This window comes from Labilibacter marinus (genome assembly GCF_001659685.2).
In the GTDB taxonomy this organism is placed as follows: Bacteria; Bacteroidota; Bacteroidia; order Bacteroidales; family Marinilabiliaceae; genus Saccharicrinis; species Saccharicrinis marinus.
In genome coordinates, this window is sequence record NZ_LXYE02000012.1 from 1 (window position 1) to 57,671 (window position 57,671).

Below are 57,671 nucleotides of genomic sequence, written 5' to 3' on the forward strand. Positions count from 1 at the left end.
TAGAGTCTGAATCTATACCATCTACATCAAATGATTCGTATATACTTGAATCAGAGACTCTTCTTATTCTAATGACGCCAGAAGCAAACTGGATATTTTGATCAAATAAAAGAACTAGTTGTTGGTTTATTAATACTCCTGCGATATTTCGATCAGGACTGTAATCGCTAATAGTTGGAGCTTGTCCCCAAACTGTAAGTCCAACAATTAAAAAAATAGATAATGAAATTAACTTCTTCATTTGACTAATATTTTGTTACCACAATTCCCCGAGTGGTATGATTAATTTATTAAAAATAGATTTCTTTTTTTAAGAAAAGTTGTTGTGAGATATAGCTTTAAAAATACGTTTTATTTTCAATATAAGATTCAAAATGTTTGTAAATGAATCAAATGCTTAGATAAAACCTAGCTATTTTATTGATAGCTTGGCTAAATAGTCGTAATGAGGGCCATCTGCCACCTTTTCAAATTTAAAACCGTTTCTATCGGCATGGTGTTTTAGTAGCTCATCGTCGATAAATAACCATTTAAATGATTTCCCTTTGATATCTTTATAGTTCATGCGATAAGTAATTTCGCCATAATAATCATCATTTAAGTTGATTAATATACTACCGTCGTCATCCTCAAATAAATATCTGATGTCTGAGCTGTCTACTAGTAAGCATCCATCAGGGTTAAGTAGTGATTTTACTTTCGCAAAGAATTTCTTTAAATTCCCTGTTTCTTGTGCAATGCCAATACCATTCATCAGCATAAGTATGGTATCGTATTTATTATCCTCGGGTAAATTATAGAAATCGTCTTCAATAATATTTTTAACACCCCTTTGACGCATTACCGAACAGGCTGAGTTGCTTATTTCGTTGGCATATACTGTTTTATTGCTTTGTTGTAGGCATAAAGCATGACTTCCTGCTCCTGCTCCTACATCAAGGATGTTTCCCTTACTCAGCGTTAGGGCTTTCTTTTCGAGTTCTGGCATTTCATTAAACGACCTAAAAAGGTATTCAACAGGTAGAACATCATCTTCAACAATGTTTGATTGAACAATGATTTCTGCAGATTTATTGCCGTCCATATAATCTCGGCAAGCCGCTCCTAATGCGTCAGTTTCTAAATTCAATGTGATTAGTTTAATGATAATTGGCGAGCAAAAATACTAAATTCAATTTGTTATTACGTTGTTATGTAATATTTTGTACATTTGTAATTCAAAATTCGCTAATTGGGAAATAGACTTAATTTTTTAAAAGCAGTTTTTGCGAATCTGCTTTTATTTTTTCTACGCTTTGGATACATCTATTTACTTTGCTCCTTTACAAAGTTTTACCACTCTTCCATACTATCTAGCTTATCATAAATTTATTGGTGGGATTGATAAATATTTTACCCCATTTTACCGTGTTGAAAAAAATGGTTGTTTTGAAATTGAAGACCAACTATTTTATCGCTTGGATATTCCAATTGTACCACAAGTGCTTACTAACGAAGGTGAGGAGTTAGTAGATTTTGCCAAGCTGATATATGAAAGAGGTTTTGATGAAATTAATTTAAACCTTGGCTGTCCGTTTCCGATGGTAGTTAATAGGCAGTTAGGTTCGGGGCTGTTGCCTTATCCCGAAAGGATACGAAGGATGTTGTCTATTTATTTTGAAGCAGGTTTGCCACTAAAATTATCAGTAAAGCTGCGTCTTGGATTATTGGAGAGAAGCGAGTTTATAGCTGTGCTTGAAGTGTTAAAAGAATTTCCGTTAGAGGAAGTGATTATGCATTCGCGTTTAGGTAAGCAAAAATATAAAGGAACGCCAGATTGGGATGCTTTTGAAGAAATAAATAAAGACTATTCGTTGGTTGGAAATGGAGATATAACTTCTTTTGCTGTATTGGATGATTTAAAACTTCGTTTTCCGGAAGTGAGTGCCTGGATGATTGGGCGGGGACTTTTAATAAATCCGTGTATGTTAATACCAGAGTTAGATTGGAAAGATACCATACAAAAGCTTCATGAAGAATTTTTAACTCAGCTGCAGGAGTTTGGTTTTAGTGATCATCAAATTCTTAATCAACTAAAATGTTTTTGGGAGTACCCATCGCAGTTTTTAGATGGAGGACAGCGTATTTATCGTAAAATGAGAAGAGTAGGGGATTATCAAAAATACCTAGATTTTAAAAGTAACTTGTTAAGGTTAGAAACTATTGGCTAAGGGTGAATCCTTCGTTAATGTAATTATCCATGCTCATACAAACATCTGTTGCTAGTTGAATTCCACAATCAGCCAATTGATTCCACTGATTTTCGTTTAAACCAGCTAGACTTTGTTTGTTTAAACATAGCTTAAGTAAACCATGAATAATTCCCGCGTTAAAGTTATCGCCAGCACCTATTGTACTTATGGTTTTGATGGTTGGAACGGAATAATGATTAGCGAAATTATTGGAATGGATATAAACTCCTTTAGCATTAGCTGAGTAGATTAAATTAGTGCAATAAGGATTAACCTTAGCATAGCTATCTTCACTATTGCTGGTGTTGAAAATATTACAGAGATCTTCGTTGCTGGCTCTTACTATGTCGGCCAACTCCATATTTTCTTTTATAAATTCTAAGGTTTCGGAAGGATTATTCTTATTGGCTTTTCTAATGTTTGGGTCGTAAATGATAGTGCAACCGCATTTTTTAGCGTGCTCAGCAATTTTAACTACTTGCCTACGAATTACAGGTGATACAGCGTAAGAAGAACCAAAAAGAAAAATGTCACCTTCTTCAAATTCTGGTAAAGGAAGTGTTAATCTCTCTTCGGGATAGTTTTTATAAAAATCGTACTCGGCGTCGTTTTGGGCATTTAAAAAAGCCATGGCCAAAGCACTCTGACCATGGTTATATCTTTGTAAGTAAGAACTGTTAATGTTATTTTGGTTCAGGAAATCAACTATAATATCGCCAACTTTATCATGGCCTAGTTCACTGATAAAACAGCACTGGTGACCCAATCGAGCTAAGGAAACCATGGCATTTAAAACCGAACCTCCTGCTTTTGCAGATACTGGTTGCCCGTTCTTAAAAATGATATCAAAAACGGTCTCCCCTAAACCAAAAACTCTTCTCATCTCTATTTTACAAGTTTAGAAATAGCTTTAAAAGTATCGCTACCTGCAAAACGACAAAGTTCGAATAGAATAGATTCGTAGCTTGTAACAATAATGCCTTCTTGTAATAAACGATTGATAGCTATTCTTTTGTTTTCAGGGTTTCTTGAGCCCACACAATCTTCAATAACAATAGGTCGGTAACCTTCAGTTTTTAAATCGATAGCAGTTTGCATTAAGCAGATGTGCGCTTCAATACCAAATAAGATGGCCGTTTTATAACCTTCTTCTTCAAACTTGTGCATAAAAGGCTCATCATCGCAGCAGCTAAAAGCAGTTTTTTCAAAAGCAGGACAATCCGCTACTTTTTCGGCTACTCCTGGAATGGTTTCTCCCAGACCTTTTTTGTACTGCTCGGTAACCAACATAGGTACACCAAGAGCTTTTAGTCCTTCCACTAAAATCTCAATGTTCTTTTTTAGTTGCTCGTGTTCGTGAATGTGTGGGAATAATCTTTCTTGAATATCTACCACAAGTCCTACTGTGTTGTCTTTAAGGATTCGCATTGTATATTTGTCTATGGTTATTTTATTCTATGTTAATTACCTCGGTTGCATCATATCTCGAGGTTAATCTTATATCGTATTTATCGGATAAATGTTTAAAAGCATTCATCGCAATGTCGCCTCGGTTATTATCTTCCGAAATATGTGACAAAAATATCATTTTTAAATTCTCGGAGGCATGATTTTCTATGACTTCTACTGCTTGTTTGTTCGATAAATGACCATATTCTCCAGAAACTCTTCGTTTTAAGTAATCAGGATATCTACCCGCAGCAAGTAAATCATCATCATAATTCGATTCTAAAAATAGATAATCACATTGGTTAATTTCATTATTCACTCTTTCGCAGGTTTCGCCAATATCCGTAAAAACACCAATATTATAATTGCCTGCTTCCACCCTAAAACTGCATGGCTCTTCAGCATCATGTTTCTTTAAAAACGAATGCACCGTAATTGAGCCCACAGTAATCTTTTGTCCAGGTTCAAAGGTGTTTACATACGTAGGTTGCATGGTGTAATGACCACGTCTTAAAGTCTTTTCAGAAAGAAAAAAAGGAATATTCAGCTTTTGACTGAGTATTTTGGCTCCCTGATAATGGTCACGATGCTCGTGTGTAATAAAACCAGCCTTTAGTTTTAGAGGGTCTAAACCTCTGGCTTTCATTCTTTCAATAATCTTGCGTCTGCTTATTCCCGCATCAATAATAATAGCTTCTTCCTCGTTGCCAATGTAGTAGCAGTTTCCGTTACTCCCCGAAGCTAACGCACATATTTGAATCATAAAAATTAAATATAGTAGGTATTAATATTTGTAGCCTTGCTGTGTGTGGTTAAAAGCTCAACTGTTTCGTTGAGTGCATTTTCTAATTCACTATCTCCATCAAAGCTCATTAATATATATAGTATATCTGTTGTTTTTTCGGTAATCATAGTTCTTGTAGAGTCACTGGTAGGTGTTCCAAAAGCACCATTCTCATCCCTGAATACTGGCAGTACTTCTATGTTTACGGCTCCTCTGCCAATGCCTTCGTACGGTTCGTCCGTTTTACCTATGCCAAGGCAAATATCTCCATCAATCAAATGTGCATCATACCCACAAATTGATAAGCCTGTTTTTATAGATATATAATTCAGTACATCTACCGCATTTGATATTTGGTATAAACCTTTGCCATTTGCAATTCTTCGCATCAGCGATTCTGCTGCAGGACGATACCTATTGGGGTCTTTACCTAAGGCTCTGTAGGCATCTTTAGTTGCTTTTACTGTGCTAGTTTGTCTAATTGTTTCTGGAGTTAATGCTACTTGAATTTGTTCAAGCTGTTTATTCATCCATTGGTTTAGTTCATCAGAGCTTGGTTCAATGCTTACCGATGCTTCAATACATCCTAATTTAATCTGGGGTAATACCTTTTTAATTTCAGATGCGATAGAAATTGTTGCCATATAATGGATTTTTACAGATTCGAAAGGCAAAGGTAAATATTTATCGTTCGCCTTAAAATAAGTAAAGCAGTAATGATGTGTATTATTCTTGTTTTAGTGTTTTTTTAGTTTCTTTTGTTGAAACTAATATTCGAAACTTTTTGCCCGAGTTTAGAAATTAAACAATGCTATATTTTTATTGATATGAGTAATACTGTTATTCCGAAAGATTTAAAGTGTGTGATTTTTGATATGGATGGAGTTTTATACGATTCCATGAAAAACCATGAAGCAACTTGGGTAGGATGTTTTAAGGCGGAGGGAATTGATTTTCCAGCTTACGATGCTTATATGTACGAGGGAAGGCCAGGACATGAAACCATTGGTTGTGTTTTTAAAGAGCACCTAAATAGAGAAGCCACGCAAGAAGATAAGGAGCGTGTGTATAACGAAAAAGTACGATTAATGGGAATGGCTTCTGAGGCTGAAATGATGCCTATGATGAAGGAGCTGATTGATTTATTTAAGCAACAAGGAAAAGAGGTTTGGGTAGTGACAGGTTCGAAACAACCCACACTTTTAGACCGCCTGAATGGTGACTTTGGTATTGACTTAAATCAAATTATTAGTGCCAAAGATGTGGTTAAAGGAAAGCCAGATCCAGAGCCTTACCTAAAAGCTGTGGCAGGTTGTGGTTTTGATGCTAAACAATGTTTGGTAGTTGAAAATGCTCCTTTGGGAGTGCGTTCTGCAAAAGCAGCAGGAATAACTACGATTGCCGTAAATACAGGTATTCTGGAAGATGAGATATTGGCAAAAGAAGGGGCGGATATTGTATTGCCAGATACAAAAAGTTTGTATCCTTATGTAGAGGGTTATTTTAGAAGCTAGTAGGAAATATTTAAAATATTGAAGGATGCCTCCAACCGAGTCATCCTTTTTTATGAATAGATGGTAGCCACAAGATTGCGATGACCACCAAAATTACGAAACTCACAAAAGTAAATGCCTTGCCAGGTTCCTAGGTTTAGCTCACCATTGGTAATTGGAATACTTAACGAACAGCCAATAAGACTCGATTTTACGTGAGAAGGCATATCATCACTTCCTTCTAAAGTGTGGGTATATTCAGGAAGATTCTCAGGGACTGCATTATTCATGATGGTTTCAAAATCGACACGTACCGACGGATCCGCATTTTCATTAATGGTTAAACCAGCCGAAGTATGCTGCAAAAACAAGTTGAGTAAACCTGTTTCGGGCAAGTTAAGATTAGATTCAATAAAGCTGGTTATTAAATGAAAACCTCTGCGGAATTCAGGTAAGCGTAATAGTTTTTGTTGCACCATGAATTTTGTTTTATGCAGCTAAAAGTAACAATTATTGCAAGATGTTAAAATTCTTCATGGCAAATTCCATGGCATAATCTTCAATTTCGTTGCACACCTCTCTGTACGACAACAATCTCTCTTTATCTGTTCCTTCCGCTAAACCAGGGTTTTTAAAAGGATGACAAATAACTTTTTGAGGTTCGTGACTTAAAATAATTTCCTCCGGCGAAGAACTATCAGCAATAATTACAAATTCAAAAATATCATGGGTAAATTCTGTGATGCTTTTCGACTTGCTTTTATTAATATCAATCACCGATTCAATCATAGCTTTTTGTGCCAACATTTGTATCGGTTCTATGTGAGTTCCTGCACTTACTACTTCTGCTTTTCCTTTTAGGTAGTAACTTAACCAGCCTTCAAGCATTTGCGAGCGGGCCGAATTCTTTGCGGTGAAGACTAATATTTTTTTCATATCGAGCTAATATTTAAATGTAACCTAGGTTTTTAATTGAATGTAAAATTAAAGTTAGGCATTTACAACGCATTCAACCAATTCTCCTGCAAAGAATTTTTTAATATTATCACTCACTTGCATACTCATTTCTTCTCGAGTTTCCATTGTAGCAGTTCCTACATGAGGTGTGGCTACCACATTATCTAAGGCTAATAGAGCTTCTGGTATATGCGGTTCGTTTTCGTAAACATCTAGTCCAGCCCCAGCAATTTTACTTGCTTTAAGTGCGCTAATTAAGTCGTTTTCGTTAATTACATTCCCCCTTGCGGTGTTTATAATAAAAGCGCTAGATTTCATTAATTCCAATTCATCATGACTGATCAAGTGTTTGGTTTCTGCAGTTAAAGGCGTATTTAAGGACACTACGTCAGCAGTTTTAAGTAAATCCTTAAAAGGAATTTTGCTTGCTTGGTATTGTGTTTCAATTTCCGATGACAGAGGTCTGCGATTGTGATATATTATTTTCATGTTAAAGGCTAGGGCGCGTCGAGCCAAGGCTTGGCCAATGGCACCCATGCCAATAATGCCAAGTGTTTTACCGGTGAGCGTAGTACTTAGGTTCTTCATTACACCTACACTTACTCCTTCGGCTGTTCTTAATTTATTATTTAACGAACCTATTTTTCGAGCTGCAGCAATCATCAGGCCCATGGCTAATTCGGCAGTAGGTTCGGTAACAGGGTTTGGCGTGTTGGTAACCACAATTCCTTTTTCTGAGGCGTAGTTAATATCCACATTATCGTAACCCACCCCAAAGTTGGCAATAATTTTAAGTTGAGGAGCGCGGTCTATAACTTCCTTACTTAAGGCGTGACCAAAAACAGATACAATAGCATCGGTATTACCAATGTGTTCGTTAATTTCTTCTTCACTTATTTTATCACCTTTCGGAAAAATAACCTCATAATCACCTCCAAGTTCATCAAAGCCAGTGCTTGGGATTTTATATGTTACCAGAATTTTCTTCATAACTAAATGTGTAATAAAAAAGTAAATCTATCGTTTTTATAATGATTTAGAAAGGATAATTGTATCAGTTGCTTACTTTTGTCCTAGAACTATTATATTTAAATCTAGCTGGTAACAATTCTAATATATGCTTAAAAAGATTCTTCTTTTATTCTTCTGTGTAAGCTGTGTATTTATGCTTAAGGCGCAAAATGCAGTTGAAATTAATGGTGTGGTGAAATCAGCTAAAGGCGAATTGCTGGAGCTGGTTAATGTTTCGATAAAAGGAAATCCTGGTGGAGCCATCTCTAACGATAAAGGGGAGTTCACCTTACAAGTAAAAGCAAAGTTTCCAGTTGTTTTAGTGTTTAGTAGAATAGGTTTTCAGGTTCATGAACTTGTATTGGATAAAAAAACGGCTCAATCGAACTTGTCCATCTCTCTATCAGGGAAAACAGAATCGATAGAAACGGTAGATGTAAAAGCCAATAGAGAAGGAGATCAAAATTTTACTGCCATTGATTCAAAGTTATCTTCTGGTTTGCCCGATGCTACAGGCGGTAGTATTGAAGCGCTAGTGAAAACACAAATGGGTGTTACTTCAAATAATGAGTTGAGTTCGCAATATAGAGTACGAGGTGGAAATTTTGATGAAAACTTGGTTTATGTCAATGATATTGAGGTGTACCGTCCTTTTTTAATTAGGTCGGGTCAGCAAGAAGGTTTGAGTTTTGTAAACCCTGAATTGGTTTCAGATATTCAGTTTTCAGCAGGTGGATTTGATGCTAGGTATGGCGATAAAATGTCATCGGTACTGGATATTAAATATAAGCGGCCAACTTCGTTTGCAGGAAGTGCTTCTGTTAGTTTGCTAGGAGCCAATGCGCATGTAGAAGGAGCCAGTAAGGATAGCAAGTTTACACATATTACTGGAGTGCGTTATAAAACCAATAAATATTTATTGAGCTCAACGGATGTTACAGGCGATTATAATCCCACCTTTTTTGACGTTCAAACCTACATGACTTATCGACTGAATGATAAATGGCGTTTAGGTTTTTTAGGAAATATATCGCAGAATAAATACAATTTTAAACCTGTTGATAGACAAACTTCTTTTGGAACGATTAACGAAGCTAAAAAATTAAGTATTTATTTCGAGGGAGAGGAAGAGGATAGATTTTTAACGGGTTTTGCTGCAGGTTCGATTGATTATTCGCCCAATAGCAACAATACTTATAAGATGATCGTTTCGGGGTATCGCACCTCGGAGGATGAAAGTTTTGATATAATTGGACAATACAGGATTCATGGTCTTGAGGATGAAGATTATGTTCCAGGAGAAGACAAAATTGCAACTGGAATTGGAATAGGTACTTATCACGAACATGCTCGAAATTATTTGTTTGGAGCAATTACTAATGTGGCCTTTAGAGGAGCTCATAGAGTCAATGATAATCATATTGAGTGGTCGGTAAAATATCAACACGAACGTTTTTCGGATATCATTAACGAATGGGAGATGCGAGATTCGGCAGATTATAGTATTCCGATTAACCCAGAAAAATTGGATTTAGTATATGCTTATAATGCCGAAAATGATATCTCATCCAATAGGTTTACCGCTTTTGTACAAGATAATAAACGTTTTGCAATAGGTGATGCGAATTTAGATGTTGCAGTAGGTATTAGAGCCAATTATTGGGATTTTAATAATGAGCTATTGATAAGTCCAAGAGTGAGCTTTTTGTTGCGTCCTGAATGGGAGCGTGATTTTCGTTTTAAACTAGCCACCGGTATTTATTATCAGTCTCCTTTTTATAAGGAATACCGCACACCTGAAGGAGAAATTAATTACGATATTAAAGCGCAAAAATCGATACATTTTGTAACTGGATTCGACTATTATTTTAAGCTGAACGAACGTTCATTTAAATATGCCACCGAGCTGTATTATAAAAAGATGACTAACCTGATTCCTTATCATATAGATAATGTGAGAATAAGATATTCGGCAGAGAATAATGCCAAAGGCTATGCGGCTGGTATAGATATGAAAATAAATGGCGAGTTTGTTAAGGGCGTGGAGTCTTGGGCAAGTCTTTCACTGATGCAAACGGAAGAAGATATAGCTGATGATTCGTATGTTAATGGAGATGGAGAAACCATTTATCCAGGATATATTCCACGACCGTCCGACCAACGCTTAAACTTCAGTATAATGTTGCAGGATTATTTTAGAAATAACCCATCATTTAAAGTAAACCTTAACTTTTTATACGGAACGGGTTTGCCTTTCGGACCTCCGCGTTCACCACGTTATATGGCTATTAATCGCATGCCAGCTTATCGTAGGGTAGATATTGGTTTTTCCAAAGAAATAACGGGTTCGCAGTTACATCCAACCCGCGAAATAGGGGTGTTTAAAAATCTTTGGATCGGTCTTGAGGTATTTAACTTATTTAATATCAATAATACTATTTCCTACTTTTGGGTAACCGATGTGAATAATCGCCAATATGCCGTGCCTAATTATTTAACTTCTCGCAGGCTTAATTTAAAGATTGTAACCAGATTCTAATTACTGAGCTGTTCATTGAAAAGCTATTTGCTTAGCTTTTGGGAGATCCTCCCGTACAAGAAGTTAATCCTCCTTTAAAAATATTGATCCTCCAGGTTAATTCATACGTCCTCCCAAGGAGGACGAGGTGTTGAAGTAGGAGGACGAGGCGATCTTTGACAGGACGCATATGGTATAGTGGAGGACGAGTAAAAATATGCGGAGCGATGCATTATAATGTAAAAGGGGTAATTCTAAAATAGAAATCAACTAAGCTGATATTTCTCATCAACTCGAATGTGGTATTCTTTATACCTTTAGCGTTCGCGAAACAATAATAAAAACGATATAGTAATGAGTAATATTCAGATGACCCAACAGGAATATATTGATAGAGAAGACCAATTTGGAGCGCATAATTATCATCCGCTACCAGTGGTTTTAGATAAAGGAGAAGGCATTTTTGTATGGGATACCGATGGTAAAAAGTATTACGATTTTCTTTCGGCATATTCGGCAGTAAATCAAGGTCACTGTCATCCTAAAATTATTAAAGCACTTACCGATCAAGCTTCGAAGCTAACTTTAACCTCGCGTGCTTTTTATAGCAGCGTATTGGGTGAGTTTGAAGAATATATAACCAAATACTTTGGATACGATAAGGTATTGCCTATGAACACAGGTGCTGAGGCTGATGAAACAGCTATTAAACTATGTAGGAAATGGGGATATACGAAAAAAGGTATTGCAGAGAATGAAGCTAAAATTATAGTCTGTGATGGAAACTTTCATGGCCGTACTATAACTATTATATCCATGTCAACCGATCCAGATTCATACAAAGGATTTGGGCCATATACACCGGGTTTCGAAGTAGTTCCATATAATGATATTGCAGCTTTGGAGCAAGCATTATCAGATCCAACAGTAGCAGGATTTTTAGTAGAGCCTATCCAAGGAGAAGCAGGTGTTTATGTGCCTGAAGATGGTTATTTGAAAAAAGCTTACGATTTATGTAAGGCCAATAATGTATTATTTATTGCCGATGAGGTGCAAACAGGAATTGCACGTACAGGTAAAATGTTAGCTTGCGATTACGAAGACGTTCGTCCTGATGTATTGATTTTAGGAAAAGCAGTTTCGGGAGGTGTATTTCCTGTGTCCGCTGTATTGGCTGATGATGATATCATGTTATGCATTAAGCCAGGTGAACATGGTTCAACTTATGGTGGAAATCCGCTAGGTTGTAAAGTGGCTATTGCTGCATTGCAGGTTATAAAAGATGAAAACTTAGAAGAGAATTCAACTCGTTTAGGAGAGATTTTTAGGACTGAGTTAAGTAGTATTGATTCAGAGATGATTGAGTTGGTGCGCGGAAAAGGTCTTTTAAATGCAGTTGTTATTAAACCTAAAAAGGGAAAAACAGCTTGGGATGTGTGTGTGGCTATGAAGGAGAATGGATTAATTGCCAAGCCAACCCATGGTAATATTATTCGTTTTGCTCCGCCATTGGTTATTACCGAAGAAGAACTAAGAGCAGCGTTACAAATTATAAAAGATACTTTTGCTCAGTTTGAGTAAAGAAGAAAGAGCCTTTTGATGGGTTAAAATATTAGATATGAAAAGCATTGTTCTACGTGAGCAATGCTTTTCATTTTTTAGGTTGTTTTACTAATGGCTATTGTCTATTGACCGATTGCGAGCTAACTATTGTTTTCAATAACTTGGTGCGTAATAATAATCTACCTATCTTTTGTTTGACTAAATAAATACTTCACATCATGGAAAAAAGCTTAGCGTTACTGCATCATAGATTAAAGAAAATAGACGAACGTAAATTTGATTTAAACAGCTGGAAGAAGGGTACTATAGCTGTGTTAGATTCTATACTTGGAGAAGGAAATCTGAAGCGTAAGCAGATTGAAGAAATAGAATTTGAAAATAATAGTTGGTCCTTACGAGATACTACAGGTGATGTAGAATCTATAAAAAAGGCCTGTGCTGATGTGCTCGAAACCATTATTCTGGAAATTGAGACCTTTGGTCTAGCAGAACCCATTGAGAAGCTTGATAAAAAAGAAAAGACTTCAAGTACCTCTAAACCCATAGAAAAAGCCATTCGTAAAGAGTTAAGTCAATCTCAGTTGGATGAGTTAATGACCTTGGTCAAACAAAAAGATGTTGACTTTAATGAAGTGGTAGATAAATTCAAACGTTTCGGTTACGAGGTAGCTCCACGAATATTAGCAAATATAATCCTAAATAAGGAAGTAAAGAAGAGTTTGGGGAAGTAGAGCATTTTTTACTCGTGGGGTATAAACTTCACTGCGGTAGATTTAAAACTTACCCATACATTTTTATTTAATTCCAGTTGAAGATGCTTAACCGATTCGTTAGTAACATGTGCAGTAATTTCAATGCCAATGTCAATAAGCAGTTCCATGCCGTGTATGTTAGGGAATATGTCGATGATTTTACCTTCGAAATTATTTAATGTGCTGGATGGGTTGTTTGCTGCTGAAACGATAACATCTTCACTTCTAAATAAAATGTATCCATCACTGTCTGCAGTTTCTTTGTAATGATGAACCTTTACTTTATCCTCAGCAATAGATAGATTCTCTGACAAACCTTTTGCGCTAAAAAAGTTTTTTATTCCGGTAAAATTGGCTAAAAATTTAGATTTGGGATTATTGAATACTTCTTTAGAAGTGCCCGTTTGAATGAGCTCTCCTTGATAAATAACAGCCACTCTTTCAGCTAAAGAAATAGCCTCTTCGTAATCGTGGGTAACATGAACAATGGTGATGCCCATGCGGTTAATCTTTCGCAATAAAAAGCGCAACTCACTTTTAAGTTGGGCATCCACTGAAGCAAGAGGCTCGTCCAATAACAAATACTTTGGTTCTAATACCAGTGTTCTGGCTAAAGCCAGTCTTTGTTTTTCTCCTCCAGAAAGGGTTGAAGGCATTCGATCCAATAAATGATCTATATTCATTAAAGCAGCAAAACGATGTACTATTTCTTTGGCTTTAGTTTTAGGTGTACCCATGTTTTTTAACGGATACATGATGTTTTTATAAACGGACATGTGCGGAAATACAGCGTGATCCTGAAAGACGATGCCTATATCTCTATGCTGTATTTTTTCGTGGGTAATATCCTGTTCCGAAAGAACAATTGAACCCGAGTCTGGCTTTAAGAGTCCTGCAATCATTTCAAGTAAAACAGATTTGCCAGCGCCAGAGATGCCTAGGATTACAAAGTACTCTTTTTCTTTCACGCTAATGTTAATGTTATTCAGCGAAAACTCACCTAGGTTTTTGCTAATATTCTTTAATTCAAGCATGGCGTTGTTGTTCTTTGTTTTTAACCAGCAACCTTAGAGTTACAAAAAATATCAAGCATATGGCTATAAATAATACAGCTGCAGGACGTGCATAGGCCAGTCCGTAACTGGTAAACCATTCGTAAACTAAAACGGGTGTAATCATAGGATGATATGCCACAATTACTACAGCGCCAAATTCACTCATTCCTCGGGCAAACATCATAATAAATCCTGATAGAATACTTCGTGATGCCAATGGTAATGATATGGTAAAAAAAGTTTTGGTTGGAGAGGCTTTCAAATTTAAAGCTACTTTTTCTAGGCGTACAGGTACTGCTTCAAATCCATCGCGAGCAGCATTAAATAAAAATGGAATGCTAACAAATGCCATGGCCAACGCAATACCAATGGGATGATCGATCAGGTTTAGTCCGACTGAATCTGCTGCTTTACCAATAACCGAGTCTCGTGAAATAAAACCCAATACAGCTATACCAGCGGCAGAATGCGGTATAACTATAGGTAGGTCGATAATACCAGAAATAATCTTTTTACCAGGAAACTCCTTTCGAGCCATTAAATAGGCCAGCGGGATAATTAGAAAGGCAAAAAATAAGGTACCACCAAATGAGGTAAGAATAGTTAGTTTTATACTATCAATCACTTCTTTGTTTTGTACCACCTCAAAGAAACTGCTGGGCGAAGTAGATAGTACCATTCCCGTAAGGGGTGCTACAATAAATAGTAATAATAGCCCTCCTAAAAATACAAATACCAGATATAGTGGCTGAAGTTTATTCATTTTTATGGGTAAACAATGTTGGATTGATTGTAAACATAACAAAAGCCCATTGATTAAGTTTGGTTTTGTCTCCTCCTTTTAATAATTCCATAGTATTGGAAGCAAGCATAATAGAATAGCCACCTTGAATACTCATATAATCATTAAATTTTTTCTTCACCGTAAGGTCTATTTCCTGTCCTAAGTATTTATCTACGGATTGAGTATTGTTATCTGGTAAATAACTTTGGTGTAAGAAGAACTGATGATAAGCTAGTTTTACTGATGTTTTATTTTTAAAACTGTAATCCAATTTAGTAAAAGGGTTAACTAATCCTACTTGTTTAGTTGTTGAAGGTGTGCTAAAATAATCAATACGTCCGTTAAATTTATGACGAGCTCCAAGTAAAATATCAAAGGCTTTGTTAGTCGTATTATCCGTGTCGGAATAATCATTACCACTAAAAGTTTCAAAGCCCAATTGAATACCTGCATTGGAGCTTATCTTATAGTTGACTTCACAATTTAAGTAAAATGCACTCACATCTTCTCCTGTATATAACTTACCCCCTTGGAAAAATCCTTGCGCTTTAAATTTAATATCTCCAATGGCCTGTTTGTATATTAAGCCCGAAGTATATCGATAATTTAAATGTTCAGGATTGTTGATTTCTTCACCTTCTATTTCTTTTACTTCTTCATGACCATCCACAAGAGTTAGAAAAGAAAGTTGAGCTTTGTTAAATTTTTTGCTCAACCAAAGTATATTCAAATTCTTATAATAAAACGAGGCTGTTAATCCATCATACATGTAATCGGTGCCTATGTTGTTTTCTTTGTTTTGATTCCAGGCAGAGAATATTTCTAAATTAAAATCATTTTTAAGATAACTCAACATGGCACCGTCATGAGCGGCTCCAACCTGGTTCCAATTTACTGCAGATAGTAATCTTCCGTTATCATATTGAAACGATTGTCTTCCAATTTTTAAACGTGTATATTCGCCTAGTTTTACAGATGCCCAAGCTTCGTGAATACCAGCAGTGGGAATGTCTTTTTTCCACATTTGATCGCCCCAAACGCGATAATCGTAAATGGTAAAGCGAGTCTGTACAAGTTCATTTTTAAAGTCCACTCTTAAGCGTGAGCGCTGACTGACAAATGCTGCTGGTTTATCACCTTCCTTTTTTAAGGTTTTATAGCCATCTCTAAACTCCATTCTAGGTCGAATAGTTGTACTAATTTTAAACTCAGATTGAGAGCGTGCATTTGTTGGAACTAATAGTATGCTTAATAGGAATAATATAGTTTGTATTGCTGTTTTCATTCTTAATAATAGTATAGCTGTTCTAGACCTAAAGTTATCTTCGGGTTAAAAACTCTATTGATTACGATACCTTTTAAAGAGTAGGTTTTAAAAGGTATTCTTAATGTATGATGATATTATAAACGTAGGTGCCAGATTATTTTTATTTGCTTAATGCAAATTCTTTAAGATTTTCTGGTATTGCATCGAATGATTCAGTTGGTGAAGGAACTACATCGGGTTGTCCGTTCTTTTTCATGATAGCCAAACCTTTTTCCTCTTTTAATAAGAAGGTTAAAAACTGCATAGCTATCTCCTTGTTGGGAGCATCTTTAATTAAGGTAAGCCCATAAACCATCGGTTCTCCTTGTTTTGTGATTATTTCACCAGGTTTTTTTCCGCTAATGTTAACGGTAGCTTGTTGATAGAATTCTGCTAAATCTGGTTTTTTAAGGTTGATAGAGTCGGGTAGTACTACATATTTTAAGCCGTGTTGCTCAGCTACTGAACGGTATAAAAAGATGTAATCGATAGCATGAGATTCTAAAAGGCCTAATAAATCGGTTTCTTTTGGGCGGATGTATTTCTGATTCTTATTTAATAGTTGGTCGGCTAAACCTTCTTTAGCATAGTACTTTTCTGCTAGTTTACTTGTTAATACAGCTCTGTAACCGCAAGGATCTGCATTGGGATCTGATCTTCCAAAGGCCACCTCATCTTTAGCTAAAATTTCGTGCCAATTGCTTTCGTTTATTACGTCTGAAAATTTAGAGCCATCATGATAAACAATGGTCATTTCGTTGGAGGCAAATTTAATATTCCAGTCTGCATAATCAGGAATAAGTAATTTATCTATTACGGTATAGTCGGCTGAAGCCATAATGTCGCAGGATTTTTTTAAATCGGTAATCTTGCGTGCACATTTTCTACTACCAGCACCTTCTAATAAAACTTTAACATGGGGGTATTCTTTGTTGAACTCGGTAACTATTTGCTTAAAAGGAACAGTTAAACTTCCTGCATGAAATATGATGAGTTCTTTTGAGTTGTTATTGTTTGATGAACTTTGTTTTTGGTTTACACATGAAAAGGTAAGAAATGAAAATGCTAAAAATAGCATTGATAATTTTAGGTTAATTGTTTTCATTAGTTGTTTTTTATATGTCTGTGGTTTGTTTTTTTACCTCCCATGTATTAGATAGTGTGGTTTTTCTGGGGAGATACTATTTCGATATGCACAATAATGCATGTCGCCACAAAAATATATATTATTATCAGGTATGTATTAAGATTGATGTTTTTTAAGACGAGGAGGCCCTACTTTTTATTTCGTCTAAATAATGGATGGTATTTGTAAGTAGTTTTAATCAATGGATAAGGTTAAGTTCTCTCACTCAAATAGTCCAATAGTCCAAAAATAGCTTTTTTATTCTCTTCAAAAAATGATTTCTCATTGATGATTTCTTGTGCAGATTGGATTTTTGATTCTCCATCAACCAATTCATGACCACAGTTTTTTACCATGTCTTGGATAGTGGCTTCTGTTTGCTCTAAATGAAATTGTAATCCGATGGCTTTAGTTCCTATGCTAAATGCTTGACTAGTGACTTCATTTGTGGATGCTAGGTGTTGGGCTTGTGCAGGTAATTCAAAAGTATCTCCATGCCAATGGAAAACGGTAGGGGTGGAGCTTGTAAAGTGGATGGGGTTTTCCTCATTTAATAGTGTAACAGGAAACCAGCCAATTTCTTTTAAAGGTCCAGGGTAAACTTTAGCACCCATAGCGGCAGCCATAAATTGTGAACCCAAACAGATGCCCAATACAGCTTTATCCGCCTCAATGGCCAATTTTATAAATTGTAGCTCCTCTGCTAGCCAGCTATATTCATCCGTGTCATAAACACCCATGGGACCGCCCATCACAATCAGCATATCAATGCTATCGAGTTTAGGTAGAGCATCACTGTTAAATTGCCTGGTACAAGTTAGAGCGTGGTTATTGTTAATAACCCACTCTTCAATGTTTCCAAGCCCTTCAAAAGGCACATGTTGTATCCAATGTATGTTCATTTGCGATAGTGTCAAGTGTCAAGACGAAAGCCAAACTAGAAAGATGAAAAGTATCAAGATTTGAAGATTACAGGTTCAAATCTTGATATATGATAATGTTCGTCTAACAAAAACTACATTTTTTCTGGAACATCAACGCCTAGCAACCACATCGCGTTTTTGAGTGTTTTAGCTACTGTTTTGCACAGTACTAAACGCATCATACGTATGTTTTCGTCCTCTTCAAATAAAATAGGACAATCGTGATAAAACTGGTTGTATGCCTTCGCTAAATCAAAAGCAAAGTTCGCTATAACAGCAGGCGAAAGGGTTTTTCCAGCTTCGGCAACCACATTAGGGAAATTAGCAATGGTTCTAATCAAGTTGTTTTCCTTTTCGCCAATTTCAACGTTAGTTGGCGCCTTGTCCGAAATTTCAATTCCTTTTTCTGCTGCCTTTCGGAATATAGATTTAATACGAGCGTGCGTGTATTGTATAAAAGGACCAGTGTTTCCATTAAAGTCAATAGACTCCTCAGGATTAAAGGTCATGTTTTTACGTGGGTCAACTTTAAGGATAAAATACTTTAAAGCGCCGTGAGCAATCATTTTAAATACTTCTTCAGCTTCTTCTTCGGTGTAACCATCAAGCTTTCCTAACTCTTTCGACATTTGGCGAGCGGTTTTTACCATCTCGTCCACCAAGTCATCAGCATCAACTACAGTACCTTCTCTCGATTTCATTTTACCATGCGGAAGTTCAACCATTCCGTAAGAGAAATGCATCAAGTCTTTTCCCCATTTAAAACCAAGCTTATCTAGCAATAGAGCCAATACCTGAAAGTGATAATCTTGCTCATTACCTACAACATAAACCATTTTGTCAATGTCAAAATCGTCGTAGCGTAGTTTGGCAGTACCAATATCCTGAGTCATATAAACTGAAGTTCCGTCTTTACGCAATAACAGTTTTTCATCTAAACCTTTATCCGATAAATCACACCAAACGCTGCCATCTTCTCTGCGGTAAAAAGCACCTTTTTCAAGTCCTTGAAGAACCATGTCTTTACCTTCGGTGTAGGTTTCCGATTCGTAATAAATCTTGTCGAAATCAACCCCAAGCTTTTTATAGGTAACATCAAATCCAGCATAAACCCATTGGTTCATCATCTTCCAATCGGCGTAAACTTCTTTATCTTTAGCTTCCCATTTAAGCAGCATTTCGCGTGCTTCAATAATTAAAGGCGCATTGTTTTCGGCATATTTGCTTAATTCTTCGCAAGCCTTTAATTGCTCAACTTCTGTCTCGTTTAAACCTTCTTTGGTTTTCTTTTTAGCTTTTAAAGCAGAAAAAGTAGCCTTGAAGTCTTCGCTATCTTTTATAGGAGTATACTCCGAAATTTTTTCTTCGATGATAGTGCTGATTTCTGCTTTGTACTTTTTATCGAACATCACATAAAAATCACCCACTAAGTGGTCGCCCTTTTTACCCGTAGATTCGGGCGTGCAGCCTTCACCCCATTTTTTCCATGCCAACATTGATTTACAGATATGAATACCTCTATCGTTTACAATGTTAGTTTTTACCACTCTGTTACCGTTTGCCTCTGCAATTCTAGAAACAGAATATCCCAACAGGTTGTTTCTGATGTGACCAAGGTGTAGTGGTTTGTTGGTATTTGGCGAAGAATATTCAATCATCACCAAGGGCGAATTTTCATCTGCAGTTACATAACCATGTTTGTCTTGAGCAACAATTTCGTTCACTAAGTTTAACCAATAATCGGCAGCCAACTCAATGTTCAAGAAGCCTTTAACTACGTTAAAATTGGAAACGGTTTCGTCGTTGTTTTTAATATACTCACCAATATCATTAGCAGTATCTTCAGGCGATTTTTTAGAAACTTTTAATAATGGAAAAACCACAATGGTGAAATCTCCCGTTAAATCTTTACGAGTGATTTGTACCTGTGCTTGTTTCTCATTTATTTCCTGTCCGTATAACTCTTTAACTGCGGCAATTAGTTTGCCTTTTAGCTGCATTTCAATATTCATAGCTATGCTTTTCTGCGTATTTTATTTCAATGAAAGTGCAAAGATAAAAAAGTTATGCTTTTACACGATACTAATTCATCTGTACATCAGGGTAATTGTATTTAGCATTTTAAAACCACCTCCCCACTCATTCTTCGCGGTACTCCTCCTTGAAAAGAAGGAGAGCTTGATTTGCATGATTTTTAATGATTTAAGATATGAGCTTGCTTGGATGCTGCACTGAATTTGAAGTTCTGTTAAACTCTTTTTGAATGCCTACTGTTGTCGGTCTATGAACTCCGCTGCACTTTCCCCTCCTGAATCTTAGGCGGGGTGGTATATTAAATACTTGTTTAAATGCGATTGCCGTGATCTGTACCTATATAATTATGCTATACATGGTAGATGCAGGTATGAAAAAGGGGAGTGGTTGAAATGAAGAAAGGTTGAGAGCCTATTATGTCTATTAATTTGTCAACTCAAAGCTAATGTCGATAAGGTATTCGCTGCTTATGTTTTGTCCGTGGTATGTGGCAGGTATCCATTCCCAATTGTTGGGCATCGTTTTTGCCACACGCATGACTTCTTTATCTAGTAATGGATGAAGCTTTTCTTTGATATACAAACTCGTGATGTCTCCTTTTTTGTTGATGTTGATGGCTAAAACAACCTTTCCTGTGATGTCTTTGTTTTTGGCTTCTGTTGGGTAATGTATTCGTCTTACCATAAACAAATATGGGATAATGGGACTCCCATGAAAGAGAATAGGCGTCTCTAAATATTCATCAGGTGTTTGTTTGTTAGAGATCTTTACCACCTTGTTGTTGGTGTAATCATATTCAAATTCGAATACGCCATCCAGCGAAAAATAAGCCCACTTGCCATATTTTTCGTTGTTTTTAAAGGCGCCTCGTTCTATCACATAGTTCTTATATTTTTTAATATATCGACCGCTTTTAATGGAAGTGTCCGATTTAAGCACAAGGAATTCTTCGTAAAAAGCATTGTTCGATTTGCGAATGGTTTTTACTTGAGCAAATGTTGAGAAAGCAAATACAAAAAGTAATATGACCGATAGCGTATATTTCAAAGTAGTAGCTTTTGTTTAAAGTAAAATTACGTAAATGAAAGGAAAGTTCAAAACCCCGTTAATCAAGGAGTTTTTTGAGAAAAGTAGGCTTAAAAAAAGCATGTTGGACTTATGAAAGTTCACCAACATGCTTTTGAATGATGTTATAAATTCTTCTTCAAATAATTACTCATCATGGTGTATAGGTGCATTCTGGTGTTTCCTCCAAAAATGCTGTGGTTGCGGTTAGGATATACAAACATATCAAACTGTTTGTTGGCCTGAACCAATTGTTCTACATACTCTAAGGTGTTTTGGTAATGCACATTGTCGTCGGCCGTACCATGAATTAAAAACAATCTGCCACTTAAATCTTCTGCCATATTAATAGGTGAATTGTCGTCGTACCCTTTGGCGTTTTCTTGTGGTTTACGCATATATCTTTCGGTATATACAGAATCGTAATAACGCCAGTTGGTAACAGGAGCCACTGCAATACCTACTTTAAAAATACCATCCCCTTTACTTAAGCAGCTCGAACTCATGAATCCTCCAAAGCTCCATCCCCAAATTCCAATTCTATCAGCATCGCAATAAGTTAGTGAGCCAAGGTATTTAGCGGCTTCAATTTGGTCATCTGATTCTAATTTGCCCAATTGCATGTAGGTGCATTTTCTAAACTCCTCTCCACGCGCACCGGTTCCCCTAGGGTCAACGCAGGCCACTAGATATCCTTCGGTAGCTAAATATTGTTCCCAGCCAATACCCCATTTATCCAGCACCTGTTGCGAATTAGGACCGCTATATTGCGTCATCAAAACAGGATACTTTTTGTTGGGATCAAAATTTAAAGGTTTAACCATCCAACCGTTTAATTCAATGCCTTCCGAAGTTTTAAAGGAGAAAAACTCTTTTGGAGAAATCAGATACTCATCCATCATTTTATTAAAAGATTTGTTGTCTTCTAATGTTCTGATTAGTTTTCCGCTTTGGCTATGTAAAGTAACTTTAGTGGGTGTAGTAGTACTAGAATAATAATTTGTAAAATACTTAAAGTTGCTACTGAAAGTGGCATTGTTGGTTCCTGCTTCTGTACTTAAAGTATATTTCTTTTTAGCATCAATGCTGACGGCGTATATCTCTCTTTGTGTAGGTGATTTTTCTGCAGCCTGATAATAAATCAGCTTCTTTTTGGCATCGTAACCATAATAATGCATTACGTCCCAATCCCCTTTAGTAATTTGGCGAACTTTCATGCCTGCCATGGTATAAAGGTGAATGTGGTTGTATCCATCTAGCTCACCTACATAAATAAAATGCTTGCCGTCGTTTAAAAAGGTAAGGTTGTCTAATACTTCCTCCGATACAAAAAACTTGTTTCTGTCTGTGAAAATATTTTTAGTCAGGCTACTGGCAGTATTGGCAATTAATAAATCAAACTGGTTTTGGTGACGATTCATTTTAAAGATACCTAATTGTCCAGCTTCATGTGTCCACTTAATTCTTGGAATATAATATTCTTTACTATCCTCAATTTTCATGGTTTTTGTAGTTCTGTTTTTTACATGAAAAACATTTACGCTAACCTTAGAATTTGTTTCGCCTGCTTTAGGATATTTAAACTTATATTCTCCAGGGTATAATGCATTTTCGTCGTAGTTTGGGTGGCTACCTTGATACATCGGAAAGGAGAATTCTCTCACTTCTGATTCGTCAAAACGAACGTAGGCTAACTCCAAGCTGTTGGGCGACCATTCAAATGCCTTGTTGTAGCTGAACTCCTCTTCGTAAACCCAGTCTGGAATACCGTTAATTATTTTATTAAACTCTCCATCTTTGGTTATTTGTACTTCAATACCAAATTTTAGTTTGCTAATGTACATATCGTTATCTCGCACAAAAGCAACCATTTCGCCGTTAGGAGAGAAAGTGGCTACTTGCTCACGTCCTTTTTCGGAGAGTGGTTTAATTTCTTTTTGCTTAATATCATACACATAATAATCAGCCTTAAATGAACGACGATATACGGCTTTTTTATTGGTGTAAATCAATACTTTGGTTTCGGTATTATTTAGTTCGTAGCCTTGAATATGGCTTACGGGGCAGTCTTCGATGTTAGCCAAGTCAAGAATTACACCGACTTGTTTACCCGTTGCATAGGCATATTTTACCACTTGGGTAGCTTTGTTTTCAAGGGTAGTGTAATGCATTCCATCTTTCATCGACTCTAAACCATGAACAGATTTAGGATAAAAAGAGTAGTTCTTATTTAAGTCCTCCAGTGTAACTGTTTTCTTTTGGGCTAAAATGGTCAATGGTAATAGCAGACCAATTATTAAAAATATTCTATTCATTATGATGTTTTGTTGATTATACATTGCTTCTTAAGCTAGCAAAACTAACAAAAACGAGACCCTTTTCAAATTACTCGACTATAGCTATTGGATATTCGATGATATTGATTAGTATTGATAATGTAAAATAAGTGTGTGAAAATATAAACTTAAATTATTAAGTGTTTTAATGCATATTGGCATGTTATTTGTTTGTTTGATTGCGTGTTAAGTGCATTCTTAAATTGTCGACTAAAGGTCTGTTTGTATTTAAATTAACTAACTCTAAATTATCATAAAAATGAAATCCAATCTAATTCTATTCTTATTGGCGTGCGTATGTTTGGCGTCGTGTGTATCTTCTCGTTCGGGAGTAATCAGTTCTAACTCTTCAAGTAAGCCAGTTGTTTATAAAGATGTAGCTTATGGTGTGGCTCAGGTGGATAAGTATTTTTGTTTTGGCGGACATAAGCAAGATGCTTCTGTGTTAGAGGCGAAACGTGAAATGATTAAGAATAGACCTCTAAATAAAAATGAAGAATACCAGAATTATACGATAGACTTTAAAAGGACCTATTGGCCTTTGGTTTATAGTCAGGTTAAAGTTACGGTAACAGCTGATGTTGTCGATTTTTCTGGAAATAGTTCTCAAGACCTTTATTCGGATGTTTATCAGGCTAAACTGATTGGAACGACTAGTAAAAGTGGCTTGTTTGCAGTTGGCGATTCTGTGATGAACTCCCGATTAAAGGTTGGTACTATTTTATCGTTGGAAGGTAATGGCAAGATCAGGGTGTTGTATAGGAGTGAAAAAGATGTAATACTAACAAAACGAGTATCCGAAGATAATTTATTTGTTATGAATAAAAAGTACAAAGAATTGGAAACAGGAGCGTATTATGCAATTGATGATCCAACTAAAGACATTGAAATAAGCAAGGTGACAAAAGTTTTGGCTATAGGACTAAATGAATTATTATTAGATGATTTAAAGACTGGGCGGAAAGTAAAAACAAAGTATTAAGTTATTATATAGAGTTTATAAATGAGGTAGTATTCTCAATTAAAATGTTGAGAGTACTGCCTTTTTTATGTTTATTATTTAATCAAGCTTAAAATTTAACAATGGAATTAATTGAGCTAACAAATATTAGTTATCTTTGCGCCACTTTTTAATAATACATTTTAAACAGTTGTATAAGTTTGGGTGTTCGTATAATCTAAAACTTTGCAAATAAAATAACAGTCATGGTTAAAATAACCTTACCAGATAATAGTGTAAGAGAGTATGAAGCTGGAGTAACTGGCTTAGAGATTGCCAAGAGTATTAGTCCTCGATTGGCTAAAGAGGTTTTATCAATTTCAGTAAATGATGAAACGTGGGATCTTACACGTCCAATTAATTCAGATGCATCCATTAAGTTATATAAGTGGGAGAATGAAGAAGGGAAGCATGCATTTTGGCATTCTTCGGCTCACTTAATGGCGGAAGCTTTGGAAGCTTTGTATCCAGGAATGAAGTTTGGTATTGGACCCTCTATCGAAAATGGATTTTACTACGATGTAGATCCAGGTGAGGAAGCAGTATTGCGTGATTCTGATATGCCTAAGATTGAGGCTAAGATGAAGGAGTTGGCTCGTCTGAAAAATTCGTACCAACGTACTGAAGTAAGCAAAGCTGAAGCTTTATCATATTTTACAGAAAAGAATGATGAGTACAAACTTGAGTTGATTAACGAACTTGAAGATGGTACTATCACATTTTATAAACAAGGAGAGTTTACTGATTTATGTCGTGGACCTCACTTGCCATCAACAGGAGTCATTAAAGCCATTAAGGTGTTGAGTATTGCTGGAGCGTATTGGCGAGGAGACGAAACGCGTAGACAGTTAACTAGAGTATATGCCATTACTTTTCCAAAGCAAAAAATGTTGGAACAGTACATGGTTAAATTAGAAGAAGCTCAAAAGCGTGATCACCGTAAAATCGGTAAAGAGTTAGAGTTATTTGCTTTTTCTCAAAGTGTAGGACAGGGTTTGCCTTTATGGTTGCCAAAGGGTGCTATGCTAAGAGAGCGTTTAGAGAACTTCTTGAAAAAAGTTCAAAGACAGCATGGTTATCAACAGGTGATTACACCGCATATTGGTAATAAGGAGTTGTATGTTACTTCAGGTCACTATGCAAAGTACGGTAAAGATTCTTTTCAGCCAATTAATACACCAGCTGAAGGAGAAGAATTTTTATTAAAACCAATGAATTGTCCTCACCATTGTGAGATTTTTAAGGTGAAGCCTGTATCTTATAAAGATCTGCCAATTCGTATGGCTGAGTTTGGTACAGTATATCGTTACGAGCAAAGTGGTGAGTTGCATGGTTTAACTAGGGTTCGTGGTTTTACGCAGGATGATGCACACATTTTCTGTACGCCCGATCAGTTAAAAGATGAGTTTAAAAAAGTAATCGATATTATCTTATATATTTTTAAGGCGCTTGATTTTAAAGATTTTATTACACAAGTTTCTTTAAGAGATAAAGAAAATACCGAAAAATATATTGGTAGCGAAGAAAATTGGGAGAAAGCCGAGTCTGCTATTATAGAAGCGTGTGAAGAGCGTGGTATGGAAACCATCGTGGAATATGGAGAGGCTGCTTTCTATGGTCCAAAGCTTGACTTTATGGTACGTGATGCCATTGGTCGTAGATGGCAGTTGGGTACTATTCAGGTAGATTATAATTTACCAGACCGTTTCGATTTGGAATATATGGGTAGCGATGGTGTTAAACATCGTCCTGTTATGATTCACCGTGCACCATTCGGAAGTATGGAGCGTTTTGTAGCCGTTTTAATTGAGCATACTGCAGGAAAGTTCCCGTTGTGGTTAACTCCTGAGCAAGTGGTTGTTCTACCAATTAGCGAAAAATATAACGATTACGCAGAAAAAGTTTCAAATGTCCTGAATAATTCCGATATTCGCAGCGTTTTAGACGATCGTAATGAGAAAATCGGACGTAAAATTCGAGATAACGAGCTGAAACGCATACCTTTCCTACTTATTGTAGGAGAAAAGGAAGCAGAGACAAATACCGTTTCTGTGCGTAAACAAGGAGATGGTGATAAAGGTACTATGGCCATTGAAGAGTTTGCCAGTTTTATCAATAAGGAAGTGGAAGAATTACTTTCGTCGATTGAATCTAAATAATAGAGTATTAATAATAATTAAGGGAGGATCTTAAAATAGCACTTAATAGAAGAAGAAATAGCGGTCCGCCGCAGAGGGACACACCAAATTTTCGTGTAAATAACGAAATTAGAATTCCAAAAGTTAGACTGGTTGGTGAAAATGTTGAGGAGCCAGGGGTTTATTCCACATCCGAAGCAGTTAAAATGGCTGATAAGTTAGAATTGGATTTGGTGGAAATTTCTCCTAAAGCTGATCCTCCAGTTTGTCGTATTACCGACTATCAGAAGTTTTTGTACCAGCAAAAACGTAAGCAAAAAGAGCTGAAGTCTAAAGCTGTAAAAGTGATTGTGAAAGAAATTAGGTTTGGTCCTAATACCGATGATCATGATTATCAGTTTAAACTTAAGCATGCTGAAAAATTTCTTTCAGAAGGAGCAAAAGTGAAAGCCTATGTATTTTTTAAAGGGCGTTCTATTTTGTTTAAAGAGAAAGGGGAAATTTTATTGTTAAGATTTGCTCAGGATCTGGAAGAATTTGGAAAGGTTGAACAGCTACCTAAGCTTGAGGGTAAGAGGATGATTATCTTCCTTTCACCTAAAAAAGTGAAGAAGTAAGCTTCAATTATATAAACATTTTAATAATAGTACAATGCCAAAGATGAAGACGAAATCCAGTGCTAAAAAGCGTTTTACGATCACTGGAAGCGGTAAGATTAAAAGAAAGCATGCTTTTAAAAGTCACATTTTAACAAAAAAGACTAAAAAGCAAAAAAGAAATCTTACTTACGCAACTTTAGTTCATCCTTCTGATGAGAGTAACATCAAGTTGTGTTTGAACATGAAGTAATAGGGGTACACCTTATTAAAAAGAAAATTATTAATCGAATGAAGTTAGCCGAAAGATCCTAAGAATAGGACGCTAATCATTCTAAAACAAAACAAAATGCCAAGATCAGTAAATGCTGTTGCTTCAAGAGCAAGAAGAAAGAAGGTTTTAAAAGCAACCAAAGGTAACTTTGGACGCAGAAAGAACGTGTGGACGGTAGCTAAGAATACCTACGAAAAAGGTTTAGGTTACGCGTACCGTGATAGAAAAAGAAAGAAAGGTCAGTTTAGAGCATTATGGATTCAAAGAATCAATGCTGCAGCTCGTTTAGAAGGAGTTTCTTACTCTAAATTAATGGGTATGATGACCAAGCAAAATATTGAGATTAACAGAAAAGTTTTAGCTGATTTAGCTGTTAATCATCCTGATGCTTTTAAAGCAGTTGTTCAAAAAGCAATGGCTAACTAAGCAATCAGATTTAAAATAGTAAAAGGCAGAAAAGTTTATCTTTTCTGCCTTTTTTCTTTTTTGAAAAAAATATAATAGTAAAAATATAGGCAAAGGTTTGATTCTGTCATTCATTTGTGTAACATTTGCAGGAGCAAAGAGTATAGACAAAGTGTTCTGTATACCAAGGGTCATTTGGTGAGTAGAACGCTTTAATAATTATAAATATCTTTTTTTGCAGCTTAAAATTTGTATTAAGTTATGAGTAAAGAATTTAAAGCAACTCCGTATATATTGGAGTGCGTTAGAACAGGAAAACAATTTGAGGACGCGGGTTGGACTTTGGAGACACCTTGTGAGAAAGAGCCTTCTTTGATTAGAGCGATCTATAATAAGAAGCAAATTGAAGTGAAGGATGCGTCGTATGGTGTTTTTCGTTTTGCAGATTGGTTGCCCGTACATAAAATGATGGAAGGGTCATCGGCTCCTGTTACCTATAAAAGTGAAGGCTTAGCTAAACATTTAGGATTATCCGACTTACATATTACATTTAGTGGTTATTGGCCTGAAAAGGGTGCCAACTTTGTAACTTGTTCTTTTAAAGAAACCGAGGCGTATGCAGTAGGTGGAAGATTAGAGACGAAGGATGGAACTGTTTTAGTGGTGGCTTCTGCAGGTAATACAGCAAGAGCGTTTGCACGTGTTTGTTCAGATAATAACATTCCTTTATTGCTTTGTGTGCCCGAAGATAACTTAAGTGCTCTTTGGTTTGATAAGCCAGTAAAAGATAACGTTAAGTTAGTGGTAACAAGATCGGGTAGTGATTATTTTGATGCTATTCATCTATCAAATTTAGCTTGTGAATTGAATGGTTTTATTGCTGAAGGAGGAGCTAAAAATGTAGCTCGTCGCGATGGTATGGGAACTACAACTTTATCGGCAGTTACTACCATAGGTAAAATTCCAGATTTCTATTTTCAGGCAGTGGGTAGTGGAACAGGTGCTATTGCAGCTTGGGAAGCTAATGTGCGATTAATTGAAGATGGTCGCTATGGTGAAAATATGATGAAACTAATGGTTTCTCAAAATACACCATTTGTACCTATTCATGATGCATGGAAAGCTAAATCTAGAGATATTCTTCCGATGGATGACGATATTGCCCGTAAGCAGGTTGAGGCCATTGATGCTAAAGTGCTTTCCAATAGAAAACCACCTTATGGTGTTTGTGGTGGATTGTATGATGCAATGAGTGAAGCTGGAGGAGATGTTTTATGTGCTAACAATGAAGAAGCTCTGGAAGCAGGTCGTATTTTTAAAGAATTAGAAGGTAACGACATTCATCCTGCAGCAGCCGTAGCTACAGCAACTTTAATAAACGCAGTGCGCGATGGTTTAGTAGATAAAGATGACTGTATCGTTTTAAATGTTACAGGTGGTGGAGAAGAGCGCTTTAAAAGCGAGAAAGAAATTAAGTATATGAAACCTCATCATGTGTTTAATATAAATCCGTCTTTACTGGAAGTAGAAGAGGTTTTAAGTGAGCTTTTTAATAAAAAAAAAGTATTGGTTGAGTAGCTAGACCAAAACAACGATATATAAGCACGGGGAAATATTCTTCGTGCTTTTTCTTTTTATAGCTACTGAATAACACTAAAATGCCATAAGTTATCTAAGTATCTTTTTTATATTTGCGTTTCATTTGTAAAATCAATGAGTAAGTATTGGTAATGTAGGTTAATGTTAAGTTAAAACATGCCTTTAAAGGTCTTGGTATTACTTAGTCCTGTATCTTTATACTTATTCTATAAATAAATACTACGTATGAATATTGCATTGATAGGGTATGGCAAAATGGGAAAAGAGATTGAGAAGATTGCCATTGAACGCGGACATACCATTACTGCTAAAATAGATATGAACAGCGATGATACCTTTGATGGAGAAGGTTTTGCTGCTGCAGATGTTGCTATCGAGTTTACTATGCCAGATGCTGCATATAATAACTTTGTTGAGTGTTTTAAGAGAAATAAGCCAGTTGTATCTGGAACTACTGGTTGGTTAGATAAAATGGAAGAAATGAAAGACCAGTGTGAAAACAAAGGTCAGACTTTCTTTTATGCTTCAAACTTTAGTGTGGGTGTAAATATCTTTTTCGAGATCAATAAAAAACTAGCTCAATTAATGAATGGGATTAGTGATTATGATGTATCGATGGAAGAAACCCACCATATTCATAAAAAGGATAGTCCTAGTGGAACGGCAATTACATTAGCTGAAGGAATACTTGAAAATGTAGACCGTAAAAAAGCATGGACTGAAGATCAGTTTGCAGATAAAGATCAACTTCAGATTGAAGCCTTCAGAAGAGAAGAAGTGCCAGGAATTCATACTGTAATTTACGATTCAGAAGTAGATGAAATAATTATTCACCATAGTGCAAAATCGCGTAAAGGTTTTGCTTTAGGAGCTGTTTTAGCTGCTGAGTTTACAGCAAAAAAACAAGGTTTCTTGGGGATGAGTGATATGCTTAAATTTTAACTAAAACTAAATTAATATGCCTAAAGTTTCATTAGCAAGATGGATCAGATTTTCCATTGCAGCGCTAGTATACGTATTATGGGTATTATGGGTAGGTAACTATTGGTTATTGCCCGGAGTAGCTATTGTTTTTGATGTTTATATTACTAAAAAAGTACCTTGGGATTTTTGGAAACGAACGAAAGAAGGTAAAAAGCCAGCTGCTTGGATAGAATGGGTAGATGCTTTAGTTTTTGCACTAGTGGCAGTGTACTTCATTAACTTATTCCTATTTCAAAATTATAAAATTCCAACATCTTCTTTAGAGAAATCTTTGTTGGTGGGCGATCATCTTTTTGTTAGTAAAGTAAGTTACGGACCGCGTATTCCTAATACACCATTATCTTTCCCGCTATTGCAAAATACGGTACCTGGTTTAAACACAAAGTCATATGTCGAATGGCCTCAATGGGATTATAAAAGGTTAAAGGGATTTGGAAATGTAGAGAATGGTGATATTGTGGTGTTTAACTTTCCTACTGGAGATACTGTTCCTGTTAAAAGTGTTAATCCAGATATTTACGAGCAAGCACGACGAATTGGTGTATCTAGATCGTATACTGATAAAAGTTTAATGAATGGGTTGGAGAGTGCAAGTGAGTGGGAAAAACTAAATAGATATAGAGAGTTGGGTAAAGAGTATATTATGCTTAACTCTGAGGATTATGGAGAAGTGGTTTATCGTCCTGTAGATAGAAGAGATAATTATGTGAAAAGGTGTGTAGCCATAGCTGGTGAAACTTTTGAAATACGACATAACCAAATCTACATTAATGGAGGCAAAGTAGAAAATCCTGATGGTTTGCAGCATTTTTATCATGTGCTAACCGATGGTACTGCTATGAACTCGCGGTTTTTAGATAAGATGGAAATCTCGAACGAAGATGCGGGAAGGATGAGTGTTGCACCTGGTAGATATATTATTCCTTTAACTGAGGAAAAAGCAGATATGATGAAAACCTATCCTTTCATTCGTCAGATACAGATGGATGAAGAAAAGGTAGATTCAACAGGAACAGTTCAGGCTTGGCCATATAGTAAGGATTATTTATGGAGTAGAGATAATTATGGTCCACTATATGTTCCTAAAAAAGGAGCTTCGGTTGATTTAAATATGAAGAATTTGGTATTGTACGATAGAATTATTACTGCCTACGAAGGTAATAAGCTTGAGGTTAAAGATGATCAAATATTCATTAATGGAGAAAAAGCGACTGAGTATACTTTTAAGATGGATTATTACTTTATGATGGGAGATAATCGTCATCAGTCTGCTGATTCAAGATATTGGGGTTTTGTTCCGGAAGATCATGTAGTTGGTCGTCCTATTTTAGTTTGGTTATCTTTAAATAAGGATAAATCTTGGTTAGGCGGAAAAATCCGTTTTGATCGTTTCTTTAAATGGGTGGTTAACGAGTAAAATATTAATTATTAAAGAAAGCAGGAACTACTTATTATGGTATGGGTTCCTGCTTTTTTAGTTTTAAGTAATGAAGAAATCTCATATTTTTAAATGGCTTATTAGCTTATTGTTTTTTGTGCTTGGTATTTGGTCTAAAAGCATCTTGCCATTTGTTGGTATTGCTGTAATTGCCGAGACAGCTAGGTCAAAGTCTTATTGTAAGAGCGGTTGGTACTTTATAAAAATGCACTTAGGAAAACGCTTTGCTTGGGTAGAATGGATAGTGGCTATTTTGTTTGCTTTTTGGATTTTAATGTTTGTGCAGACTAATTTTGTTGGGATATATACCTTTCATACACCATCAATGCACGAAACTTTGCAGGTAGGTGATGTGTTATTAGTGAACAAATTAGTTCCAGGTCCTCGTCATGGGCATAATCATTTTAAAAGCTATAGCCGTAGTATAGGGGCTTCAAAATTGAATTATAAAGATGTGATTGTTTTTAATTTTCCAGATGGAGATACTTTATTAAAAAGTAGACCTACCGAAAGTTATCATTACTTAAAGAGGTTATATGGTAAAGGAGGAAAGGAATTGAAGAAAGAGAGTGATTTGCGCTTTTTTGAAATAGAAGATAGACCTCGCTTTGTTAAACGTGTGTATGGATTGCCTGGTGATACCATTAAAATTGAAAGAGGTATTTGCTTTGCAAACAGTAAGAAGATTGAATTTCCAGAGATTTCCATTGATAGATATATTGTAGAAGAAGAAAGTCTTCAACAGCTAAAAAAGAAAGGGTTTATTCCGTACAACGAATCAAAAAATGAAAAAGGAATAAACTGGGAGATGCTAGAGTCGGATTACATAAGAGCTAAGGAAATAAGCGATGGGGTGAAGCCAGATCATATGCTTAAAAACTTTCCAGATCGAATGATTTTTCCATTTAATCAACACCTATTGTGGAATATGCATCACATGGGTCCTATCTATATTCCAAAAAAAGGAGATCAGATAAAGCTGAGTTTGAAAAACTTGGGGTTCTATCGTAGAGCTATTGAAACTTTTGAAGAAAATAAGATTCAGGTTAGAGATAAAAGTATTTTTATTAATGATCGAGCTGTAACCGAATATACTTTTAAAATGGATTACTACTGGGTTATTGGCGACAATCGTCCTTATTCGTTTGATAGTAGGTTTTGGGGATTTGTTCCTGAAAATCATATTATAGGAAGAGTGGACAAGGTTTTATTGTCGAGAGATATGAGTAGGAAAAATTGGATTTATTTTAGGAAAGATAGATTTTTGAAGAAAGTAGAGTAAATTAGGCATACATTTTTTAAATTGAGTTGTTATGAAGAAGTCGTTTTGGATTTTAATGATATTGGCAGTCTTTATAGTGGTTTTTTCAGTTCAAAATGCCGATATGGTCAGTTTTCAATTGTTGGCCTGGCAAATGGAATTGTCTTTGGCTATTTTATTAATTACTGTATTTATACTAGGCGCCTTGGTAGGAGCTGCTTATTATGCAATAGCCATGAGGCAGAAGAGAAAAAATAAGGAGGCTAACGTTGCTCAGGATATTCCTTTTGAAAAAGAGGAAAAAGTAGAAGAAGAAATTAAAGATGAAGCGTAATATATCTGTATTTGCAACGGCTTATTTGCCACCCATTCAATACCTAGCTCATTTTATCAATGCAGATAATCCTGCTGTTGAACAACATGATAATTATTTAAGGCAGACGTATAGAAACCGTTGTGATATAATCGCTGCAAACGGAACAATCCCCTTAACTATTCCTGTAACCAAAGGTAGAGGACCTAAAGTTAAGATTCAGGATTTAGAAATCTCCTATGATGAGCGATGGCAAAAATTGCATTGGCGCTCCATTGTTTCCGCATATAATTCATCGCCGTTCTTTGAATATTATATGGATGATTTTGTGCCATTTTACGAGAAGCAGTACAAGTTTTTATTCGATTTTAATATGGAATTGCTTCAAACCATTTGGGATGTGCTTGATTACCCCATAGAGATAAAATTAACCGAGGAATATATTTCGAGGAAGACCGAAGGAGTGACTGATTATAGAGACATCATTCACCCTAAAAAGGATTTTAAAGCGTTTGATTCGTCGTTTAAAGTTTTAGAATATCGTCAGGTGTTTCAGGATAGGTTTGAATTCAAGCCTAATTTAAGTGTAATAGATCTGCTATTCAATAAAGGACCTGAAGCAATAGATTACTTGGAAGATAGTATTGAAAAAGAATAGCTCTAAGATGATTTCGAAGGATAAAACACAATTTAAGGTAATTGTTGCTGTTGTTGCTGTGCTTATTGTATTGCAGTTAGTTTATGTTTTAAACAGAGATTACCTGCGTCCTAGTTTTCAAATCAATAATTTTATTGTAGTACTGCTAGGGAGTTTGCCGAATTTTCTGGCTGCCTTTGCCGCGGGTATTGTTTTTATTCCTATTGCCTTATTTTACCTTAATAAGAGGATGGGGAACTATGTGGTGTATTCTTTCACTGCAATTTGCCTAACAATGCTTATTCGAGAAGAATTTGAGCCTTTTATGTTTGGGAGTATAGTAAATGATTTTAATGATATCGTGGCTAGTATAATTGGAGCTGTGCTTGCATTGTTATTGTTTGAACAAACAAAACTCAAAATCCTCAAAAGAAAAATACAGGCAAATTAGTCCTGAATAATCTCGTTACAGAATTCTTTCATGATTAAATCATGATCAAATGCCAACTTAGGGATTTCATTTAGATTAAACCATTCCGCTTTACTGGCATCATCCCCAGCTTTAGTTTGTATTTCCTCCTTAATAAAAGCATAAAAAACAATAGATACAGTTCTTCCTCTGGGGTCTCGCTTGGGCGCGCCATAGGTTTTAAATTGCTTTATGCTAATATTACTGATGTTAGTTTCTTCTTCGAGTTCTCTTAAAGCAGCGGTTTCTATATCTTCATCCATATCTAAAAAGCCACCAGGGAAAGCCCAGTCTCCTTCGAACGGATCATGTTTTCTTTGGATTAAAAGTACGCGCGGAGTTTTTTCTTGTGTAATTAAGATAACATCTACCGTTACTGCAGGGCGTGGATACTCGTAGCTGAAACTCATTATTATTCAGGAATAATTCGTTTAATAACCCTTAGCTTATGCGAGTATTTATTGGCGTCATGATTAAAGATGCCTTGATGATCTAAAGTATCAACCCTAACCTCGCCGTAAGCATGAATTATTTTACCTGCACCAAGGCAAATACCCACATGCACAATGCTACCATCTTCATTATCAAAAAAGGCTAAATCACCAGTTTTGGCTTCCTCTACAAAGCTTACGTTATTACCTAACTCTATTTGTTGATTAGCATCTCTGGGAAGCCAGCTTCCGTTAATTTTATATACAATTTGAGATAAACCAGAACAATCAATTCCGAAATAAGATCGGCCACCCCATAGATATGGTGTGTGTAATAAGGAGGTTGCGACCTCTCTAATGCCTAATTCTTTATCGCTTGGAACTTGACCTGAGATGAAATAGTCATTTTTACCAATTGAAAAACTATTTCTGTCGTGACCATTAAATACAACCCTACTTCCTGCTGGAATTATTATTGGAGCACTTGAACCGTCTTTAACAATGGTAATTTTAGGCGTTGGTACCATCCAAGCATTCGCGCTTTTCCATAGCTCATACTCTGTTGCTGCAACCGAGAATACTAATTTAGCATCAATCCAGCCCTCATAACCATCAAAGTCCATTTTTATTTTTGCCCATTTGGCTTCTTTTTCTAAAACAACAAAAGTTTCACCAAAAAGAATCTGGGTTACCATCTCAGACTTTTCAGAAGGTTCATTTCTCACAGGAATAAAACCAAATACACTTATCGAACCGCTCATAATTACCTCACATTTTGAGCTGCGAATATACCAAAATATAGCAAAACAAGTTTTAGCAAAACGTAAAATTATCAACAAGGGGCTACTATAGCTTATAATTGTAATGGATTTTACCCATATTTGTTAAAGTTTATAGGAGTTTTATGTGGGATTGAAGCGGATAATCAAATAGTGATTAGGTGGTTGTAATAGATAAGATAGAATTCGTTAATAAAATGGTTCCTATATTAATTTAGTTTATAAGATTTTTAAATTATATCGTATGAAAGATTTTTTTCAACGTTTTAAGAAATATTCTCACGCATCTTATCGCGTTTTGTTGTTTTTGGTGGCCGTAGCTATTATTGCCAACCTAATGCCTCGCGAACGTAAGTTCAGTTATCAATTTGGAAAAGGGGAGCCTTGGCGATACGAAGTATTAATTGCACCATTTGACTTTAGGGTGTACAAAACTTCGGAAGAATTAGAGCTTGAGCAGGATAGCATTCTTAAAAATTTTAGGCCTTACTTTCTGTACGATAGTACGGTGGTTGTTTCTGCCAAGCAGGCTTTTTTAAAATCATATGAAAGCAAGTTGCCAAGCTATAAGGCTAAATACAGGTTTTTAAAAAGACGATATAAAAAGCAACTAAATGCAGATAGAATTAAAGAGTTAGCGGATACTATTTTTTTGGATGTATTTGCGAAAGGTATTGTTGCCGTTCCTGATGAGTATTTGGAGAGCAAGAGTGAATTAGAGCTCATGTTGGTTAAAGGGAATCTGGCGGAACCCTATTTATCCAGTGAGTTCTTTACTTTAAGGTCGGCATATCAGTTTGCGACCAAAGAATTTGCCAAAGGTTTAGCCTTGTCTACAAATGATTTTAAAGGGGTGGAGCAATTTGTGTCTGAGCTATATCTTAATGAGGTGTTGGAACCGAACGTCAATATCGATAATATTAGAACAGATGCCGAAAAAGCAAATGTGCTAGAAAATATGTCGTTAACCAATGGTATTGTATTGGCAGGACAAAGAGTGGTTGAAAAAGGAGAAATTATTGATGAAAGTGCGCTTAAGAAACTGGACTCCTATAAAAAGGAATATGAATCAAGGGTAGGAACACTTTCTCAACATAATATAATATTAGGTGGGCATGTTTTAGTCACTTTAATGTTTTTAACAGGGCTTTTTCTTTTTCTTTATTTCTACAGGAAAGATGTTTTCATCAACCTCAGTTATATAACCTTTTTATTACTGATTTTATGTATGATAATATCGCTGGCTTTTATTGCGCATCGAATTCCTGAAATACCGATTTGGGTAATGCCATTTACCATTTTGCCTCTGATTGTTCGTACTTTTATGGACTCTCGTCTCGGTTTCTTTATTTATGTAACCGCAATTCTTTTAGCATCCTTCTTTAGTAACAATAGTTTTGAGTTTATCTTTTTACAAATACCAGCTGGTATTGCAGCTATATTTAGTTTGTATAAGATGGCGCGTAGAGCACAAATTGTACGCTCCTCAATATTTATCTTTCTTACCTATTCTATATTTTATACAGGTTTACATTTAATACGTGAAGGAGATATACAAACTATCGATTATCAAGGCTTCCTTTATTTTGCAATTAATGGTTTATTGATATTTGCGGTTTATCCGATGATTTACATCTTTGAGAAGTTATTTGGCTTCTTATCTGATGTAACCTTGGTTGAATTATCTGATACTAATCATCCATTATTACGTATGATGGCTGAGAATGCGCCAGGCACTTTCCAGCACTCCATCCAGGTGGGTAATTTAGCACAAGAGGTCGCCTACAAAATAGATGCGAATCCTTTATTAGTTAGAGCTGGAGCTATGTATCATGATATCGGTAAAACAGCTACGCCAGTTTATTTTACCGAAAATCAGACCACTGGAATTAATCCACATGATAATATGGATTTTGAAGATAGTGCTAAGTTAGTGATTGACCATATTGAAGGAGGAGTGAAAATAGCTCGTAAACACAAGTTACCTGAAAAGATAATTGACTTCATTTCAACTCATCAAGGAACTACTAAAACAAAATATTTTTATAATTCATTCATTAATAAGTATCCAGATAAAGATGTGGTGGATAAAAACTTTACTTATCCAGGTCCTACACCTTTTACAAAGGAAACTGCTATTTTAATGATGGCTGACTCCATTGAGGCCGCTAGTAGAAGCTTAAAGGAATATTCCGACAAGTCGATTGATAAGCTGGTTGAAAATATTGTAAATACTCAAATTAAGGAAGGGCAGTTTTATAATGCGCCTATTACCTTTAGGGAGATAACAACCGCTAAACAGGTGTTTAAGCAAAAGTTAAGAAACATATACCACGCTCGTGTTTCTTATCCCAAAGTGAAAAAGAGATAACATAGAAAAGCCGCTAACAATAATATTGATAGCGGCTTTTTTAATGAAATTATTTGTTAAAAAGTTTCATATTCTTCATTACTCATCTCTTTACCCAAATCAATTAAAGGTTTTTCTTTTTGACTAGGTTTGGGGATTTTGTTTGTTGATTTAATTTTAGGTGCATTTTCTATATGGGGATGAACAGTCTCTTGGTTGCCTATGTTCGCATCTCCAGTAAAAACAGAAATAGATTTTTTCAATAGGTAAGATAGTTGTTCTAACTCCTTGGCTGCGGTATTTATTTCTTCAGAATTAGAGGCATTACGTTGTGTAATTTGATTTAACTGCTGCAATGCATTGTTAATTTGCTCAACTCCTGCAACCTGTTCCAATGAAGCGCTAGTTATCTCTTGCACTAAAGTGGCTGTTTTTTCAATTTCTGGCGTTATCTGTAATAAATTACTATATGCCTCTGTTGAGCTATTTAAAGTACTTTGAGAAGCGGTGTTAATCTCATTTGCAGCTTCCTGACTTCTTTCTGCAAGCTTACGAACTTCTGATGCGACTACTGCAAATCCACGACCTTCTTGTCCCGCTCTAGCGGCTTCCACAGCTGCATTTAACGCTAATATGTTAGTTTGAAAAGCAATATCGCCAATGATAGAAATCTTTGCGGTGATATTTTCTAAATAGGTTTTTGCTTCCTCTGAGCTATTGTTGCTAATTTTCATGCCTTCAACTGCATTCACAGCAATACGTTCTGTTTCCTTACTATTGTCTGTATTTTGTTGAATGTTAGCATACATTTCCTCCATTGATGAAGAAACCTCTTCGGCAGCTGAAGCTTGCTCGCTGGCACCTTCACTTAGTTCGGTTGATTCTTGGCTGAGCTTTTCACTAGCACTAACCATTTTAGCAGCACTAGCACTAATTTCGTTTACGACTGTTCGTACATTACTAACCATGGTATTTAAAGCTGCCGATAAACGCCCCACTTCATCCTTACTATCCGATGAGAAAGAAACATTTAAATCTCCTTTCGCGGCTTGTTCTGCCAAAGCAATTCCTTTAACCAATGGTTTACTGATGGAATTAGCTAAAAAGAAGCTTAGGCTAATGCCGAATAATAATACAAGAATAATGGATCCTATTAATATTTGTTTCTCCTGATTAACAATGGCTGCACTATTTTCTCCCATTTCAAGTAAATAATCCAGGCCAAGTTCAGATGCTTTTCGTACTTCCCACATTAATTCTTTTGCGCTCTCATATTTTTCTAATTCACTTAGTTTTGCTTTTTTGTAATTAGGAATAAAAGCAGTAATGGAGTTACTAACCTCGTTCAGTAGTTCTTTTATTTCGCGTGGAGCTCCTGTTAGGTTGTTAAGAGTTTCAGCTTGCTCCTCAAGTGCGTTTATTGCATCAATATCTGTAATTGTTGTATTAGTTATAATTTGCACTTGTAAGTGATTTGCTTGGGCAAGTGCTTTTTGTGTTGCAAATGACCCTTTGTACTTAAGCCCAACTGTATTTAGTTCGGAGTTGAGTTGTTGAATGGATTGCAGTTGGTTGCGAACTAGAGCGCTGTTTTGACTTGATTTGCTTTTTCTATCTTTAAATTTATTAGCAACCTGTTGTAAGTGTATTAGATTAACTCCTTTATTTTCAGTAGTACTATCAGATAGTGCGATGAGTTTATCTAAAGCTTGCATAAAACTTTCTAGGTTTTTATCTGCTTCCGCATCATAAAATGGATTGTTAGATATGTCGTAAGCATCAACATATCCTCTTGATTTGTCCCAAAAATGATTCATTTTAGAAGACTCATTGACCGAAGGTATATATCGGTTTGAGAGTGCATTAATTTCCTTATCTACTCTAAGTAGGTTTATTAATAATATTGTGCTGGACACAATGGTTAATAGGATGACCGTCCCAAAGCCAATGCCAACTTTGTCTCTAATCTTAAGATCTCTCCAAGTCATAAAACTCCAAATTACAATTAGTAAATGTTTTCCAATAAATTTTCCAAATGATTGTTGCTTGGGTTGGGGGGTCAAGATTTTACGTACAATGTTAAAAAATGTTTCTTTTATTATGGCATTAATTAAATTTTTTTTTGTTAAAAGTATCGTAAAATAAATGGGTAGTAATTTACCTATTTGTGAAATGCCTTAAATGATTAGATTTGTATCAGCTTTGATAATGATTATAACGCATGAATTTGCTATCTATTAAATCAGCTCACTCAAGTAATGTTGATCGCGTAAGTGTAGTATTGTGCTGATAAGTATGTAGATAAATATTTGTGTTTTGTAAATTAAACTAAATTTAAATTTCTATGGAGATGAAAAAAGGTTTTACAATTGTTCTTTTATTAGTACTAGTGATTATTACTGGATGTAATGAAAAAGGGACCACTACAATTGGGTTTTTATATCCTTCAAAAGAAACAGATAGATTTAATAAGGAAAGTAATTATTTTAAACAGTATTGTGCCGATAAAGGTGTTGAGGTAATTATTAAGACTGCTTCGAATGATGAATCAAAACAGATTGACCAGTGCAATGAATTAATAGAATTAGGTGTTGATGCCTTGGTTATTATTGCGGCAAATGTAAACACGGCTGCAGTTATGGTTCGAAATGCTCAGGCTGAAAGTATTCCTGTTATGGCTTACAACAGAATGATCAAAAATTGTGAAGTTGATTTTTTTGTGGCCAGTAATAATGACTTAATTGGAAAAGTGATGGTGGATGCCGTTGTAAAAGAAAAGCCAACGGGTAATTATGTGATTTTAGGTGGAGATAAGTTTGATAAGAATGGGGAGGATTTACAAACAGCTCTATTGAAATATTTAAAACCCAAGGTGGATAGTAAGGACGTAAATCTGGTTTATTCCACTTTTATAGAAAAATGGAATCCTACGATAGCTGCTTTTGAAATGGAGAAAGTCTTATCTTTACATGGGCATGATATAGATGCAGTTGTTGCCGCTTATGATGGAATGTCTTCTGCAGTTATTGAGGTACTTAAAAAGCATGGTATTGAGGATAATGTAGTTGTTACTGGACAGGATGCGGAATTGGAAGCTTGTAAGAATGTAATTAATGGAGATCAGCTGATGACTGTGTTTCATCCGTTAAAAACGATTGCTGAAAAAGGAGCTGAAATTGCCATTGAAATGACTAAAGGTAGTAAGCTAAAGGATTTTGTGAATAGTAGCGAATATAATGGTACAATTGATGTTCCTACAAATAGGGTAAACTCAATAGCAGTTACTAAGGATAATATTGATGAAGTTTTAATTAATTCAGGTTTTTATACTAAGCAAGAGCTTTATAATTAAGATATCTGTTTAAAAAGAAAAGGATGCCTCGTGTGAAGCATCCTTTCTCTGTACTCAAAAATATGAGTTTCTTATTTTTTTACTAAATCACTTCTTTCCATTAGTGCATCTAACGTAGGTTCTTGTCCTCTAAAGGCAACGTATAAATCCATTGGGTGTTTAGTACCACCTTTAGATAAAATGTTTTCTCTAAAAGATGCAGCAGTAGCTTTATCAAAAATACCATTTTGCTTAAATACGCTAAAGGCATCAGCATCTAAAACTTCTGCCCATTTGTATCCGTAATATCCGGCTGCATATCCTCCTGCAAAGATGTGAGAAAATGCCGAACTGAAACAGGCTCCTTCAACTTCAGGGAAGAGCTCTGTTTTAAGCATGGCTGATTTCTCAAAATCAATAACATCTTCGTTAAACGGTTTGTCGATGCCATGCCAAGCCATATCTGTCATGCCAAATGAAAGCTGGCGAACGCTTAAATACCCACTTTGGAAATTTGCTGCAGCTAGTATTTTATCTACTAACTCATCAGGAATCGCTTCTCCCGTTTTGTAATGTTTACCTACTTTCTCTAACCATTCTTTTTCGGTTCCCCAGTTCTCTAATATTTGAGAAGGAAGCTCAACAAAATCGCGATATACACTTGTTCCGCTCTGGCTTTTATAAGTAGTATTGGCTAACATACCATGTAAACCATGGCCAAACTCGTGTAGGAAAGTGGTTACTTCATTGTGTGTTAATAATGAAGGCGCATCTTCAGTAGGTCTACTGAAATTACATACTAAGGATACAAATGGACGAACATTGTTACCATCCTTAATATATTGCTCTCCGTAGGTTGTCATCCATGCACCACCTTGCTTTCCGCTTCTTGGGAAGAAATCAACGTACAAAATAGATAAGTATTTGCCTTTTTCGTCCAATACTTCGTATGCTTTCACTTCTTCGTGATAAACAGGAATATCCTTATTTTCTTTAAAGGTAATTCCGTATAGCGTTTGAGCTAAGTTAAATACACCATCAACCACATTTTCTAGCTGAAAGTATGGCTTGGTCATTTGTTCGGTAAAGTCAAATTTTTCGGCTTTTACTTTTTCTGAGTAATAACTAAAATCCCATCTCTGTAAATCATCATTTAAGCCATGCTTTTTAGCATAAGTGGCTACTTCTTCAACTTCATCTTGTGCAAAACCAATAGAGCGGTCTAATAAATCCTGCAGAAATGCATTTACTTTGGCAGGCGTTTTAGCCATACGCTCTTCTAGTACAAATTGAGCATGATTTTCGTAGCCTAATAATTTCGCCTTTTCTAATCTAAGGTTTACTATTTTAGTAACTATCTCTTTGTTATCGTGCTCATTGTTGTGATTAGCTCTTGTAGCAAAAGCCATATATAGCTCTTCTCTAAGCGCTCTATTATCGGCATATTTCATAAAAGGAACGTAACTGGGATATTGTAAGGTAAATATCCAGCCTTCCTTTTCTTCGTTTTTAGCAATTTCTGCTGCTGCAGATTTGAGCGCATCTGGCAATCCAGCTAATTCCTCTTCTTTAGTTATATGAAGTTGATATGCATTGGTCTCCGCTAATACATTTTCACCAAACTGAAGTGTTAGTTTACTTAATTCTGATGTTATAGCTCTATAGTGCTCTTTATCATCACCTTCCAATAAAGCACCTTTTCTTTCAAAACCTTTATAGGTGTCTTCCAAAAGCTTTATTTGCTCTTCGTCTAAAGCCAATGCCGATCGATTGTCATAAACAGATTTTACTTTAGCAAAAAGTGTTTCGTTTAAAACAATATCGTTAGAATAATCAGTAAGCATTGGAGAAACATCTCGTGCTATAGTCTGAATTTCTTCATTAGTTTCTGCCGAGTTTAAATTAAAAAAGATGCTTGAAACCGTATTGAGTTGTTCGCCTGCATATTCTAAAGCCAAAATAGTGTTTTCAAAAGTAGGCTCTTGTTTTGCGTCTACAATTTCTGCGATGTCTTTCTTAGCATTTTCAATAGCTTCCGTGAAAGCAGGTAGGTAATGTTCTGTTTTTATTTGATTAAACGGAGGTGTTTGATGTACCGTTTTAAAATCTTGTAATAATGGATTATTGTTCATATTGCTTTTTTGATTACAACTGCCCATAAAAATGGAGATGCAAAGTAAACAACTAAAAAATAAAAATGGTTTCATATGTCTAAAATTTGTTTTGAGGCTGCAAGTTATGGAGTTGTCCTATTTTAATAAATGATATTAGTAAGTTTTGCGCATGTTTTTAGGCCTATTATTGCTTATTCTTTACCGTTTTTGAAACATCATACCATAAATAAAGTAGAAAGACTTTAGCACACCTACCAACTATGATTTAAACACGCATTACTCATCAAGGGAAAATTATAACATGAGAATATTACTATTGAATCTACTGGCTATTGTATTAGGTAGCTTATCGCTTCAGGCTCAGGAAAGCTCAGTTTTATCTTCAGGAGATAAAAATAAGGTTGAGAGAGCAGATCGTAAGATTAATAAAGCTCAATCTATTGTAGATAAAAAAGAAAAGTATGCCGACAAAATTAAGGCTGCTGAAGAAAGTGGCTCAAAACGTAGATTAAGGCGTTACGAAACAAAATCGAATCGAATAATTATTACTTCCGCTTCTTATTTTAAAGAGGGATATACAAAGAAATATAAAGCGTATAAAAAAGCTTCAACTAAAGCTGTTAAAAGCGGACAGGTTGGGAGTGAGGCAAATGTATTAATGACTGAGGCAAAAGGTGATTATGATTTTGGTCGTAAGATGAGAAGAAAATCATCTAATGAATCAGATGTAAATACTGCAGTTGAATATATGTTTGATGCCAATAAGTCGCAAGGGAATGCCATTGATAATCTTATAAAAGCTTTAGGAAATGTAAATCAATCCGAGGAGTTGGTTGAGCCTATAGAGGAACAAGAAGAAATGGTGGCGGAAGAAGAGCTTACGATGGAAAATGATTCTCTAATAGGTCAACCTGAGGTGCCTCTTGCTCCAATAACTGCTGTAACGGCTGCAGTGTTGCTCACGGATTCAGTAGCTCATCAAGCAGATAGTTTAGTAGTTGATTCCTTAACGACAGACACATTGGCGATGGATACGTTGGCCGTAATTGCAGATTCTACATTAACTATAACAGATACCGTTTCAGTAGTTCCTGTGGTGATTACAGAAGAGTTGGTAGAGGAAAAAGAGGTTGCAAATTTGTATTTTTCAGTTCAGTTTTTAGCAGAGAAACAGCTAGTACCTAAGGATAGATTAAATAGCTTGTATGATGGCCCATTTGAGGTGGTGAAACATCAGGCAGATGGTTGGTTTAGGTATAGTTTTGGTCGCTTTAAAACATTAGAAGAAGCCAATCAAATGAAGGAACGATCAGGAATGGAAGGGTATGTGGTTGCTTATTTAAATGAAGAACGTATATCTACGCGCAGGGCGGCGGAGATGGCTAAAGCTGCAAATGACCAGTAAAAGATATAATGTACAAAACTAAGATAGATATGAAGAGGTTAATTATAATAACATGTATTGTTTTGACTGCAAGTGCTAGAGGATACGGTCAAATAGATATTGGAGCGCTGTTAAATGCAGGGATTAAGGATGCTAACGTTTTAGCACAACCATATTTGCAACCATATGGAGAAATTTTAGGCTCAAGTCTAAATTCTGGCTGGTACACTTCTGCTAAACCACATAAAATGTTGGGCTTTGATATAACCTTAACAGGAACTTACACGATGGCACCCTCAAGTGCAACAACTTTTGATATTAGTAGTTTTAGCGATCAACTGCAAACTTATGAGTTGTTAGATCCAAATCACTCAATAACACCTACTGTTGCTGGAGATATGGATAATCGACCAGTGTTAAAACCTAAGGGTGTTCCTGGAGGAACTGAAGCAGATTTTACTATGCCCAATGGTTCAGGAATGGACTATTTGGTTACTCCAATGGTTACTGTTGGTGTCGGATTACCTATGGGGTTTGAAGTTAAAGGGCGTTTTGCGCCAGAAATAGAAATTGGAAGTGCTGGTAAGTTTGGTTTATGGGGCTTAGGTGTGCAAAAAGATGTAAAAGAATATATTCCAGGAGTAAAGCATGTTCCCGTTTTAAATATGTCTGTTTTGGTTGGATATACCAGCTTTAAAGGAACAGCAGACGTTGGGACGGTTCCTGATTTATTAGAAAATGGCTCTTTAGATTTAGCTGCATCGGCTTATACGACACGATTGTTAATTGGAGCTAATTTACCAGTTGTTGCTTTTTATGGAGGACTAGGTTATGGTCATTCTTCAAGTGATTTCGATGTATTAGGCGATTATTTTGGCGACACTAATGGGGAACATATTCAAGTATCTTACGCAACCAATACCTTTGATATGAATGTTGGTATGCGCATCCGACTGGGTGTTTTTGCTCTACATGCTGATTATACCTTGGGAGAATATAATGCAGTAACAGCTGGTGTTGGAATTAGCTTTAGGTAATAGCAAAATTTTTTAAGACTAAATAAATACCTTTGTGTGTTTAATACTAAAGAGACTTTTTGCAAAGTCTCTTTTTTTTCCTTAATTTATATGGTTTTCTGGTAATCCCGTTGCTATTTTATGTTTATACCTACTTATGCTTGGACTTTTCGAATTCGTATTCGAAAAATGATTTCGATATTCATCTTGTTTATCGTGTTTGAATCTATGCTTAATGCACAATATGATGTACATAAAGTAAATCGTTTTTTAAGCAAAGAAGATAGGTATAAGATTGAAAAAGCAAATTCATATTTAAATCAAGGGAACGAAATTCTTTTTGCTGACTATAGTACTGGAGAAAAGGATAGTCTTTTCCAAAAGATGCCTAATTATATTGAGCTTTCGAAGAATATGTACGTGGGTAAAAAAATAGGCAGGCTTCTATATGACACTAATGACTATTACAAAACAGGCTTTGAAAGTAAAGTAGAGGTTTATCGTAGTTATATCTCCAATTATATTAATCATGGAACAGGCTTGTTTGAAACTGAAGTTGAGGGCTTAAATGATTCCATCTCTAACCTTCTCAGAGATGCATTGTTGGAAAGAAATAAAAGTAAAGCTGTTGGAGGGCTCAGTAAAGGTGGAAGTTTAATCCATAGCTCAAATCAATATTATCAAAAAGCTGTGTTGTTCTCACAACAGGCCTTAGTGTATATCGCTAAAGATAAATGGCACAGCAAAATTGCATCTTCTTCAGATTCTATTCAAAAGCAGGAACAGCCGATAGAGGTTGCAGTAAACGAAATTCATGTAACGGAACCTAAGCAGGAAAAAGTGATAGAGGCTGCTTCAATTGTAGAAAGTAAAAAAACTGTGCAACAAAATCCTGAACAAAAAACACCAATTGTAATTGAGAATAAAGTTCCTGTCGAGGAAAAAAAAGAAACTGTTTTAGAAGAAACAAAACAAGTAGTCAAGGATGAGGTTTATTATACGGTTCAGATAATGGCTGATAGAAAAACGGTGAGTGAGAGTAGAGTGAAATTGGTTTATAAAGGCAATCATCCTATCATCGAAAACCAAGGAGATGGTTGGTATAGGTATAGCTTTGGTAAGTTTTTTACTCTAAATGAAGCAAAAAGAGCATTAACTGCTTCCAAAACAAAAGGATATGTAGTGGCTTATAAGAATAAAGATAGAATTTCATTAAGTGAAGCTAAGTCTTGGTTATTATCCAATGGTAAAAAAAACTAAGCTTAATTATGGAACAAGCACGATAAAAGTATTCTTACACTAGGATAGTGTACCTGTTGGTAGTTCCATCTGACCGTAAAAAATAAAATATTGACAGATGAAATTTATTATTAATCTATTTGTAGTAGCAAGTCTTAATTTTTTTGTTGTAAAAGGACAAAAAGATGTAGTAGATTTTGTTCAAATGCCAGAAGTTTCTAATTCTATGGCGTCTGAATACTTAAAGCCATTGGCTCAAATGATGAATAGTAATTTAAAGTCGGGTTGGTACACTACAGCAAAAACACATCGTTTTATGGGTTTTGATGTAGATTTGAATTTTTCTGTTACACAAACACCAACTAATAAAAGAGGTTATTATCTCTCAGAGATTCCTGATTTTAATCAATATTATACTGTTAAAGATGGAAGCTTTTCGATAGCTGCAAATGTGGCTGGGGTAACCAACTCAAACCCTGAGGTAAAGAGTAAAGAAAATGGTAGAGAGGTTCTTCTTCCAAAAGGAGAAAGTGTTGATCGTTTATCTTTACCTGTTATTACGGGAGGAATTGGGTTGCCATATAATACCGAAATAAGGTTGAAATTAATGCCTTATCTAAATAAATCTGATATCGGAAAAGTATCTCAATACGGTTTGGGTATAAAACATGGAATAAAAGATTATATTCCTGTGTTAGAAGATATACCTACTTTGTCTTTGTCTGTTTTTGGAGCTTATTCTTTTGCATCAAATACATTGGATGTCGAATATCCATCTGCTGTATCTAGTAACCAACTATTAAAAGGGGTTGTCTCGGGGTATTCAGGTAAGTTGTTAGTGGGTATTGATGTACCTGTTCTATCAGCGTATATGGGAATAGGTTATGGTTCTACCAATGTAGATTATAATTTAAAAGGGCTTTATTTTGTGGGTGATGTGAACCTTGAGCAGGAAGAGCAGGATCCGATAAGTGTATCGTATAAGTATGGCGAATTTCAGTTTGATATTGGGGTTAAAGCTAAGCTTGGCTTTGTTGACCTTTTTGTAGGTTATACACCCGGGGAATATGGAACTTTTAACATCGGTGCAGGTGTGGCATTCAGGTAATTTATAGTTATAACAGCAAGGCTCGAATCAATGCTCAAGCCTTAATGTTGTTTATCTATTTTCTATATGTGTTATAGGCGTCTGCTTGCTGAGTAGGCATAATTAATATGTCGTTAATGTTTACATGGGGTGGTCTTGTAACTACAAATTCTATCGACTCGGCAACGTCAATAGCTGAAAGAGGCGTAACACCCTGATATACATTTTGGGCTTGTGTTTCGTCTCCACCAAATCTTACCAATGAAAACTCTGTATCAACCATACCTGGTGAAATAGAAGTAACTCTGATGTTGTGTTTGAGTAAATCAATTCGCATTCCTTTGGTAATCGCATTTACTGCATGTTTACTAGCACAATAAATGCTACCTCCTTCATATACATTAATTCCTGCAATAGATGAAATATTCACAATGTGTCCTGTTTTTCGAGGAACCATCCATTTTATAATTTCTTTCGATAAAAAAAGTAAGCCCTTAATATTAGTGTCAATCATCTGCGACCATTTATCCCAAGCCTCTTCGTATACTTTTTCGGTTCCTGATGCTAATCCAGCGTTGTTTATTAAAACATCAATCTTTCTCCATTTAGATGGGATGTTAGCTAAGGCTTCACTCGTTTCATTTTCTAGTTGAATATCGAAACAAAGAGTTAAAACAGAATTGCCATAGTTTGATTCAAGTTCCTGTTTAATCTTGGCTAAACGATCTTCCCTTCGTCCTGTAATAATCAAATTATATTTAAGATTAGATAATGTTCTAGAAGTTGCTTCTCCTATTCCAGAGGTGGCTCCTGTTATTAAAGCGATTTTATTCATGTGTTTATAATTGAAGTCTGTTAAACATTACAATATTATTAAAAAATAGAGCTAGTTGAGATGACTTTTCTAACTTTTGTTTTAAGTATTTTTTTTATACTTTCAAATGGTCAATATTCTTAACTTGTTACTGTAAGGATATGACAAAAAAAAGTTTGTAATTTATCAGCTCAAGCATCAAATATATATACCATGAACAAAGGTGATTCTAGTATCCAAGCGCAAAATTATAATTTAACTCAATCCGAATTAGATTTGATATCGGAAATATTAAAAAGAGATCCAAATGAAATAGAGTTAGAGATATTCTCCCGACTTTGGACGGAGCATGCCTCTTATAAGAATTCATTGAAGTGGCTTGGTAAATTACCAAAAACGGGAGATAAAGTTATTGTAGAGGCAGGAGATGAATCTGCTGGTGCGGTTGATATAGGCGACGGTTATGTTTGTGTTTTTAAAATTGAGTCGCACAACCACCCCTGTTCAATACAACCTAGGCTAGGGGCATTAACAGGATTAAGAATTGTTAATAGAGATGTGTTTTCTATGGGGGCTAGACCTGTAGCTTTTCTTGATTCGTTGCGATTTGGCGATTCAGAGAGAGATACGGCTCGTTGGTTATTTTCTGAGGTAATTAAAGGGATTAAGAATATTGAAGAGAACATGAAAGTTCCTGTGATTGGCGGAGAGGTTGTTTTTGATGCAGGTTTTAATTCTAGTCCCATAGTTAATAATTTAACTGTTGGAGTAGCAAAAAAAGAAGATTTAATTTCTGGTGTAGCAAAAGGAGAAGGAAATGTTGTTCTCTTACTTGGGGCGCTAACCGGAGCTGAAGGAGTAGATAATGACGCTTTTTCTGCAGATTTTGTTTCTGAAAGCGGAGCAGCAGCTTTTACCATGGAACAGATGATGGATTCCACAGTTGAAAAAAGTTTACTGGAAGCAGTGAAGGTATTAAACGATAATAAATTAATAGTAGGGATACAAACCGTTGGAGCAGGAGGAATTGTAGGAGCGGCTACCGAAATGGCGGCCCGAGGTAAGTCTGCCATAGAGCTTAGCTGCCATAAAATTCCTACACGAGATAAAGGAATGTCGAATAGAGAAATTCTTTTGTCAGAAACGTGGGGTAGGATGTTGGTTTGTGTTGAGAAAGACAACCTAGATCAAGTTTCTGAATTATTGCAACCATTGCCTTTGGCATTGTCAACAGTTGGAGTTGTAATGCCTGGGGATACTTTAATTTGCATGAATGAACATGAGCTGGTTGCAGAGATTCCTGTTTCATATGTTGGTTTAGGAGGCAATTCGCCAATTTACGATAGGGATATACAGGAGCCTGTACAGAATGAGATAAAAGCATTAAAAATTGATGATGTTGTTGAGCCAGATCATTACCAAGAAGTGGTGGATAAAATGATGAGTAACTTAAACCTGGTGTCGAAGGAGTATTTGACAGATACTTTTGATCAATCTCTTCAGCATGATTCATTAAGTAATAAATACCCTTCGGATGCATCGTTTGTATATATTGATGAGGCGGATAAAACATTGGCCTTAACGGTAGATTGTAATGCCTTATATGTTGAAGCAGATCCTTTTGTGGGAACGCAAATTGCTGTAGCCGAAGCTGCGCGTAATATAATATGTGGTGGCGGAGTGCCATTGGCAATTACAGATTGTTTAAATTTTGGTAACCCTTACGATCCAGAAGTGTATTGGCAATTTACAAGAGCGGTTGAGGGCTTGTCCGAGGCGTGTAAAAAGTTTAATACGCCAGTAGTTAGTGGAAATGTAAGTTTTTATAATCAGCGTTCTGAGGAAGGGCGGTTGATTCCTATTACACCTTGCCCAGTAGTTGGGATGGTTGGAGATGTAGAATCACAAGATCATCACACAGTGCTTACTTTTAAGCGAAAAGGTGATATGATATTCTTAATCGGAAAATCAAGAGATGACATTAACGCTTCGGAATATCTTAACTTCTATCATCAGCAAAAAAGTCATGCGGCTCCGTATTTTAATATTGAAGAGGAGCTTGAAGTGCAGGAGCTTGTGAAGCAGATAATCAGAAAGGACTTGGCTCGATCGGTACATGATGTATCTGCAGGAGGTTTGTTTTTTAATTTGTTAGAATCATCCTTGCCGCTTAATTTTGGTTTTGATATTACAAGTCATGCTGAAGTTCGTAAAGATGCATTTTTATTTGGTGAGTCACAGAGTAGAATTGTAGTTACAGTGGCTTCTGAAAAGCAAGATGATTTTATTGATTTCATGTTGGATGCAGGAGCAAAATTCTCTGCATTAGGTCATGTAACAAAAGGCGAAATTAGAATTGATGATGAGTCTTTTGGTTTTATAAAAGATTATAAAGAAAAATTCTCCGGATTATTAAAGAGTTGGTTAGATGAAGAATAAACTAAAAGAAGGTGAAGTGAACTTTCTGAAAATATAATTGAAGTGAAGAAGATAATAATGTTATTAATGCTTGCAGTAATAGTATTGCAGGTTCAGGCCCAAGATGATTCGTCATTAATTAAAGAAGGAGATCATCTGCCCAAATTTAAAGTACAATCAGAAAAAGGAGAGCTGAATTCTGAAGACTTAAAAGGAAAAGTTGTGTTGATCAACTTTTTTGCCACATGGTGTCCGCCATGCAAAAAAGAACTGCCTCATGTTGAGGAACAAATTTGGAATTCATTTAAGTCTCACAAAGATTTTGAATTAATGATAGTAGGCAGAGAGCATTCTGTAACGGAATTAAAGAAGTTTAAGGATGGTAAGTATACTATGCCTTTTTATGCAGATACAGACCGAAGCGCTTTTAGTCTCTTTGCAACACAATCTATTCCACGAAACTATTTGATCAACAGAGAAGGTGAAGTGATTTATGCCTCTATAGGATTTGCTCCTGTTGAGTTTGAAAAAATGATTAAGCTTTTAAAGGCTGAATTGAAGAAGTAAGGAATTTTACAATATTATGAATAACACTTTAGGCGGTAAGTAGGTTTTATTTACAGCTTAAAGTGTTTCTTTTTTATAGTACAGTATAATAAATCTAATTTCTATTGTATTTTTGCGAGCTGAAATTATAAAATATATTACGTGGTAATTAGTATGCGTTAGCAGCTTAATAGTTACGTAGGAATATAAAATCCTGATAGATGACGGTTAAACCATATAAATCCTCCGAAGAAGGCAAGAAAAATCAGATTAAGAGCATGTTTAATAATATTGCTCCTAAATATGATTTTTTAAATCATTTTTTATCTATGGGTATAGATAAAATCTGGAGGCGAAGGGCAATCAATTTATTTAAAGGTATTCAATCTCCCGAAATACTTGATATTGCAACAGGAACAGGTGACTTGGCCATTGCTTCAATGCGATTAAGCCCAACGAGGGTGGTTGGTTTAGATTTATCGCCAGAAATGCTAAAAGTAGGTGCGGAGAAGATGCAGCGTAAGAATCTGGACCATATTATTTCAATGGTTGAAGGAGATTCTGAAAATCTTCCATTTAAGGATGAAGAATTTGATGCTGCTATGGTTGCTTTTGGAGTTCGTAATTTTGAAAATCTACAAAAAGGTTTACAAGAAATTAATAGGGTGTTGAAGGATGGTGGTAAGTTTATGGTATTAGAGTTTTCTAATCCAAGCGCATTTCCGTTTAAACAGATTTATAAGGTTTATTCCACAAAAATTTTACCTTGGTGGGGTGGTATCCTATCTAAAGATAAAGCAGCCTATACTTATTTACCTGAATCTGTAGCTGCTTTCCCTGAAGGAAAAGCGTTTGTGGCAGAATTAGAAAAGGCTGGTTTTACCAGCGAAAGAGTCTGGAAACAGACCTTTGGTGTGGCTACCATATATTTTGCCCACAAGTAATGGTAGCAAACAATAAATGATAGAATAAATAGTTATTTAGTAACAGGGGTATAAATTCATTTAGTACGGGTAATTTGGTAATTATGAAAATCAGTATTCATCAATTTTTAGTTTGTGTTCTTTTATTTGCTTTCACCTTAAGTGTTAATGCACAAAAGGATAAAAACAAGTTAGTGGCAAACTTAAAAGGTTTTGATGAGAAACCAGTTCACTTTGGTTTCTTGATTGGTTTAAATACGATGAATTTTAATATTTTACATTCAGGTGCATCAACACCAGAGAATGGTGATAATCCAAGATATGCTGAAATGCTTAGTCTGCAACCAGGTATTAACCTAGGTATTGTCACTAGCTTTCGTTTACGCAAGAATTTGAGCTTACGTATTCTTCCTGGTATTTCGTTTGGACAACGCGATTTAACTTTTATAGATTCTAATGGGGTGCAAGAAGATGAACCTTTGCAGATAAAATCTACTTTTATTGAAGCTCCCATCATGATAAAATACGGGGGCGATAGAAACCATAACTTTAAACCATACATAGTAGCTGGGATAAATACACGTTGTGATTTAGCCAAGAAAAAGCAAAGTGGAATATTACTAAATGCCTTCGATTTCTATTATGAAGTGGGTGCAGGTTTCGATTCGTACTTAAATTACTTTCGATTATCTACAGAATTAAAAATCTCTGTAGGTATGAGCGATGTTCTAAATCACGAGGGTACAGGAGATGCGATAGACTTACCGTATACGCAAGCTATTGATAGATTAACCTCTAGAATATTTGTATTGTCCTTCTATTTTGAATAGAATTAATTTTCTTTTAAAAGCATTGTCACGATAACTCCCCTAAGTACGATAAATCATTATCTTTGCGCATCAAATAAAAGGGATGAAGAAAGATATAGCGTTAAGGTTAACTCCAGAAGAGGCTTCGAGCGAGAAGTATTATAAAGATATAGTAGCGAAAAAAATGAAGGTGCATCCTGATAAGATTACTTGCATAAGAGTTCGCAAAAGATCGATAGATGCTCGCCAACGTCAGGTAATGGTTCAGCTATATTTAGATGTGTATGCTAACGTTGCCGCTCCGGCACAAACCTTTGCTACTTTCGAATATCAAGATGTAAGTACTAAGCCTGAGGTGCTAGTGGTAGGTGCTGGTCCAGGAGGATTATTTGCTGCTTTACGTTTAATCGAGTTAGGATATAAACCTATCGTATTAGAACGAGGAAAGGATGTAAATGAGCGTAAAAAAGATTTGGCTCTCTTAAATAGAAACAATCCCGTTAATCCAGACTCGAATTATGCCTTTGGAGAAGGTGGAGCTGGTACTTTTTCAGATGGGAAATTATATACACGAAGTACAAAAAGAGGTGATTTTAAAAAAATGCTTAATGTGCTTCATTTTCATGGAGCTCAAGATGATATTTTAGTAGATTCTCACCCTCATATAGGAACCGATCGCTTGCCGCAAGTGATTAAGAGTATAAGAGAATCCATTATAGCTGCTGGCGGTGAGGTTTTGTTTAATTCTACCGTTACAGATATTGTTATTGAGAATCAGGAGGCCCAAGGAGTAGTGTTGAAAGATGGTACAACTATAAAAGCTAAAGCGATAATTTTGGCTACAGGACATTCGGCGCGTGATGTATATGCCATGCTTAAAAATAGGGCGGTTGAATTAGAAGCAAAAACCTGGGCTATGGGTGTACGAGTAGAGCATCCACAAGAACTTATTGATCAGATTCAGTATAATTCGCCAGATGGAAGAGGAGAGTATTTACCAGCGGCATCTTATAATTTTTCTTGTCAGGTTCAAGAGCGTGGAGTTTACTCTTTTTGCATGTGTCCTGGAGGTTTTATTGTTCCAGCTATGACTGGAGAGAATGAAATGGTAGTGAATGGAATGTCGCCATCCAAAAGAAATTCGCCTTTTGCCAATTCGGGTATGGTTGTCGAAATTCGTCCAGAGGATATTCCAGATGAATTTAAGCAGCATGGCGTTTTGGCTGGATTAGAATACCAAAAAGAAGTAGAGCGTTTATGTTATATTAATGGAGGGAAAAATTTGATAGCTCCTGCTCAACGTTTAACCGATTTTGTTGAAGGAAAGTTGTCTTTTGATTTACCAGAAACATCTTATGTACCGGGTACTATTGCTTCTCCATTGCATTTTATATTGCCAGATCAGATTGCCGGTAGACTACAAGAAGGCTTTAAGCAGTTTGGGAAATGGGCCAACGGTTTTATCGATTCAGAGGCCATTATATTAGGAACCGAGTCACGCACTTCATCGCCTGTGCGTGTTCCGCGCGATCCGATGACTTTGGAGCACGTGCAAATAAAGGGATTATTCCCTTGTGGTGAAGGGGCAGGATATGCAGGAGGAATTGCATCCTCAGCCATAGATGGCGAAAAATGTGCGGATGCAGTTGATCGTATGTTTGGAAATTAAAAGCCAATAACTAACTGCTATTGGCTAATTCCTGGCAGTTTATATTCTTCGTTTAAATTCAGATAGTGTTATGGCGGTTGCTGTGGATACATTTAAAGATTCTGATTTATCCAGATTAGTTGAGAATGATGGGATGAGTAGTTTTGAATCAACGTACTGCTCTATGGCAGGAGAAATGCCTTTGCCTTCATTACCCATAACAATAATTCCACTTGGACTTAATTTATTGGAGTAAATATCTTCACCATCTAAGAATGTACCATAAATAGGCACTTGTTGTTTTTGTTGTTCAATTAATAACTCCTCTATGTCTGTATAGTGAATGTTGACTCTAGCTATTGCTCCCATGGTCGCTTGAATAACTTTAGGATTATAAACGTCAACTGTATTTTGCGAACAAACGATATTTTTTATTCCAAACCAGTCCGCTAGTCTTATGATTGTACCTAAATTCCCGGGGTCTTGAATATCGTCCAAGGCAATGCATAGATCATTACTGAAGTTTATGTCTGCCAAATTCTTTTTAGGCATAGAACATAAAGCTATAATAGGTGGAGCTGTTTTGAGTTGGCTTATTTTTTTTAGATACTGCTCTGTGGTGTGTGTAGTTGTAATTCCGGTTGGAATGATTTTGTTCCCATTCCAATTATCTCTAATAAAAACTTCAGAAATATTAAGCTTAGAATTAATTAAGTCTAAAACTAACTTCTCTCCTTCAGCAATAAAAAGTTGATGTTGCTCCCTGTATTTTTTTTTATTGAGGGAGCTGATAAGCTTTATTTTATTTTGATTGATCATTTTTTTTAGATAGTTGACGACAAATTTACTTTATTCCGATGTATTTAAATACTTTTGCGTAAAAATTAGCTTAAAGGAGCAAAGAATTTTATCTTTCTACACAATTAAGCTCGTTATAGGAAAGTTAGAAGCCGTTGAAATTTCATATATATTATATAATCATCCTTGCCATACTGATTCATGGTTGTAGTGCAGTTAAAAATGTTCCCGAAGATGAGTATCTACTAAAAAAAGTAATCATCAAAGGGAAGCCAAACGAACTCTCGAGCACTAAACTTACGCCTTTTGTTAAGCAAAAGGAAAACCTGAAAATTTTAGGTGCTTTAAAATTTCAATTGGGGTTATACAATTTAGCAGGAAAAGATACTTCAAAGAATTTAAATAAGTGGTTAAGAAGAATAGGTGAAGCACCAGTTTTGTACGATGCTAGTTTAGCGGAACAATCAACTGATTTATTAAAAACATACCTTGAAAACAAGGGTTATTTCCACGCAAGTGTATCCGATACTTTACTATATGTATCTAAAAAGAAAGTAAAAGTAATATATGATATTGCTGAGGGTGAAAGATTTCGCTTAAGTAATGTCGGTTTTAGGGCAGAGGATCCTGTATTAGAGAAAATTGTTTTAGAGGATGAGAATGAGAGTTTGCTAAAAGAAGGAAAACCTTTTGATGTTAATATGCACGACAAGGAAAGGGAAAGGATTACTTCTAGTTTACGAAATAAGGGTTTTTACAGCTTTTCAAAGGAGTTTGTATATTTTAAGGCAGATAGTTCTATTGGTAATTTTCAGGTTAATGATTCTATCATCATTAAAAATGCTAAGAAAAACCTTTCCCGTAATAAGGATACTACTTTTGTCCATTCGAAATATCGTATTAAGGATGTATTTTATAGAATGGGGTACGATACTCATAGGGCAATTACCGAGAAAGAAGATTATTTTAATCAATTTGATACCTTGATAATCAATGATACTCATTTTTTGTATTTGGATGAAATTGAGGTTAATCCAGAAGTGTTGTATAGCTCAAGTCATATACAACCTGGACAATTGTACCAAGAGGAGTTGGTGGATCGTACTCAGGCTCTACTCTCTAGTTTAAAATTATATAGATATGTTAATATCCGATTTGTAGAAACAGAAGCTCCAGATTCAGAATCGTCCAGTGAAGGTGATAAATGGTTAGATTGCCAAATTCAATTAGTTCCGGCCAAGTATCAGTCTTATTCGGTGGATGTTGAAGGAACGAATTCTTCAGGAAACTTTGGTGCTGGGGGTAATTTTAAATACGGTCATAAAAATATCTTTAAAGGTGCAGAGGAGTTTGCTTTTCGTTTTGGTGGATCATGGCAAAGTCAGTACGATAGAGACAAAGACCTATTTAGTACAATTGAATTAGGAACAGAGGTGAGCATTGTTTTTCCTAAATTCTGGATGCCATTTAAAGTAGAAAGATT

Annotated in this window: 52 protein-coding genes (1 of these 52 running past the window's edge); 29 read left to right on the forward strand and 23 right to left on the reverse strand. The window is 35.7% G+C overall.

Going from position 1 to position 57,671, the window contains the following annotated elements:
- The coding region (locus A8L32_RS05100) for a hypothetical protein (RefSeq protein WP_143525021.1) at positions 1-241 on the reverse strand (241 nt) is incomplete at its 3' end.
- A 171-nt stretch (positions 242-412) separates the two neighbouring features.
- Entirely contained in the window at positions 413-1,129 is a 717-nt protein-coding gene (locus A8L32_RS05105; RefSeq protein WP_233145455.1) for a class I SAM-dependent methyltransferase, read from the reverse strand.
- Between the two features lie 166 nt (positions 1,130-1,295).
- On the opposite strand from A8L32_RS05105, the gene A8L32_RS05110 reads away from it, so the two are divergent.
- Positions 1,296-2,210, forward strand: a complete 915-nt coding sequence (locus A8L32_RS05110) for a tRNA-dihydrouridine synthase family protein (RefSeq protein ID WP_066628417.1) — start codon at positions 1,296-1,298, stop codon at positions 2,208-2,210.
- Here A8L32_RS05110 and A8L32_RS05115 read toward each other — a convergent pair.
- From A8L32_RS05115 to A8L32_RS05130, 4 genes are read right to left on the reverse strand one after another with little or no spacing between them, the layout of a single operon-like run.
- Positions 2,200-3,114 carry a carbohydrate kinase family protein gene (locus A8L32_RS05115; RefSeq protein ID WP_066628418.1) on the reverse strand — a complete coding sequence of 305 codons (915 nt, stop codon included), beginning with the start codon at positions 3,112-3,114 and terminating at the stop codon, positions 2,200-2,202. The two genes, A8L32_RS05110 and A8L32_RS05115, sit on opposite strands and share 11 nt — an antisense overlap.
- Positions 3,115-3,116: 2 nt before the next feature.
- Positions 3,117-3,659 (reverse strand): hydrolase, encoded by a 543-nt coding sequence (locus tag A8L32_RS05120; protein WP_066628421.1) that lies wholly within the window; start codon positions 3,657-3,659, stop codon positions 3,117-3,119.
- 22 nt (positions 3,660-3,681) lie between these two features.
- Positions 3,682-4,443 (reverse strand): MBL fold metallo-hydrolase, encoded by a 762-nt coding sequence (locus A8L32_RS05125; RefSeq protein ID WP_066628424.1) that lies wholly within the window; start codon positions 4,441-4,443, stop codon positions 3,682-3,684.
- Between the two features lie 5 nt (positions 4,444-4,448).
- Positions 4,449-5,108, reverse strand: coding sequence for a B3/B4 domain-containing protein (locus A8L32_RS05130; protein ID WP_066628426.1), 660 nt, complete (start codon positions 5,106-5,108; stop codon positions 4,449-4,451).
- Between the two features lie 183 nt (positions 5,109-5,291).
- On the opposite strand from A8L32_RS05130, the gene A8L32_RS05135 reads away from it, so the two are divergent.
- Positions 5,292-5,978 carry an HAD family hydrolase gene (locus A8L32_RS05135; protein ID WP_083631188.1) on the forward strand — a complete coding sequence of 229 codons (687 nt, stop codon included), beginning with the start codon at positions 5,292-5,294 and terminating at the stop codon, positions 5,976-5,978.
- A 50-nt stretch (positions 5,979-6,028) separates the two neighbouring features.
- On the opposite strand, the gene A8L32_RS05140 is transcribed toward A8L32_RS05135, so the two are convergent.
- Genes A8L32_RS05140 through A8L32_RS05150 form a run of 3 tightly spaced genes read right to left on the reverse strand, consistent with a single transcriptional unit; the run spans position 6,029 to position 7,904 of the window.
- Positions 6,029-6,436 (reverse strand): secondary thiamine-phosphate synthase enzyme YjbQ, encoded by a 408-nt coding sequence (locus tag A8L32_RS05140; RefSeq protein ID WP_066628429.1) that lies wholly within the window; start codon positions 6,434-6,436, stop codon positions 6,029-6,031.
- A 31-nt stretch (positions 6,437-6,467) separates the two neighbouring features.
- Positions 6,468-6,893: an arsenate reductase/protein-tyrosine-phosphatase family protein gene (locus tag A8L32_RS05145; RefSeq protein ID WP_066628433.1), complete on the reverse strand. Its 426-nt coding sequence runs from the start codon at positions 6,891-6,893 to the stop codon at positions 6,468-6,470.
- 54 nt (positions 6,894-6,947) lie between these two features.
- Positions 6,948-7,904 (reverse strand): NAD(P)-dependent oxidoreductase, encoded by a 957-nt coding sequence (locus tag A8L32_RS05150; RefSeq protein ID WP_066628436.1) that lies wholly within the window; start codon positions 7,902-7,904, stop codon positions 6,948-6,950.
- 127 nt (positions 7,905-8,031) lie between these two features.
- On the opposite strand from A8L32_RS05150, the gene A8L32_RS05155 reads away from it, so the two are divergent.
- From A8L32_RS05155 to A8L32_RS05165, 3 genes are all read left to right on the forward strand, one after another.
- Positions 8,032-10,464 carry a TonB-dependent receptor gene (locus tag A8L32_RS05155; protein WP_066628443.1) on the forward strand — a complete coding sequence of 811 codons (2,433 nt, stop codon included), beginning with the start codon at positions 8,032-8,034 and terminating at the stop codon, positions 10,462-10,464.
- 333 nt (positions 10,465-10,797) lie between these two features.
- The gene (gene rocD, locus A8L32_RS05160) at positions 10,798-12,024 is read left to right on the forward strand and encodes an ornithine--oxo-acid transaminase (protein WP_233145456.1); all 1,227 of its coding nucleotides are present in this window, start codon (positions 10,798-10,800) and stop codon (positions 12,022-12,024) included.
- Positions 12,025-12,224: 200 nt separating this feature from the next.
- The gene (locus A8L32_RS05165) at positions 12,225-12,737 is read left to right on the forward strand and encodes a hypothetical protein (protein ID WP_066628446.1); all 513 of its coding nucleotides are present in this window, start codon (positions 12,225-12,227) and stop codon (positions 12,735-12,737) included.
- 8 nt (positions 12,738-12,745) lie between these two features.
- Here the strand turns inward: A8L32_RS05165 and A8L32_RS05170 are convergent, their stop codons facing one another.
- The 8 genes from A8L32_RS05170 to A8L32_RS05205 all read right to left on the reverse strand — a co-directional run bounded on the left by A8L32_RS05170 (position 12,746) and on the right by A8L32_RS05205 (position 23,366).
- The gene (locus A8L32_RS05170; RefSeq protein ID WP_066628464.1) at positions 12,746-13,792 is read right to left on the reverse strand and encodes an ABC transporter ATP-binding protein; all 1,047 of its coding nucleotides are present in this window, start codon (positions 13,790-13,792) and stop codon (positions 12,746-12,748) included.
- A complete protein-coding gene (locus A8L32_RS05175) occupies positions 13,785-14,576 on the reverse strand; it encodes an ABC transporter permease (protein ID WP_066628467.1) in 792 nt (263 codons plus the stop codon). Before A8L32_RS05175 ends, A8L32_RS05170 begins: the two co-directional genes overlap by 8 nt.
- The gene (locus tag A8L32_RS05180) at positions 14,569-15,882 is read right to left on the reverse strand and encodes an alginate export family protein (RefSeq protein WP_083631189.1); all 1,314 of its coding nucleotides are present in this window, start codon (positions 15,880-15,882) and stop codon (positions 14,569-14,571) included. The genes A8L32_RS05175 and A8L32_RS05180 overlap by 8 nt, the downstream gene beginning before the upstream one ends.
- A gap of 142 nt (positions 15,883-16,024) precedes the next feature.
- Positions 16,025-17,008, reverse strand: coding sequence for a tungstate ABC transporter substrate-binding protein WtpA (wtpA, locus tag A8L32_RS05185; RefSeq protein ID WP_066628471.1), 984 nt, complete (start codon positions 17,006-17,008; stop codon positions 16,025-16,027).
- A 233-nt stretch (positions 17,009-17,241) separates the two neighbouring features.
- Positions 17,242-17,931 carry a glutamine amidotransferase-related protein gene (locus A8L32_RS05190; protein ID WP_066628480.1) on the reverse strand — a complete coding sequence of 230 codons (690 nt, stop codon included), beginning with the start codon at positions 17,929-17,931 and terminating at the stop codon, positions 17,242-17,244.
- A gap of 113 nt (positions 17,932-18,044) precedes the next feature.
- Positions 18,045-19,964 carry an arginine--tRNA ligase gene (argS, locus tag A8L32_RS05195; protein WP_066628485.1) on the reverse strand — a complete coding sequence of 640 codons (1,920 nt, stop codon included), beginning with the start codon at positions 19,962-19,964 and terminating at the stop codon, positions 18,045-18,047.
- Between the two features lie 445 nt (positions 19,965-20,409).
- Positions 20,410-21,033, reverse strand: coding sequence for an energy transducer TonB (locus A8L32_RS05200; RefSeq protein ID WP_066628487.1), 624 nt, complete (start codon positions 21,031-21,033; stop codon positions 20,410-20,412).
- Between the two features lie 143 nt (positions 21,034-21,176).
- Positions 21,177-23,366 carry a S9 family peptidase gene (locus tag A8L32_RS05205; RefSeq protein ID WP_066629116.1) on the reverse strand — a complete coding sequence of 730 codons (2,190 nt, stop codon included), beginning with the start codon at positions 23,364-23,366 and terminating at the stop codon, positions 21,177-21,179.
- A gap of 280 nt (positions 23,367-23,646) precedes the next feature.
- On the opposite strand from A8L32_RS05205, the gene A8L32_RS05210 reads away from it, so the two are divergent.
- The 12 genes from A8L32_RS05210 to A8L32_RS05265 all read left to right on the forward strand — a co-directional run bounded on the left by A8L32_RS05210 (position 23,647) and on the right by A8L32_RS05265 (position 34,483).
- A complete protein-coding gene (locus A8L32_RS05210; RefSeq protein WP_066628490.1) occupies positions 23,647-24,369 on the forward strand; it encodes a DUF6567 family protein in 723 nt (240 codons plus the stop codon).
- Positions 24,370-24,593: 224 nt separating this feature from the next.
- Positions 24,594-26,546 carry a threonine--tRNA ligase gene (gene thrS / locus A8L32_RS05215; protein ID WP_066628493.1) on the forward strand — a complete coding sequence of 651 codons (1,953 nt, stop codon included), beginning with the start codon at positions 24,594-24,596 and terminating at the stop codon, positions 26,544-26,546.
- Positions 26,547-26,581: 35 nt separating this feature from the next.
- Positions 26,582-27,142, forward strand: coding sequence for a translation initiation factor IF-3 (infC, locus tag A8L32_RS05220; protein WP_071797441.1), 561 nt, complete (start codon positions 26,582-26,584; stop codon positions 27,140-27,142).
- Between the two features lie 43 nt (positions 27,143-27,185).
- Positions 27,186-27,374, forward strand: a complete 189-nt coding sequence (gene rpmI, locus A8L32_RS05225) for a 50S ribosomal protein L35 (protein WP_430934850.1) — start codon at positions 27,186-27,188, stop codon at positions 27,372-27,374.
- A 96-nt stretch (positions 27,375-27,470) separates the two neighbouring features.
- The gene (gene rplT, locus A8L32_RS05230) at positions 27,471-27,821 is read left to right on the forward strand and encodes a 50S ribosomal protein L20 (RefSeq protein WP_066628499.1); all 351 of its coding nucleotides are present in this window, start codon (positions 27,471-27,473) and stop codon (positions 27,819-27,821) included.
- A 240-nt stretch (positions 27,822-28,061) separates the two neighbouring features.
- Entirely contained in the window at positions 28,062-29,378 is a 1,317-nt protein-coding gene (locus A8L32_RS05235; RefSeq protein WP_198931731.1) for a cysteate synthase, read from the forward strand.
- Between the two features lie 246 nt (positions 29,379-29,624).
- Positions 29,625-30,341 carry a 4-hydroxy-tetrahydrodipicolinate reductase gene (gene dapB, locus A8L32_RS05240; RefSeq protein ID WP_066628502.1) on the forward strand — a complete coding sequence of 239 codons (717 nt, stop codon included), beginning with the start codon at positions 29,625-29,627 and terminating at the stop codon, positions 30,339-30,341.
- A gap of 16 nt (positions 30,342-30,357) precedes the next feature.
- Positions 30,358-31,800 carry a S26 family signal peptidase gene (locus A8L32_RS05245; protein WP_066628504.1) on the forward strand — a complete coding sequence of 481 codons (1,443 nt, stop codon included), beginning with the start codon at positions 30,358-30,360 and terminating at the stop codon, positions 31,798-31,800.
- Between the two features lie 70 nt (positions 31,801-31,870).
- Entirely contained in the window at positions 31,871-33,103 is a 1,233-nt protein-coding gene (lepB, locus tag A8L32_RS05250; RefSeq protein ID WP_066628506.1) for a signal peptidase I, read from the forward strand.
- A gap of 31 nt (positions 33,104-33,134) precedes the next feature.
- Complete coding sequence (locus A8L32_RS05255; RefSeq protein ID WP_075590196.1) at positions 33,135-33,416, forward strand: lipopolysaccharide assembly protein LapA domain-containing protein; 282 nt, start codon at positions 33,135-33,137, stop codon at positions 33,414-33,416.
- The gene (locus A8L32_RS05260; protein WP_066628517.1) at positions 33,406-34,053 is read left to right on the forward strand and encodes a WbqC family protein; all 648 of its coding nucleotides are present in this window, start codon (positions 33,406-33,408) and stop codon (positions 34,051-34,053) included. Before A8L32_RS05255 ends, A8L32_RS05260 begins: the two co-directional genes overlap by 11 nt.
- Before the next feature lie 7 nt (positions 34,054-34,060).
- Positions 34,061-34,483 carry a hypothetical protein gene (locus A8L32_RS05265; protein ID WP_066628520.1) on the forward strand — a complete coding sequence of 141 codons (423 nt, stop codon included), beginning with the start codon at positions 34,061-34,063 and terminating at the stop codon, positions 34,481-34,483.
- Here the strand turns inward: A8L32_RS05265 and A8L32_RS05270 are convergent.
- Together A8L32_RS05270 and A8L32_RS05275 are read right to left on the reverse strand one after the other, a co-directional pair.
- Positions 34,480-34,911 (reverse strand): NUDIX domain-containing protein, encoded by a 432-nt coding sequence (locus A8L32_RS05270; protein ID WP_066628523.1) that lies wholly within the window; start codon positions 34,909-34,911, stop codon positions 34,480-34,482. The genes A8L32_RS05265 and A8L32_RS05270 overlap by 4 nt on opposite strands.
- Before the next feature lie 2 nt (positions 34,912-34,913).
- Positions 34,914-35,693: a C40 family peptidase gene (locus A8L32_RS05275; RefSeq protein ID WP_066628526.1), complete on the reverse strand. Its 780-nt coding sequence runs from the start codon at positions 35,691-35,693 to the stop codon at positions 34,914-34,916.
- 262 nt (positions 35,694-35,955) lie between these two features.
- Here A8L32_RS05275 and A8L32_RS05280 point away from each other — a divergent pair, with 262 nt between their 5' ends.
- Complete coding sequence (locus A8L32_RS05280) at positions 35,956-38,082, forward strand: HD family phosphohydrolase (RefSeq protein ID WP_066628528.1); 2,127 nt, start codon at positions 35,956-35,958, stop codon at positions 38,080-38,082.
- Positions 38,083-38,138: 56 nt separating this feature from the next.
- On the opposite strand, the gene A8L32_RS05285 is transcribed toward A8L32_RS05280, so the two are convergent.
- The gene (locus tag A8L32_RS05285; RefSeq protein ID WP_066628531.1) at positions 38,139-40,049 is read right to left on the reverse strand and encodes a methyl-accepting chemotaxis protein; all 1,911 of its coding nucleotides are present in this window, start codon (positions 40,047-40,049) and stop codon (positions 38,139-38,141) included.
- Positions 40,050-40,405: 356 nt separating this feature from the next.
- Here A8L32_RS05285 and A8L32_RS05290 point away from each other — a divergent pair, with 356 nt between their 5' ends.
- A complete protein-coding gene (locus A8L32_RS05290; protein ID WP_083631191.1) occupies positions 40,406-41,413 on the forward strand; it encodes a substrate-binding domain-containing protein in 1,008 nt (335 codons plus the stop codon).
- Positions 41,414-41,484: 71 nt separating this feature from the next.
- Here the strand turns inward: A8L32_RS05290 and A8L32_RS05295 are convergent, their stop codons facing one another.
- On the reverse strand, positions 41,485-43,524 hold the full coding sequence (locus A8L32_RS05295; RefSeq protein ID WP_071797449.1) for a M3 family metallopeptidase: 2,040 nt from the start codon (positions 43,522-43,524) through the stop codon (positions 41,485-41,487).
- Between the two features lie 283 nt (positions 43,525-43,807).
- Here A8L32_RS05295 and A8L32_RS05300 point away from each other — a divergent pair, with 283 nt between their 5' ends.
- The 4 genes from A8L32_RS05300 (at position 43,808) to A8L32_RS05315 (ending at position 48,253) form a co-directional block, all read left to right on the forward strand.
- Entirely contained in the window at positions 43,808-44,911 is a 1,104-nt protein-coding gene (locus A8L32_RS05300) for an SPOR domain-containing protein (protein ID WP_066628536.1), read from the forward strand.
- 29 nt (positions 44,912-44,940) lie between these two features.
- A complete protein-coding gene (locus A8L32_RS05305; protein WP_233145457.1) occupies positions 44,941-45,927 on the forward strand; it encodes a DUF6588 family protein in 987 nt (328 codons plus the stop codon).
- Between the two features lie 168 nt (positions 45,928-46,095).
- Positions 46,096-47,166, forward strand: coding sequence for a hypothetical protein (locus A8L32_RS05310; RefSeq protein WP_143525022.1), 1,071 nt, complete (start codon positions 46,096-46,098; stop codon positions 47,164-47,166).
- Positions 47,167-47,263: 97 nt separating this feature from the next.
- Positions 47,264-48,253 carry a DUF6588 family protein gene (locus A8L32_RS05315; RefSeq protein ID WP_066628546.1) on the forward strand — a complete coding sequence of 330 codons (990 nt, stop codon included), beginning with the start codon at positions 47,264-47,266 and terminating at the stop codon, positions 48,251-48,253.
- 55 nt (positions 48,254-48,308) lie between these two features.
- On the opposite strand, the gene A8L32_RS05320 is transcribed toward A8L32_RS05315, so the two are convergent.
- A complete protein-coding gene (locus tag A8L32_RS05320; protein ID WP_066628549.1) occupies positions 48,309-49,067 on the reverse strand; it encodes an SDR family NAD(P)-dependent oxidoreductase in 759 nt (252 codons plus the stop codon).
- 192 nt (positions 49,068-49,259) lie between these two features.
- On the opposite strand from A8L32_RS05320, the gene purL reads away from it, so the two are divergent.
- The 5 genes from purL to A8L32_RS05345 all read left to right on the forward strand — a co-directional run bounded on the left by purL (position 49,260) and on the right by A8L32_RS05345 (position 55,411).
- Positions 49,260-51,485, forward strand: coding sequence for a phosphoribosylformylglycinamidine synthase subunit PurL (gene purL / locus A8L32_RS05325; RefSeq protein WP_066628552.1), 2,226 nt, complete (start codon positions 49,260-49,262; stop codon positions 51,483-51,485).
- 42 nt (positions 51,486-51,527) lie between these two features.
- A complete protein-coding gene (locus A8L32_RS05330) occupies positions 51,528-52,031 on the forward strand; it encodes a TlpA family protein disulfide reductase (RefSeq protein WP_066628554.1) in 504 nt (167 codons plus the stop codon).
- Positions 52,032-52,231: 200 nt separating this feature from the next.
- Positions 52,232-52,954, forward strand: coding sequence for a bifunctional demethylmenaquinone methyltransferase/2-methoxy-6-polyprenyl-1,4-benzoquinol methylase UbiE (gene ubiE, locus A8L32_RS05335; protein WP_066628556.1), 723 nt, complete (start codon positions 52,232-52,234; stop codon positions 52,952-52,954).
- Positions 52,955-53,037: 83 nt separating this feature from the next.
- Positions 53,038-53,763 carry a type IX secretion/gliding motility protein PorT/SprT gene (porT, locus tag A8L32_RS05340; RefSeq protein WP_066628558.1) on the forward strand — a complete coding sequence of 242 codons (726 nt, stop codon included), beginning with the start codon at positions 53,038-53,040 and terminating at the stop codon, positions 53,761-53,763.
- Between the two features lie 82 nt (positions 53,764-53,845).
- Complete coding sequence (locus A8L32_RS05345) at positions 53,846-55,411, forward strand: NAD(P)/FAD-dependent oxidoreductase (protein ID WP_066628560.1); 1,566 nt, start codon at positions 53,846-53,848, stop codon at positions 55,409-55,411.
- A gap of 39 nt (positions 55,412-55,450) precedes the next feature.
- On the opposite strand, the gene A8L32_RS05350 is transcribed toward A8L32_RS05345, so the two are convergent.
- Complete coding sequence (locus tag A8L32_RS05350) at positions 55,451-56,209, reverse strand: TrmH family RNA methyltransferase (RefSeq protein WP_066628561.1); 759 nt, start codon at positions 56,207-56,209, stop codon at positions 55,451-55,453.
- 134 nt (positions 56,210-56,343) lie between these two features.
- Between A8L32_RS05350 and tamL the strand changes: the two genes are divergently transcribed.
- A protein-coding gene (tamL, locus tag A8L32_RS05355) for a translocation and assembly module lipoprotein TamL (protein WP_233145458.1) crosses the window boundary here: on the forward strand, positions 56,344-57,671 show its 5' portion. The gene runs 1,030 nt beyond the window's last position; only the first 1,328 of its 2,358 coding nucleotides appear in the window; it begins with the start codon at positions 56,344-56,346; its stop codon lies off the right edge, out of view.

What these genes read in the sequence shown, in the direction of transcription:
- A8L32_RS05115 (WP_066628418.1), bottom strand. Translation starts at nt 3,114, where the DNA reads ATGAGAAGAGTTTTTGGTTTAGGGGAGACCGTTTTTGATATCATTTTT.
- A8L32_RS05120 (WP_066628421.1), bottom strand. Translation starts at nt 3,659, where the DNA reads ATGCGAATCCTTAAAGACAACACAGTAGGACTTGTGGTAGATATTCAA.
- A8L32_RS05125 (WP_066628424.1), bottom strand. Translation starts at nt 4,443, where the DNA reads ATGATTCAAATATGTGCGTTAGCTTCGGGGAGTAACGGAAACTGCTAC.
- A8L32_RS05130 (WP_066628426.1), bottom strand. Translation starts at nt 5,108, where the DNA reads ATGGCAACAATTTCTATCGCATCTGAAATTAAAAAGGTATTACCCCAG.
- A8L32_RS05135 (WP_083631188.1), top strand. Translation starts at nt 5,292, where the DNA reads ATGAGTAATACTGTTATTCCGAAAGATTTAAAGTGTGTGATTTTTGAT.
- A8L32_RS05140 (WP_066628429.1), bottom strand. Translation starts at nt 6,436, where the DNA reads ATGGTGCAACAAAAACTATTACGCTTACCTGAATTCCGCAGAGGTTTT.
- A8L32_RS05145 (WP_066628433.1), bottom strand. Translation starts at nt 6,893, where the DNA reads ATGAAAAAAATATTAGTCTTCACCGCAAAGAATTCGGCCCGCTCGCAA.
- A8L32_RS05150 (WP_066628436.1), bottom strand. Translation starts at nt 7,904, where the DNA reads ATGAAGAAAATTCTGGTAACATATAAAATCCCAAGCACTGGCTTTGAT.
- A8L32_RS05155 (WP_066628443.1), top strand. Translation starts at nt 8,032, where the DNA reads ATGCTTAAAAAGATTCTTCTTTTATTCTTCTGTGTAAGCTGTGTATTT.
- rocD (WP_233145456.1), top strand. Translation starts at nt 10,798, where the DNA reads ATGAGTAATATTCAGATGACCCAACAGGAATATATTGATAGAGAAGAC.
- A8L32_RS05165 (WP_066628446.1), top strand. Translation starts at nt 12,225, where the DNA reads ATGGAAAAAAGCTTAGCGTTACTGCATCATAGATTAAAGAAAATAGAC.
- A8L32_RS05170 (WP_066628464.1), bottom strand. Translation starts at nt 13,792, where the DNA reads ATGCTTGAATTAAAGAATATTAGCAAAAACCTAGGTGAGTTTTCGCTG.
- A8L32_RS05175 (WP_066628467.1), bottom strand. Translation starts at nt 14,576, where the DNA reads ATGAATAAACTTCAGCCACTATATCTGGTATTTGTATTTTTAGGAGGG.
- A8L32_RS05180 (WP_083631189.1), bottom strand. Translation starts at nt 15,882, where the DNA reads ATGAAAACAGCAATACAAACTATATTATTCCTATTAAGCATACTATTA.
- wtpA (WP_066628471.1), bottom strand. Translation starts at nt 17,008, where the DNA reads ATGAAAACAATTAACCTAAAATTATCAATGCTATTTTTAGCATTTTCA.
- A8L32_RS05190 (WP_066628480.1), bottom strand. Translation starts at nt 17,931, where the DNA reads ATGAACATACATTGGATACAACATGTGCCTTTTGAAGGGCTTGGAAAC.
- argS (WP_066628485.1), bottom strand. Translation starts at nt 19,964, where the DNA reads ATGAATATTGAAATGCAGCTAAAAGGCAAACTAATTGCCGCAGTTAAA.
- A8L32_RS05205 (WP_066629116.1), bottom strand. Translation starts at nt 23,366, where the DNA reads ATGAATAGAATATTTTTAATAATTGGTCTGCTATTACCATTGACCATT.
- A8L32_RS05210 (WP_066628490.1), top strand. Translation starts at nt 23,647, where the DNA reads ATGAAATCCAATCTAATTCTATTCTTATTGGCGTGCGTATGTTTGGCG.
- thrS (WP_066628493.1), top strand. Translation starts at nt 24,594, where the DNA reads ATGGTTAAAATAACCTTACCAGATAATAGTGTAAGAGAGTATGAAGCT.
- rpmI (WP_430934850.1), top strand. Translation starts at nt 27,186, where the DNA reads ATGAAGACGAAATCCAGTGCTAAAAAGCGTTTTACGATCACTGGAAGC.
- rplT (WP_066628499.1), top strand. Translation starts at nt 27,471, where the DNA reads ATGCCAAGATCAGTAAATGCTGTTGCTTCAAGAGCAAGAAGAAAGAAG.
- A8L32_RS05235 (WP_198931731.1), top strand. Translation starts at nt 28,062, where the DNA reads ATGAGTAAAGAATTTAAAGCAACTCCGTATATATTGGAGTGCGTTAGA.
- dapB (WP_066628502.1), top strand. Translation starts at nt 29,625, where the DNA reads ATGAATATTGCATTGATAGGGTATGGCAAAATGGGAAAAGAGATTGAG.
- A8L32_RS05245 (WP_066628504.1), top strand. Translation starts at nt 30,358, where the DNA reads ATGCCTAAAGTTTCATTAGCAAGATGGATCAGATTTTCCATTGCAGCG.
- lepB (WP_066628506.1), top strand. Translation starts at nt 31,871, where the DNA reads ATGAAGAAATCTCATATTTTTAAATGGCTTATTAGCTTATTGTTTTTT.
- A8L32_RS05255 (WP_075590196.1), top strand. Translation starts at nt 33,135, where the DNA reads ATGAAGAAGTCGTTTTGGATTTTAATGATATTGGCAGTCTTTATAGTG.
- A8L32_RS05260 (WP_066628517.1), top strand. Translation starts at nt 33,406, where the DNA reads ATGAAGCGTAATATATCTGTATTTGCAACGGCTTATTTGCCACCCATT.
- A8L32_RS05265 (WP_066628520.1), top strand. Translation starts at nt 34,061, where the DNA reads ATGATTTCGAAGGATAAAACACAATTTAAGGTAATTGTTGCTGTTGTT.
- A8L32_RS05270 (WP_066628523.1), bottom strand. Translation starts at nt 34,911, where the DNA reads ATGAGTTTCAGCTACGAGTATCCACGCCCTGCAGTAACGGTAGATGTT.
- A8L32_RS05275 (WP_066628526.1), bottom strand. Translation starts at nt 35,693, where the DNA reads ATGAGCGGTTCGATAAGTGTATTTGGTTTTATTCCTGTGAGAAATGAA.
- A8L32_RS05280 (WP_066628528.1), top strand. Translation starts at nt 35,956, where the DNA reads ATGAAAGATTTTTTTCAACGTTTTAAGAAATATTCTCACGCATCTTAT.
- A8L32_RS05285 (WP_066628531.1), bottom strand. Translation starts at nt 40,049, where the DNA reads ATGACTTGGAGAGATCTTAAGATTAGAGACAAAGTTGGCATTGGCTTT.
- A8L32_RS05290 (WP_083631191.1), top strand. Translation starts at nt 40,406, where the DNA reads ATGGAGATGAAAAAAGGTTTTACAATTGTTCTTTTATTAGTACTAGTG.
- A8L32_RS05295 (WP_071797449.1), bottom strand. Translation starts at nt 43,524, where the DNA reads ATGAACAATAATCCATTATTACAAGATTTTAAAACGGTACATCAAACA.
- A8L32_RS05300 (WP_066628536.1), top strand. Translation starts at nt 43,808, where the DNA reads ATGAGAATATTACTATTGAATCTACTGGCTATTGTATTAGGTAGCTTA.
- A8L32_RS05305 (WP_233145457.1), top strand. Translation starts at nt 44,941, where the DNA reads ATGAAGAGGTTAATTATAATAACATGTATTGTTTTGACTGCAAGTGCT.
- A8L32_RS05310 (WP_143525022.1), top strand. Translation starts at nt 46,096, where the DNA reads ATGATTTCGATATTCATCTTGTTTATCGTGTTTGAATCTATGCTTAAT.
- A8L32_RS05315 (WP_066628546.1), top strand. Translation starts at nt 47,264, where the DNA reads ATGAAATTTATTATTAATCTATTTGTAGTAGCAAGTCTTAATTTTTTT.
- A8L32_RS05320 (WP_066628549.1), bottom strand. Translation starts at nt 49,067, where the DNA reads ATGAATAAAATCGCTTTAATAACAGGAGCCACCTCTGGAATAGGAGAA.
- purL (WP_066628552.1), top strand. Translation starts at nt 49,260, where the DNA reads ATGAACAAAGGTGATTCTAGTATCCAAGCGCAAAATTATAATTTAACT.
- ubiE (WP_066628556.1), top strand. Translation starts at nt 52,232, where the DNA reads ATGACGGTTAAACCATATAAATCCTCCGAAGAAGGCAAGAAAAATCAG.
- porT (WP_066628558.1), top strand. Translation starts at nt 53,038, where the DNA reads ATGAAAATCAGTATTCATCAATTTTTAGTTTGTGTTCTTTTATTTGCT.
- A8L32_RS05345 (WP_066628560.1), top strand. Translation starts at nt 53,846, where the DNA reads ATGAAGAAAGATATAGCGTTAAGGTTAACTCCAGAAGAGGCTTCGAGC.
- A8L32_RS05350 (WP_066628561.1), bottom strand. Translation starts at nt 56,209, where the DNA reads ATGATCAATCAAAATAAAATAAAGCTTATCAGCTCCCTCAATAAAAAA.